The 55,269-nt window shown below is 57.7% G+C and carries 63 protein-coding genes (2 of these 63 only partly in view); 13 read left to right on the top strand and 50 right to left on the bottom strand.

What is annotated here, in order from left to right; genetic code table 11:
- On the top strand, positions 1-57 hold the end of the coding sequence (locus tag HPDFL43_RS03565) for a glycosyltransferase family 2 protein (protein ID WP_007195878.1). 933 nt of this gene lie to the left of the window's left edge; the window shows 57 of its 990 coding nt (coding positions 934-990); the start codon falls outside the window, past its left edge; the stop codon is at positions 55-57.
- A gap of 9 nt (positions 58-66) precedes the next feature.
- Here HPDFL43_RS03565 and HPDFL43_RS03560 read toward each other — a convergent pair whose 3' ends face one another.
- From HPDFL43_RS03560 to HPDFL43_RS03385, 36 genes are all read right to left on the bottom strand, one after another.
- On the bottom strand, positions 67-624 hold the full coding sequence (locus HPDFL43_RS03560) for a hypothetical protein (RefSeq protein WP_007195877.1): 558 nt from the start codon (positions 622-624) through the stop codon (positions 67-69).
- Positions 621-998, bottom strand: coding sequence for a hypothetical protein (locus tag HPDFL43_RS03555; RefSeq protein WP_156970175.1), 378 nt, complete (start codon positions 996-998; stop codon positions 621-623). The genes HPDFL43_RS03560 and HPDFL43_RS03555 overlap by 4 nt, the downstream gene beginning before the upstream one ends.
- Complete coding sequence (locus HPDFL43_RS03550) at positions 998-1,603, bottom strand: rod-binding protein (protein WP_007195875.1); 606 nt, start codon at positions 1,601-1,603, stop codon at positions 998-1,000. Before HPDFL43_RS03550 ends, HPDFL43_RS03555 begins: the two co-directional genes overlap by 1 nt.
- Positions 1,604-1,715: 112 nt before the next feature.
- Positions 1,716-2,102 (bottom strand): hypothetical protein, encoded by a 387-nt coding sequence (locus HPDFL43_RS03545; protein ID WP_007195874.1) that lies wholly within the window; start codon positions 2,100-2,102, stop codon positions 1,716-1,718.
- Positions 2,103-2,105: 3 nt separating this feature from the next.
- Positions 2,106-2,861, bottom strand: a complete 756-nt coding sequence (locus HPDFL43_RS03540; RefSeq protein WP_007195873.1) for a flagellar biosynthetic protein FliR — start codon at positions 2,859-2,861, stop codon at positions 2,106-2,108.
- Positions 2,858-4,945, bottom strand: a complete 2,088-nt coding sequence (flhA, locus tag HPDFL43_RS03535; RefSeq protein ID WP_007195872.1) for a flagellar biosynthesis protein FlhA — start codon at positions 4,943-4,945, stop codon at positions 2,858-2,860. The genes HPDFL43_RS03540 and flhA overlap by 4 nt, the downstream gene beginning before the upstream one ends.
- Positions 4,946-5,177: 232 nt before the next feature.
- Positions 5,178-5,444: a flagellar biosynthesis protein FliQ gene (gene fliQ / locus HPDFL43_RS03530; protein WP_007195871.1), complete on the bottom strand. Its 267-nt coding sequence runs from the start codon at positions 5,442-5,444 to the stop codon at positions 5,178-5,180.
- A gap of 169 nt (positions 5,445-5,613) precedes the next feature.
- A complete protein-coding gene (gene flgD, locus HPDFL43_RS03525; RefSeq protein ID WP_007195870.1) occupies positions 5,614-6,015 on the bottom strand; it encodes a flagellar hook assembly protein FlgD in 402 nt (133 codons plus the stop codon).
- Positions 6,006-6,455 (bottom strand): flagellar biosynthesis repressor FlbT, encoded by a 450-nt coding sequence (flbT, locus tag HPDFL43_RS03520; protein WP_007195869.1) that lies wholly within the window; start codon positions 6,453-6,455, stop codon positions 6,006-6,008. Before flbT ends, flgD begins: the two co-directional genes overlap by 10 nt.
- The gene (flaF, locus tag HPDFL43_RS03515) at positions 6,452-6,799 is read right to left on the bottom strand and encodes a flagellar biosynthesis regulator FlaF (protein ID WP_007195868.1); all 348 of its coding nucleotides are present in this window, start codon (positions 6,797-6,799) and stop codon (positions 6,452-6,454) included. The genes flbT and flaF overlap by 4 nt, the downstream gene beginning before the upstream one ends.
- A gap of 56 nt (positions 6,800-6,855) precedes the next feature.
- Positions 6,856-7,908, bottom strand: coding sequence for a flagellar hook-associated family protein (locus HPDFL43_RS03510; protein ID WP_007195867.1), 1,053 nt, complete (start codon positions 7,906-7,908; stop codon positions 6,856-6,858).
- A gap of 4 nt (positions 7,909-7,912) precedes the next feature.
- On the bottom strand, positions 7,913-9,376 hold the full coding sequence (flgK, locus tag HPDFL43_RS03505) for a flagellar hook-associated protein FlgK (RefSeq protein ID WP_007195866.1): 1,464 nt from the start codon (positions 9,374-9,376) through the stop codon (positions 7,913-7,915).
- Positions 9,377-9,407: 31 nt separating this feature from the next.
- Positions 9,408-10,667 (bottom strand): flagellar hook protein FlgE, encoded by a 1,260-nt coding sequence (locus HPDFL43_RS03500; RefSeq protein ID WP_007195864.1) that lies wholly within the window; start codon positions 10,665-10,667, stop codon positions 9,408-9,410.
- 118 nt (positions 10,668-10,785) lie between these two features.
- Entirely contained in the window at positions 10,786-11,457 is a 672-nt protein-coding gene (locus tag HPDFL43_RS03495) for a response regulator transcription factor (protein ID WP_040449007.1), read from the bottom strand.
- Positions 11,458-11,747: 290 nt separating this feature from the next.
- The gene (locus HPDFL43_RS03490; protein ID WP_425348852.1) at positions 11,748-12,302 is read right to left on the bottom strand and encodes a transglycosylase SLT domain-containing protein; all 555 of its coding nucleotides are present in this window, start codon (positions 12,300-12,302) and stop codon (positions 11,748-11,750) included.
- Entirely contained in the window at positions 12,268-13,644 is a 1,377-nt protein-coding gene (gene fliK / locus HPDFL43_RS21235) for a flagellar hook-length control protein FliK (RefSeq protein WP_156970174.1), read from the bottom strand. Before fliK ends, HPDFL43_RS03490 begins: the two co-directional genes overlap by 35 nt.
- Positions 13,641-15,341 carry a chemotaxis protein gene (locus HPDFL43_RS03480; protein ID WP_007195860.1) on the bottom strand — a complete coding sequence of 567 codons (1,701 nt, stop codon included), beginning with the start codon at positions 15,339-15,341 and terminating at the stop codon, positions 13,641-13,643. The genes fliK and HPDFL43_RS03480 overlap by 4 nt, the downstream gene beginning before the upstream one ends.
- A 3-nt stretch (positions 15,342-15,344) precedes the next feature.
- Entirely contained in the window at positions 15,345-16,580 is a 1,236-nt protein-coding gene (locus HPDFL43_RS03475; RefSeq protein ID WP_007195859.1) for a MotB family protein, read from the bottom strand.
- Entirely contained in the window at positions 16,577-17,203 is a 627-nt protein-coding gene (locus HPDFL43_RS03470; protein WP_007195858.1) for a hypothetical protein, read from the bottom strand. Before HPDFL43_RS03470 ends, HPDFL43_RS03475 begins: the two co-directional genes overlap by 4 nt.
- 339 nt (positions 17,204-17,542) lie before the next feature.
- A complete protein-coding gene (locus HPDFL43_RS03465) occupies positions 17,543-18,520 on the bottom strand; it encodes a flagellin N-terminal helical domain-containing protein (RefSeq protein ID WP_040449005.1) in 978 nt (325 codons plus the stop codon).
- A gap of 280 nt (positions 18,521-18,800) precedes the next feature.
- Positions 18,801-19,775 carry a flagellin N-terminal helical domain-containing protein gene (locus HPDFL43_RS03460; protein ID WP_007195856.1) on the bottom strand — a complete coding sequence of 325 codons (975 nt, stop codon included), beginning with the start codon at positions 19,773-19,775 and terminating at the stop codon, positions 18,801-18,803.
- A 261-nt stretch (positions 19,776-20,036) separates the two neighbouring features.
- Positions 20,037-21,011 (bottom strand): flagellin N-terminal helical domain-containing protein, encoded by a 975-nt coding sequence (locus HPDFL43_RS03455; protein WP_007195855.1) that lies wholly within the window; start codon positions 21,009-21,011, stop codon positions 20,037-20,039.
- Between the two features lie 226 nt (positions 21,012-21,237).
- Complete coding sequence (gene fliP / locus HPDFL43_RS03450) at positions 21,238-21,975, bottom strand: flagellar type III secretion system pore protein FliP (RefSeq protein WP_007195854.1); 738 nt, start codon at positions 21,973-21,975, stop codon at positions 21,238-21,240.
- Positions 21,972-22,487: a flagellar basal body-associated FliL family protein gene (locus HPDFL43_RS03445; RefSeq protein ID WP_007195853.1), complete on the bottom strand. Its 516-nt coding sequence runs from the start codon at positions 22,485-22,487 to the stop codon at positions 21,972-21,974. Before HPDFL43_RS03445 ends, fliP begins: the two co-directional genes overlap by 4 nt.
- A gap of 10 nt (positions 22,488-22,497) precedes the next feature.
- Positions 22,498-23,217: a flagellar basal body L-ring protein FlgH gene (gene flgH / locus HPDFL43_RS03440; protein ID WP_007195852.1), complete on the bottom strand. Its 720-nt coding sequence runs from the start codon at positions 23,215-23,217 to the stop codon at positions 22,498-22,500.
- Complete coding sequence (locus HPDFL43_RS03435; RefSeq protein ID WP_007195851.1) at positions 23,214-23,741, bottom strand: MotE family protein; 528 nt, start codon at positions 23,739-23,741, stop codon at positions 23,214-23,216. Before HPDFL43_RS03435 ends, flgH begins: the two co-directional genes overlap by 4 nt.
- Positions 23,738-24,829, bottom strand: coding sequence for a flagellar basal body P-ring protein FlgI (locus HPDFL43_RS03430; RefSeq protein ID WP_007195850.1), 1,092 nt, complete (start codon positions 24,827-24,829; stop codon positions 23,738-23,740). The genes HPDFL43_RS03435 and HPDFL43_RS03430 overlap by 4 nt, the downstream gene beginning before the upstream one ends.
- 44 nt (positions 24,830-24,873) lie before the next feature.
- The gene (gene flgA / locus HPDFL43_RS03425; RefSeq protein ID WP_007195849.1) at positions 24,874-25,356 is read right to left on the bottom strand and encodes a flagellar basal body P-ring formation chaperone FlgA; all 483 of its coding nucleotides are present in this window, start codon (positions 25,354-25,356) and stop codon (positions 24,874-24,876) included.
- Between the two features lie 18 nt (positions 25,357-25,374).
- A complete protein-coding gene (gene flgG / locus HPDFL43_RS03420; RefSeq protein ID WP_007195848.1) occupies positions 25,375-26,163 on the bottom strand; it encodes a flagellar basal-body rod protein FlgG in 789 nt (262 codons plus the stop codon).
- A 10-nt stretch (positions 26,164-26,173) separates the two neighbouring features.
- Entirely contained in the window at positions 26,174-26,518 is a 345-nt protein-coding gene (gene fliE, locus HPDFL43_RS03415; RefSeq protein WP_007195847.1) for a flagellar hook-basal body complex protein FliE, read from the bottom strand.
- Positions 26,515-26,943, bottom strand: a complete 429-nt coding sequence (flgC, locus tag HPDFL43_RS03410; RefSeq protein ID WP_007195846.1) for a flagellar basal body rod protein FlgC — start codon at positions 26,941-26,943, stop codon at positions 26,515-26,517. The genes fliE and flgC overlap by 4 nt, the downstream gene beginning before the upstream one ends.
- Positions 26,940-27,317, bottom strand: coding sequence for a flagellar basal body rod protein FlgB (gene flgB / locus HPDFL43_RS03405; protein ID WP_007195845.1), 378 nt, complete (start codon positions 27,315-27,317; stop codon positions 26,940-26,942). The genes flgC and flgB overlap by 4 nt, the downstream gene beginning before the upstream one ends.
- Positions 27,318-27,454: 137 nt before the next feature.
- A complete protein-coding gene (locus tag HPDFL43_RS03400) occupies positions 27,455-28,006 on the bottom strand; it encodes a hypothetical protein (protein ID WP_007195844.1) in 552 nt (183 codons plus the stop codon).
- Positions 28,007-28,047: 41 nt separating this feature from the next.
- On the bottom strand, positions 28,048-29,427 hold the full coding sequence (fliI, locus tag HPDFL43_RS03395; protein ID WP_007195843.1) for a flagellar protein export ATPase FliI: 1,380 nt from the start codon (positions 29,425-29,427) through the stop codon (positions 28,048-28,050).
- A gap of 70 nt (positions 29,428-29,497) precedes the next feature.
- Positions 29,498-30,223, bottom strand: coding sequence for a flagellar basal-body rod protein FlgF (flgF, locus tag HPDFL43_RS03390; protein WP_007195842.1), 726 nt, complete (start codon positions 30,221-30,223; stop codon positions 29,498-29,500).
- On the bottom strand, positions 30,223-31,005 hold the full coding sequence (locus tag HPDFL43_RS03385; RefSeq protein WP_007195841.1) for a DUF1217 domain-containing protein: 783 nt from the start codon (positions 31,003-31,005) through the stop codon (positions 30,223-30,225). The genes flgF and HPDFL43_RS03385 overlap by 1 nt, the downstream gene beginning before the upstream one ends.
- A gap of 200 nt (positions 31,006-31,205) precedes the next feature.
- Between HPDFL43_RS03385 and motA the strand changes: the two genes are divergently transcribed.
- Genes motA through HPDFL43_RS03355 form a run of 6 tightly spaced genes read left to right on the top strand, consistent with a single transcriptional unit; the run spans position 31,206 to position 36,422 of the window.
- Positions 31,206-32,078 carry a flagellar motor stator protein MotA gene (gene motA / locus HPDFL43_RS03380; protein WP_007195840.1) on the top strand — a complete coding sequence of 291 codons (873 nt, stop codon included), beginning with the start codon at positions 31,206-31,208 and terminating at the stop codon, positions 32,076-32,078.
- A gap of 4 nt (positions 32,079-32,082) precedes the next feature.
- Positions 32,083-33,030 (top strand): FliM/FliN family flagellar motor switch protein, encoded by a 948-nt coding sequence (locus HPDFL43_RS03375; protein WP_007195839.1) that lies wholly within the window; start codon positions 32,083-32,085, stop codon positions 33,028-33,030.
- 59 nt (positions 33,031-33,089) lie between these two features.
- Entirely contained in the window at positions 33,090-33,815 is a 726-nt protein-coding gene (gene fliN / locus HPDFL43_RS03370; protein WP_007195838.1) for a flagellar motor switch protein FliN, read from the top strand.
- 1 nt (position 33,816) lies between these two features.
- Positions 33,817-34,869: a flagellar motor switch protein FliG gene (locus HPDFL43_RS03365; RefSeq protein ID WP_007195837.1), complete on the top strand. Its 1,053-nt coding sequence runs from the start codon at positions 33,817-33,819 to the stop codon at positions 34,867-34,869.
- 12 nt (positions 34,870-34,881) lie between these two features.
- Entirely contained in the window at positions 34,882-35,973 is a 1,092-nt protein-coding gene (flhB, locus tag HPDFL43_RS03360) for a flagellar biosynthesis protein FlhB (protein ID WP_007195836.1), read from the top strand.
- Positions 35,970-36,422, top strand: a complete 453-nt coding sequence (locus HPDFL43_RS03355; RefSeq protein ID WP_040449003.1) for a hypothetical protein — start codon at positions 35,970-35,972, stop codon at positions 36,420-36,422. Before flhB ends, HPDFL43_RS03355 begins: the two co-directional genes overlap by 4 nt.
- Before the next feature lie 95 nt (positions 36,423-36,517).
- Here the strand turns inward: HPDFL43_RS03355 and HPDFL43_RS03350 are convergent, their stop codons facing one another.
- The 14 genes from HPDFL43_RS03350 to HPDFL43_RS03280 all read right to left on the bottom strand — a co-directional run bounded on the left by HPDFL43_RS03350 (position 36,518) and on the right by HPDFL43_RS03280 (position 50,191).
- Positions 36,518-37,180, bottom strand: a complete 663-nt coding sequence (locus HPDFL43_RS03350) for a helix-turn-helix transcriptional regulator (RefSeq protein ID WP_040449575.1) — start codon at positions 37,178-37,180, stop codon at positions 36,518-36,520.
- A 95-nt stretch (positions 37,181-37,275) separates the two neighbouring features.
- Positions 37,276-37,950 (bottom strand): transcriptional regulator VisN, encoded by a 675-nt coding sequence (visN, locus tag HPDFL43_RS03345; protein WP_007195833.1) that lies wholly within the window; start codon positions 37,948-37,950, stop codon positions 37,276-37,278.
- A gap of 679 nt (positions 37,951-38,629) precedes the next feature.
- Complete coding sequence (gene fliF, locus HPDFL43_RS03340; RefSeq protein ID WP_007195832.1) at positions 38,630-40,312, bottom strand: flagellar basal-body MS-ring/collar protein FliF; 1,683 nt, start codon at positions 40,310-40,312, stop codon at positions 38,630-38,632.
- A 151-nt stretch (positions 40,313-40,463) separates the two neighbouring features.
- Positions 40,464-40,856, bottom strand: coding sequence for a hypothetical protein (locus tag HPDFL43_RS03335; protein ID WP_007195831.1), 393 nt, complete (start codon positions 40,854-40,856; stop codon positions 40,464-40,466).
- 13 nt (positions 40,857-40,869) lie between these two features.
- Entirely contained in the window at positions 40,870-41,427 is a 558-nt protein-coding gene (gene cheD, locus HPDFL43_RS03330) for a chemoreceptor glutamine deamidase CheD (RefSeq protein WP_007195830.1), read from the bottom strand.
- Entirely contained in the window at positions 41,424-41,813 is a 390-nt protein-coding gene (locus HPDFL43_RS03325; protein ID WP_007195829.1) for a response regulator, read from the bottom strand. Before HPDFL43_RS03325 ends, cheD begins: the two co-directional genes overlap by 4 nt.
- Positions 41,813-42,871, bottom strand: a complete 1,059-nt coding sequence (locus HPDFL43_RS03320; protein WP_040449001.1) for a protein-glutamate methylesterase/protein-glutamine glutaminase — start codon at positions 42,869-42,871, stop codon at positions 41,813-41,815. The genes HPDFL43_RS03325 and HPDFL43_RS03320 overlap by 1 nt, the downstream gene beginning before the upstream one ends.
- Positions 42,868-43,758 (bottom strand): protein-glutamate O-methyltransferase, encoded by an 891-nt coding sequence (locus HPDFL43_RS03315; RefSeq protein WP_007195827.1) that lies wholly within the window; start codon positions 43,756-43,758, stop codon positions 42,868-42,870. Before HPDFL43_RS03315 ends, HPDFL43_RS03320 begins: the two co-directional genes overlap by 4 nt.
- Complete coding sequence (locus HPDFL43_RS03310; RefSeq protein WP_245271124.1) at positions 43,755-44,168, bottom strand: chemotaxis protein CheW; 414 nt, start codon at positions 44,166-44,168, stop codon at positions 43,755-43,757. The genes HPDFL43_RS03315 and HPDFL43_RS03310 overlap by 4 nt, the downstream gene beginning before the upstream one ends.
- Before the next feature lie 60 nt (positions 44,169-44,228).
- A complete protein-coding gene (locus tag HPDFL43_RS03305) occupies positions 44,229-46,583 on the bottom strand; it encodes a chemotaxis protein CheA (protein ID WP_007195825.1) in 2,355 nt (784 codons plus the stop codon).
- 13 nt (positions 46,584-46,596) lie between these two features.
- Entirely contained in the window at positions 46,597-46,962 is a 366-nt protein-coding gene (locus HPDFL43_RS03300; RefSeq protein WP_007195824.1) for a response regulator, read from the bottom strand.
- Positions 46,959-47,258 (bottom strand): STAS domain-containing protein, encoded by a 300-nt coding sequence (locus HPDFL43_RS03295; RefSeq protein WP_007195823.1) that lies wholly within the window; start codon positions 47,256-47,258, stop codon positions 46,959-46,961. The genes HPDFL43_RS03300 and HPDFL43_RS03295 overlap by 4 nt, the downstream gene beginning before the upstream one ends.
- A gap of 66 nt (positions 47,259-47,324) precedes the next feature.
- Positions 47,325-48,851 (bottom strand): globin-coupled sensor protein, encoded by a 1,527-nt coding sequence (locus HPDFL43_RS03290; protein WP_169743219.1) that lies wholly within the window; start codon positions 48,849-48,851, stop codon positions 47,325-47,327.
- Between the two features lie 683 nt (positions 48,852-49,534).
- Positions 49,535-50,191, bottom strand: coding sequence for a glutathione S-transferase (locus HPDFL43_RS03280; RefSeq protein ID WP_210165614.1), 657 nt, complete (start codon positions 50,189-50,191; stop codon positions 49,535-49,537).
- A gap of 332 nt (positions 50,192-50,523) precedes the next feature.
- Here HPDFL43_RS03280 and HPDFL43_RS03275 point away from each other — a divergent pair, with 332 nt between their 5' ends.
- The 6 genes from HPDFL43_RS03275 to HPDFL43_RS03250 all read left to right on the top strand — a co-directional run.
- On the top strand, positions 50,524-51,822 hold the full coding sequence (locus HPDFL43_RS03275; RefSeq protein WP_007195819.1) for an ABC1 kinase family protein: 1,299 nt from the start codon (positions 50,524-50,526) through the stop codon (positions 51,820-51,822).
- 44 nt (positions 51,823-51,866) lie between these two features.
- The gene (locus HPDFL43_RS03270) at positions 51,867-52,682 is read left to right on the top strand and encodes a hypothetical protein (RefSeq protein WP_007195818.1); all 816 of its coding nucleotides are present in this window, start codon (positions 51,867-51,869) and stop codon (positions 52,680-52,682) included.
- A 296-nt stretch (positions 52,683-52,978) separates the two neighbouring features.
- A complete protein-coding gene (locus HPDFL43_RS03265; RefSeq protein ID WP_007195817.1) occupies positions 52,979-53,371 on the top strand; it encodes a hypothetical protein in 393 nt (130 codons plus the stop codon).
- Positions 53,371-54,678 carry a relaxase/mobilization nuclease domain-containing protein gene (locus tag HPDFL43_RS03260; RefSeq protein ID WP_007195816.1) on the top strand — a complete coding sequence of 436 codons (1,308 nt, stop codon included), beginning with the start codon at positions 53,371-53,373 and terminating at the stop codon, positions 54,676-54,678. The genes HPDFL43_RS03265 and HPDFL43_RS03260 overlap by 1 nt, the downstream gene beginning before the upstream one ends.
- A gap of 57 nt (positions 54,679-54,735) precedes the next feature.
- Positions 54,736-55,065 carry a type II toxin-antitoxin system RelE/ParE family toxin gene (locus HPDFL43_RS03255; RefSeq protein WP_007195815.1) on the top strand — a complete coding sequence of 110 codons (330 nt, stop codon included), beginning with the start codon at positions 54,736-54,738 and terminating at the stop codon, positions 55,063-55,065.
- Positions 55,055-55,269 carry the 5' portion of a helix-turn-helix transcriptional regulator gene (locus HPDFL43_RS03250; protein WP_007195814.1) on the top strand. It continues 97 nt past the right edge of the window, so only the first 215 of its 312 coding nucleotides appear in the window; the start codon lies at positions 55,055-55,057; the stop codon falls past the right edge of the window. Before HPDFL43_RS03255 ends, HPDFL43_RS03250 begins: the two co-directional genes overlap by 11 nt.

Genomic DNA, 55,269 nt, shown 5'->3' with positions numbered 1-55,269 from the left:
TTGATGGCCGAGGTCGGCCTCGTCAACGAGCAGTACCGGAATCCCGAAAGCAACTGAAGCGGCCCGCTACTGCGATGGAGCTGCACCGGCCTCAGCAGGTTTTGAGGCGGGTTTTCCCTCGCTTCCAACCGGATCGCCTTCCTTGATGTTCAGGTTACCGCCACCACCCATGTTGGACCGGATATCCTCCTTGGAGAGGTAGTCGATCTGCTCGACCAGCACGTCATGGAACACCTTGTCTCCAAGGCGTTCATTTATGGAGTCGCGAATATGCGCCTTAAAGCCTTCGAGATCGAACCGCTTCATGTTCGGAAAATCGATCAGGTTGTCGCCCACCAATGACGTATAGAGAGCGTCGGTGACCAGATCCTTGACGGGAATGGTCATCAATGCGGCCTTTGATGGATCAATGGTGTAGGACAGGCGGGTGAGGAAATAGCCCGTCACTCTGCCTCCGCTGATCACTGGGATCGAGGTGACATCGCCACGAATGGTTTCAAGCCCGCCAAACAGGGCCGGAACCGGCTCTTCATCCTCCGGCGTATTGGCCATCTGCACCGAGAAATAAACTGACGCGAGCGCCACCACCGAGATCCACACGCCGGTGATCAGCAGTTTGATCATGACAGACTATAGCCCTGGAACTGTTCCGCCGAGTAGGTTCCGTCGGCTTCGGATTCCGCCACGCTCTCCTTGATCATATCGGCGATGTCGCGTACCGCGTCCATATGCGCCTTGACCTTGGCCTGGTTGACATCGAGCTTGGCGCGAACACTGTCGAGCCGGCGTTTGTGGCCCGGAGCAAGCTGGCCTGGACGAATATTCTTGAACAACATCGTCATGTCGTAGAGGCAACGGCTCTTCAGAGCATTGGAACGCTTGAGGTCATAGTCACGTTCAACGCCCAGCGCCTTGTTCTCGGCGTCGATGACGGTTTCAAGGCGGGAGAGGACGAGTTGAATACGTTGATCCTGTGTGTGGGCTTCGGTCATGGCCATCATGCTCTCCAAGCGGTGGATCGGTTGGTGTCATTGGCAGCGTCCGACGCGTCGGATCCGTTGACATCGGCCAGGATCTGCATCTGGAACTGATTGATCATATTGGCGGCCCGGTTGGTGACGTTGGAATCAATCGCATCAGCGGATTCGGGGGCAACGCCGATCCGGTCCTCCAGCATACGGTCCGCAATGCCGATGCCGCCGCCCTTGGCCAGCACCATGCCCAATTGCTCAGCCATCATGCCTTTCCAGATTTCGCCGGCGGTGCCCTTGCCATAAAGCTCCTCGCTGTCCTGAGGCAGCATGGAGCCGATGAATTTCTGCAGGATCATCGCCTCAAAGCGCTGATAGGTTTCAGCCGTCTTGTCGACAACCCTGGCCTCGGGTGCATTGTCTGCAATGGACGCCGGGACCTCGTTTGAGGCTGGCAGAGCCGACATGCCGGTGGACGCAAGCAATTGCCGCTCAAAGGCAGGAGTCCGGGACGCGTTTTCGGCTTTGCGCACCGAAGCCGCTTCGAGCATTGCTTCAGCCTTCTGCGCCGTTGCCGGGTCTGCTGCACGTACAACATCGAGAATGAGATCGGTCGCCGTTTGAATGGACAAAGAGCTTCCCCCGCCGCCATGAATACAAGTCAACAGTCTGCCTTATGAAGCTTACGCTGGCCTTGTGCCGCAAAGGCCGGCGGAAGGTGACCGGCCATATCTCCGGGGGACTTCAACGGCGCGTCAGAGAGGATTCGAGAAGGTCCAGCAGGGACTCGTCGGACGCCGCCCGCTCTTCGTTGCCAGCTGCAGAAGCCGCCTGATCGGTGAGACGGTCTGCCTTGGTTTTTTCGGTCAGCACCCGGCGCTCCTGGACCGATTTGATGCCTTCAAGCTGCTGCGACTGGGCCGAGATCCGCTGGAACCGCTGGGCATAGTTATGAGACATGGCTGCATGAACGGGATCAAACGAGCCGACCGCTTTGACAAGCGCGTCCTGGCTTGCATCGAGTGCAGCCTGATCCCTGAGCGTGTTCGACAACTGGGTCTCCGCCATTCGCTCGATCTGGCGCTGGACCCGGACAAGGCGTGCCAGTTTTTCCGCGCGCGAGCCGGCCATCTGCTAGCGCAGCCCCATGAACAACGGGACAAAACCATCGAGAAACTGCTTGAAGAATTCCTGGGACCCGAAGAACAGAAGCAGCAAGCCACCCGCAAGAATGAACGGAATGGTGATGAAGTAGACCGGGATTGCAGGCGCCAGCTTGTTGATCAAGCCGATCGAGAGGTTGAATGCCATGCTGTAGACGAGGAACGGGCTGGCCAGCCTGAGCACGAGCATGAAAGCGCCCGCGAGCGTATCGGTGAGCGTCATCAAGGCCATCTGAGGATCAAAGCCCGAGCCCAGTGGCATGAAATCATAGGAGCGCAAGAGCGCTTCGATCACCATGTGATGAAAGTCGCTCAGGAACAGAAGCAACACCGCAGTGAAGGTGATCAACGAGGTGATATTGCCTTCCTGCTCCGTCTCCAACAGGCCACCGCCGGGTGCGGCGTTGAAGCCTATGGCCATCGACAGCCCGGTGCCGGCAAATTGCAGCGCCAAAACTATATAGCGGGCGATCAAGCCGAAGGTGACGCCGATCAGCAATTCGGTCCCGATAAGGCCGATGTAGATCCCTCCCCCGGTCTGCACGTTGGGATAGAGCGTCTCCCAGAGCATTGGCAACAGGGCCATCGAAATCGCCACGGCGATGAACAACCTGATTTGCACGGGCACACGGAAACTGGAAAACCCCGGCAACACCATGATGCAGCCACCGATCCGGCAAAACGCCGCGAACAGCGCCAGAATGGTGCCTTCGGGGTCGCTCATCATGAGATGGAACCGAGCAACTTGATCTCGACGCCCTTGGCGATCTCGACATGAGAAAGCACCGGGAGAGTTGCGAAAATCCGCTCGACAATCATGCGCACATAGGGGCGTGAGTCCGGTGACGTGACCAGAACAAACGGCACGCCCTTGTCCATATGCCCGCGGATCACCTTGGTGGCCTCTTCCGAGAACTCTTCGAGCATGCGCGGGTCAATGTCGAACTCGACGATCTCACCTTTCGGATCGCGCTTGAGCGCCTGATGGAAAGCAAGATCCCAGCGATTTCCCAGACGAAGGACATTGAGCTGACCGTTGCGGGCGATATCGCCGCAGAGCTGCTGGGCCATACGGATTCTGACATGTTCGACGATCTGTTCGGTCTTGCGGACATGGGGCGCAAGTTCCGCAACAGCCTCGAGAATGAGATGCAGGTTGCGGATAGAGACACGCTCGGCCAGCAGCAGCTTGAGCACGGCCTGGAAGCCCGAATAGGACATGTGCGACGTGCAGATTTCGTCGGCGAGCTTGCGGTATTCAGGGTCGAGACGGTCGATCAGAACCTTCATGTCTTTGTAGGACAGCAATTGCGGCAGGTTGTTGCGGATCACTTCGGACAGGTGTGTCAGCACCACCGACACATTGTCGATTGGCTGGAAGCCCTCTCGCTTGAGGTCCGCAGCAAACGTGTCAGACACCGACAACGCCGGCAGACCGAAGGCCGGTTCGCGGATCTCGTCGCCGGGAATGCTCGGGCGGCGCGGCCCGGCAAGCACCACCATCAATTCGCCGACCCGCAAGTCATTGGCGGCCACGGTGGTGCCGTGAATCCGGATCTGGTAGCTCTTTTCCTTGATGGCGATGTCGTCGGTCACCTTGATTTCCGGCACCACGAAACCGTATTGCGTGGCGAATTTCTTGCGCATCTTGGAAACCCGGAAGGCGAGTTCCTCGTGGCTGCCAAGCAGCTTGGTTGCCACCTGCTTGCCCAGCACCAGCTCGATTTCGGCCGTTTTCAGGATGGACTTGACGGAGTCCTTTTCCTTGTCTTTCTCCTCCTGCTCGCTGCGGTGAATCTCCTGCGCCTCAGCGCGCGCCAGCATGTCTCTCTGGCGGGGGATAATCCAGCTCGCGAACGCCATTCCAGAGCCCAGGATCAAAAACGGAAAGAACGGCAGGCCCGGCATAACAGCAAGCAGAAACAGCAACCCGGAGGCCGCGAACAGTGCGCGTGGGTAGCCGCCAAGCTGGTCGATAACCGCCTCGTCGGTAGACCCAAGCTGACCTCCGCGCGACACCAGCAGGCCGGCGGCCAGTGAAACGATTAGAGCTGGGATCTGGCTGACAAGACCATCGCCGACCGACAGCCGGACGAAGACATCGGCGGCTTCACCGATTTCCATATCGTGACGGGCATAGCCAATGACAATGCCCCCGAACATGTTGATCCCGGTGATCAAAAGGCCTGCAATGGCGTCACCGCGAACGAATTTGGAGGCACCGTCCATCGAACCGAAGAAGGAGCTCTCCTGCTCCAGTTCACGGCGCCGGTCGCGCGCCTCGGTCTCGTTGATCATTCCGGCGGACAGGTCGGCGTCGATCGCCATCTGCTTGCCGGGAATTGCGTCGAGGGTAAAGCGGGCACCCACTTCGGCGATACGGGTGGCGCCCTTGGTGATAACGATGAAATTGACCGTCACCAGGATAAGGAACACGATGAGCCCGATGACGAAGTCACCGGACATCACCATCTGCGAAAAGCCGCCGATCACATTGCCTGCAGCATCGGGGCCAAGATGTCCCTCCGACAGGATCACCCGAGTGGTCGCGATGTTGAGCGACAGGCGCATCATGGTGGCGATCAGCAGAATGGTCGGAAACGAGGAGAAATCCAGCGGGCGCCTGATCCACAATGCCACCATCAGGATAAGCACCGAGAAGGCGATCGAGAAAGCCAGGCCCATATCAATCAGAAAGGCCGGGATCGGGAGAAACAGGATGGACAGGATGACGACAATGCCAAAGGCAAAGCCCATGTCCTTTCCCTGAAAAGCCGTCTTCTGGATCGCCAGCGTTTGCGGGTCGGCCATAATCTGTGACGCTCCGGATCAACAGCGCCAGCCTCATGCCGGCGCAAATGGTCAGCCGGACCCTACGGTTTGAAGCTTGCGCGAAAATGTCAGGCATAGCTGGTGACAGCGTCTGCGGGTTGGCTCACCGAGCCAAAGCGCCGCCCAATCCAACGGATGGGCAAAAGGTGTGATGCTTTGAGCCATTCATGTTGCCCGCAAGGCAAGGCACAAGCGTGCCGGCGGACATGCCTTAGAAGCCGGATTCGATCCGCTGGAACACGATGTTGGTGAAGGTGGAAATCTGTGCTCCCACGAAGGGCGCGGAGACTGCGACCGTTATGAGAACGGCGACAATCTTCGGCACGAATGTCAGCGTCATTTCCTGAACCTGGGTCAGCGCCTGAACAAAGGCGATCCCGACACCGATGAACATGGCCACGCCGACTGCCGGGCCGGAGGCAACAAGCACCGTCCAGATCGCGGTCTGCACAATATCGAGGGCATCAGCTTCATTCATTTCGCGTGCCTCCTTTGGACCGGACCGTGCCGGCCTGATGTTTCGCATGCCATCGCTCATGATGGTCTGCTTTCAGCGCTGCCCATCAATGTGGGGTGTCGCGCCATAATGGCTTTGGCCAGTCTCTATTCGCGTGACCCCGAAAGGGACCCTAGGAAAGCGCCGTGGGTCAGCGGATCGATACTCCCGGACCGACAACAACCTTAGTCCCATCCTCCAGCACTGCAACAAGCCCATCCGAATAGACCTGAACCTCTTCAATGGTTCCTGAAACGGTCTCATCATTGCTGGTAATGGTGCGTCCGATCAGCGATCCAGCCTGACTGAGGCTTGAGGACTGGAGAAGCTCCTCGAGATGCTTGTTGGTCTGAATGGTCTGTTCAACCTGGCTGAATGTCGCAAGCTGTGCGATCTGCTCTGTTGAATCCATCGGATCGGTCGGATCCTGGTTTTTCATCTGCTCCACAAGAAGAGTCAGGAAGGTGTCATAATCGAGAGTCGCCTTGTTCGCTGCAGTATCTGCAGCTGACCCCTGAGATCTCGAGGCCGCGGCAAGTGGGCTTATGTCCATGGTGCCAACTCCTTACGAATCTGTTCGATTGTGCCGGTCGGCATGCCAGGCGTGTTGAGAATTTGCTCCTCGATCGGATACAGTGCGCGGATTGCCTTCAGCGCCTCGAAAGCACGGCCCTGGGTGACCATACCGTCAATGTGCTTGAGCTCCGACAGGACCTCTTCGTTCTTGAAGCAGGTCAGCAACATGACCACCGATTTGCGGAACATGGCCATGGCCTGGTCCGCACCTTCGGGATTGATCAACATCATCTGAACGATGAAATACAGCTGGCGAAGCGGCGTTGTGGCCTGCTCGGGCTGGAGCACGTGATTTTCAAGAAGGAAAGTGACGTCGTTGAGAAACTCGAGTGCCACCTTGCGGTCAACACGGAGCACGGCTCCGTTGATGAAGATGCGTTCACCCGCTTTCAGCGATATGCGCAGTGAGCTTTTCATTTCAGCCCGTCCCTGATGATGATCGAAATGTCGATGATGCCCTGGAAATTGTTCGATTCACGCTTCCGGATGCGCTCGCTTTCCTTGATGATCCATATCCCTATGGAAATCAGGTTGGCGCGGAGCTCTTCCTCCAGCTGGTTTTCCGGCGAGGCCAGATCCTCAACGAAGCGAACCCAGAGACGGCTGACGAAGTAAACAGCTTCGATGGCCTCACGCGATTCCACACCTTTGGCCTTGGCCGCGGTTAGCAAGGAGATGGAATGATTGATCGCCTCACGCTCGCGCTCGCGAGCTTCGGCAACGCCATCTTCCTGAACATCCGCATAGGAAAACTGGTACATTCAGACGCCCTTCATGTTTGTCCATTTGCTCCCCCGGATACCCCGGGGTTATGCACTTACAAATAATTCATCAGGTTCAACTGCTGGATACGGGCGGTGAGCGTGTAGGACGTCTCCACCTGAGTCAGCAATGATTGCATTCTTGTAGACGCCTCATAGCCGTCCACACCTTCGATATCGTTGAGATGCAGCTTCATGATGCGAACCTGCGCTTCAATGGCTTCGTTCGCCTTGGCGACCCGGTTTTCGGAAACACCAAGATTGCTGCGTTCGTTGTCGATGCCCGTGACAGCCTGACCAGCGTATTCGATCGCTTTTTCGTTGACCGAGGCCCGGACCTCACTGGATATGGGAGAATCCATCAGTTCAATGCCAATGATTGCGGCGAGCGCAAAGCTGCGCATGCCGGTCCCATTGGCATTGGCACTTGAATCAACCACCTCGTTGGTGCGGATACGGCTCGAGATATTGGTGTCGGATGCGCTCGACCAGTTGGTATTCCAATTCGGTCCCATGAACTCGGGTTCGAGCACATTGTCGATGAAATTGTCCATCTGGGCAGTCGTAATGCCGGCGGCAGCGGGGTCATCCTGGGTAAACCCGAAATGCCCCAGAAACAGTGTATCAAAGGCCGCTTTCGCCCCCGACCCCGGTTCAAGATAGTCATCAACCGGCTTGACGTCGGTATTGATCCCGGAAAACAGGTACTCGCCGTTGACCGAGGTGTTGATTGACGAGGTGAACAACTCGAGCGATGCTTCGACATCGCGCCGCATAACATTCAACTTGGGTTCATCGTCGGTGCCATTGGCAACAATGAAGGCTTCCAGCATCTGCTGGGCCGCATCTGACATGGCTGCCAGTGACAATTGAGAGGTGGAAAGCCTCTGAGTGACCAAAGCATTGGAATCCTGAATGGTTTCCAACCGCTGCACGTCGCGGTGATGCGATACGCTGGTGGAGGTTTTCGCGCCGAGTGAGAGGCCGATGTCCGCGAATCGACCCGTGACAACTTCCTCCTGAAGTTTCTGAATTTCCACCTGGCCACGGCTGATCGTCATCCGCATGGAATTCTGAATGGCGAGGTTGGATATGAAGCTGGTTTTCATGAACTTACCTCACCACCGACATGAGAGCTTGCAGCATCTCATCAACCGCGGATATCAACCGCGCTGATGCCTTGTAGGACTGCTCGAGCTCAAGCAGCATCGACATTTCCTCATCAATAGAAACGCCTGTGTCGTTCGAGTAAGCTTCCTCGGCGCGAAACATGAAGGCTTCGCGGGTCTGTGCGGCAGAATCGGCTTCACTTCGATTGAGTTCGAGCCAGCCGATTGAATCAGCGGCAAAATCAAGGAGGCTGGTCGATGTTGACAAGCCCGCCGTTGCGTCGAAACCGGTGGGGTTGTCAATGGCCACGACGAAGGAGTCGAGCTGGGCGGAGAAGCTGGCGGCGCCCGCCGGGTTGGCGTTGTAGGCCGCACCGTTGATCCCACCATCGCGGAGCAACTTCGGATCGCCGCCCAGCGACGGGACAAGTGCCGGATTGACCGTGATCGTTGCGGAAATCCCTGGAACAAGGGTGGATCCGGCAGGAACCGTGCCTCCACTCCAGGTAAACAGCCCCGGCTCATCAGGCAATGTGGGCGTTGCCGACTGATCTGTTTCAGCAAAGCTGACAACCAGCGCACGCGCGATTTCATCAAGCTGGGTCTGCAATTTTGGCGCGATATCGTCACGAATCTGGAGCAGCCCCTGAATCGTTCCCTTCGCCGTGGAGCTGGATCCCTGTCCCGCAGGCAACGGAACACCGTCCACATAGACGCCATTGCCCTGTATAGTCGCCGAGAAGCCCGCGGAGCTGTCAAAGGTTACCGGACGTGCGACCGTTTCGAACAGTGTGGTGCCGTCAGAGGTGTACAGTGCCATGTCGTTGCCGCTGCGGGTGATCGGCGTTACTCCGATGATCTGGCTGATCTGCTTGAGCAATGAATCCCGGTCATCGAGATGGGCGGAGACGTCCCGCCTCGCTTGCGTGCCCTGATAAACATTGTTGTTGGCCGTTTCAAAACGGCTAAGCAACTCATTAAGATTGTCCACTTCACGCTGGATTTCCTGGTCAGCATCCAACCGGACACGCTGGACTGCCGCAGAACCATCCCGGAGACCGGCAGCAAGGATCTGAGCGTCCGCGATAGTTGACTGCGCAAGAGTGTTTTCACCCGGCTGGGCCGCGAAGGTTGACAAGGTGTCGCGCAGTGTCCCGAGAAGCGCGGCGGGGGATTGTTCGTAATCGTTGCCGCCGAAAATTCCCTTCAGAGTCGTCAGCCCCGTGAGCAGGCTCTGCTGCCCGGAGGAAGATGACGCACTCTTGATGCTCTGCTGGAAGAGCGCTTGATCCTGCGCCCGCTGGATTGAAACAACCTGCGCACCGTAGACGTTGGTCGAAAGCGCAGCATTGCGGCGATTGTAGTCCGGATTGGACGCATTGGCGATGTTGCGCGAGACAATGTTCGTCTGTGTCGAGGTGTTCGACAAGGACGTTTGCGCTGTGTTGATCGCCGTAGTCAGTGACATTGCCGGGGTATCCTACCTCTCGGTTGACGGGTTAGCGCTTGAGATTGACGAGGACTTCCATCAGGTCTGAACCTGTCTGGAAGACTTTCGAATTCGCTGTGTAGCTTCGCTGGGCTGCGATCATGTCGGTGAGCTCCTCGGCGATATCAACGTTCGAGCTTTCAAGCGCGCCCGACACGACCTTGCCGAATGATCCCGAACCGGCGAAGCCAGTGGTAATAACACCGGAATCGAGACCCTGCGAATAGACATTGCCAGCAAGCGGCCGCAGCTTGTCCGGGCTGGTGACATCTGCCAGCGCCACACGGTAAAGCGGCTCGAGGGTTCCGTTCTCGTATGATGCAAAGATTGTTCCGTCTTCCGAAATTTCGATATCGGTCACGGTGCTTGGCTTGCTGCCGTTCACATTCGCATCGTCGACGGTGAAGGCGTAGTTGAGCTGGCTCATGTTGCTCAGGTCAATGGTCAGGCCTGCACCGCCGGGAACCGTAAAGGAGATGTCGGTGGCACTCGCACCTGCCAACTGACCATTGAGCGGATCGAATTGCAGTGTTGTTGTTGCCAGCGGAGCACTTGCATAGGGGAATGATGTCCCTGCCGAAGCGCCGGCGCGGTCATAAACCGTCACTTCCCAGGTATTGGTCGCTGTCTTGGTGTAGTAAAAGTCCAGCAGGACTTCACCGCCCAGATTGTCGATCGCGATAAGCGAGCTCTTGGATGTATAATCCGCTGTTGCCGAGTTGGTGGATGGAAGATCAGCGGCTGGAACGATCGTTGCGCCTTCGTCCAGGTTTGCCTGAAAATATCCCGTGGTCGACGGCGCTGCTGTCAGACTGCCGGCCGATACGTTGACCGGGACCAGTCCGTCAAAGCCATTGACGACCGGCGTCGGGGTACCGCTTTCATAGTTATATCCCATCAACCGGAAACCGGCAGCGTTTACCAGAAACCCTTCCCCATCGGGGACAAAAGATCCCGCACGAGTGAGGAACGGCAGACCATTGTCATCTGTGACGATGAAGAAGCCGCTGCCGTCAAGCGCCATGTCCGTTTTTGAAGATGTGAACTCAAGCGCACCGGCCTGGCTGATCGAATAGCGAACATCCGTTGTCACCGCGCCCGAATTGTATGACCCAGCGCTGCCTGGAAGAATAAGAGATGAAAATTCCGCGGATGCTCTTTTGTAGCCTGTCGTATTGGCATTGGCCATGTTGTCGGCAACCGTGCCCAACCGGTTGGCCTGGGCGTTCATTCCGGAAGCGCCGGTGCGCATCATTCCATACAGGCTCATCGCTTTATCCCTCGTTTCATACGGTATTCCAGACTATCTGGCGGGCCTTGCGTGAACCTGTTTCCCTGCATCGTTGGCGCGACGCCCGACCTTTGGTTTTTGGCCGGGTTTCGCATGCTCATTTCCAGTCGATCAGATAGCCGAGAAACCGCTTGGAATCGATCGGATCGAAACCAAGCCGCTTGCGCAGCTTCTTGCGCAGCTTGGATATGTGGCTTTCAACCACGTTCTCTTCGACATCTTCATCAAAGATTCCGTAGATCGCATTGAAAATCTGCTGCTTTGTCACCCGCCGACCGCGGTTTGCAACGAGATATTCGAGAATACGGCGCTCGCGCCTTGGCAGAGCAAATATTCTGCCCTCCAACTCCGGGTCACGTCCATCAGAGAACACCCGGATCGGGCCAACATCGGTATGATTGGAAAGCGCCTTGAGGCGTCGGCGAATGGCCGCCGCCCTTGCCATGATCTCGCGCGGATGGACCGGCTTGCGCACCACGTCATCGACGCCACTGTCGAAGAAGGCAAGGGTCGATTCAAGAGAGGGTGTATCGCTGACAGCGATCACCGGAGCCTGTGACCGGTCGCGGATTGCACGCGGCAAATCCAGTGTCAGTTCACCCTGCCCAATAAGGAATGCTTCTACCGCGTCCAAATCTGAATCGGCCGCCGTGTTTACCCATTCGCCAAACTCAAAGGAATCAAAACCTGCCGAGGGCACGCCCTCTCGCCCAAACAGGGCCGTATAGCCGTCTTTTACCAATTGTCTATCATCAACCACTACGATCATTCGTCCGCCTCCGAATCAGTGTGGTACATCGCCACCCAAGAAGTACGAAGCGGCTGAATCTCGGTAAACTATGAAAATCACATGGTGGAATTTAATAATTGATTAACCATGTTTTCCACTGATTTGGCCACATTTAGTGGTCCTTCTGTGGATAGACACAATATTTCTCGGGAAAAGTTAACAAGACGTTAATTTAGTGCTTGCAGTATTAACGTTTGCCTTGTTGCGGTCAAAACCGTTAATTTTTGCTATCCGATCCATATTTTCTATCAATGGTTGTTTTTTGAGTGTCATTCGCAGAATGCGCGGGCGGGTGCGGTCCATGCTCCGTGACCCGTTGCAACGAGGTTTGAAATGACTCTGCAGATGTAGCGCTTCTGCGCGGGGTTGTTGTTTGGCCCGGCATGGTAACGCGCGACCGCCATAGTCCAAGTTTCATGCCGTGCGTGAAGACGGGCCAGAAAGCGTGCCGCATAATCAACATTTGCATGCGGATCGAGCATCGCATCCACAGAGGAGAATTCAGCACCGTGATAGCGGTGATTGATCTGCATGCAGCCCAGATCGATCAACCGCTTGCCCTCGGATCTGGCTTGCTTGAATTCCTGCAATGCCTGCTCACGGTTTTTTGCGAACACTGTTCTGCCTTCAATGTTGAGAGCGTAAGGATGCAGGGAGCCTTTGCGACCAGTCTCGGCCAGGCCGACGGAATGCAATATTCCGGGCGGAACGCCATGGACACGTGCGGCGGTAAGAATTTCAGCCTCGCATGCCCCAGCTGACGCATAGGCAGGCGCAATCGCAGCATCTTTAGAGATAGACCCCGTCAGAACGGCCAGCATCAGGAGTTGAATAAGGTTTTTGATCATGTCCCTGTCCATCACCCTTACTGCCAAACTGACTGCGGCCACCCTGGCCACCGGATTCCTTGCCGGATGCCTGGGCATCACCAGAACCGGGATCCTGGAAGCCACCCTGGGCTCCGGCTTGCTGCTGTGTCTGGTTCGAGCCGCGGTCTGGACCGGCCACGTGCTGAATGTTGATCTGTTCAACACCGAACCCCTGACCGCGAAGGGCTTTGAGGATCGCCTGGTTGTCGTCGCTGAGTTGGCGATAGGCTTCCGCGGTCTGAACCTTGATATCAACTGTCAGCTCTTCACCGGACAGTTTGAGAACTGCGGTTACGCTACCAAGCGAAATCGGGTGGAGCTGAAGCTTGAGCGTATGCACCATTTGCCCCGACTGCGGTTGTCCCGGAATTGCAGCCGATTGCGCCGATGCCGCGCTTTGAGCCCGCTGCGCACTCTGTCCGGCGTCGGCCAGAGAACGGGCCAGCATCTGAGCGTTGCCGCCCATGGCTTGCGTGGCCATAAAGCGGCGTGATTCCACGACTTCGACATTTTGTACCTTGCCGTCGAGACGATCTTCCTGCTGACGGCCTTCCGAAGCAGCGCCATTGCGGGTTTCCAGAATGAGGGGCTTTTCGGATTCCCGGCGTGCCGGTCCGGTCTCTGTGCCGATACCCTCTGCACGCGCGGATTGCTTGGTGTCCGAAGACTTCTTCTCGCCGCGATCCTGCGCTGCCTCGTTGCCCGCGGGTCTGTTTGAAGCGGCCGTGCCATTGGCAGCGGCCGCCGCCGCCGGGGCGCTTGTTGTTGTTGCCGCGGCCACAGGCGTATTCGTTTGTACTGCAGCATCTGCACCTGCACCTGCACCTGCACCTGCACCGGCACCTGCACCTGCCTGTTCACTGCCACCAGCCTTGGCAGACGTTTCGGTATCACCCTCGCTTTCAGCAAGCTCGGGATCAAGCTGTTCGTCCTGCTCTCCGCCCGCATCCGCATCGGTTTCGGCGTCAGTTTTGCTCTCTTCGGCCGACGAATTTTCGGCATTGGCCGCAGCCGCCACTACCCCGTCCAGCAAGGCCAGCATGTCGTCCGAACCGTCCTTTTCAGAAACCTCCCCGGTCTCCTCACCGGTTGCTTCCGCTTCCTTCGCGGGTTCCTTGCCTGAGGGTGCGTCGGTGCGAGTGGACTTTTCATCGGTCCGGCGGTTCTGACCGGACAGAAGCTTTGAAAATGGATCGGCATCGGACGGGCTACGGTCGTCAGATGCACCAGCATCGTTCTGCCTGACCGGCGGCCGGGCAGGAACCTGACGCTGCGTAATCATATCCAAGGCGCTCACGATCCTTGATCCTCTGCAATACCCTCAAGCATCTGGTCGATGCGTTCGAGTGTCTTTTTCCTGTCCGAGACATATCCTTCGAAGACTTTGACCGCGGCTTGGGTCTCTTCATCCATCTCCGCGATCTGCTCCAGTTCGGGCACCTCAACCTGCCCCTCGTCTTCGGCTATACCGGTAAGATCCGCATCTTGCTCCGGAGCATTCGGCTCGTTCAACATGGGCGAGAATGCTTGCGTGAGGCTGTTGGGGTCAGGTTTGCGTATCACTTCCGCGGCAACAATCTGCGCAGCGGTCCGCAGAGCGCGGTCGCGAGGCGACAATTGCCGTTCCGAAACGGCGTTCAGCTCCTCAAGCACCGCATCGACACCATCGGTCGGCACCTTGGCCATGCCGGCATAAAGGTCGGCCAGGGCCAGAGGTATCCTGTCCTCCGGGCTCGCCAGTTCCTCGGCCTTTCCGGACGCGAAGACAGCGAGATCGCGCAAGCCGGAGATGACAGCCTTTCGTGCAATACGAAGATAGACTTCACGTTTGCGCGGCCGGTCCATGAAGGTGAGGATCGCGTTCAACTGGTCATCGCCGACCTTTTCGTAGTTCAGCACCACGAGATCCACCAGCAGATCCGCATACTGGCCAGCATACGGCGAGTTGATGAAACGACGCGCATAGAGCTGCGCATATTCGAGGGCCTCATCAACCATGTTCTGAGCCGCTGCGATGAACAGCGAGCGACGCAACGCTGCCTCCTCAACCAGTGTTCCCGGCGCGGTCAATCGTGCCCAGTCAAACAGTTCGAGCGCCGCCGGGTCATTCAGTGCAGCAGTCACATTTGCGGCGATCAAGGTGAGGTAGGGACCGATCCTGCTATCGCGGTATATCGCGACCACTTCGGCCAAAGTGGTCTGGGTTTTCGCGGCACGCCCGTTTAGATAGGCGCGGAGCACGGTTGTTATCTCGTTGTCGAAATTGCCGAACTTGTCCTGCAGCGCAAGAATTTCGAGCGTTTCAGGATTGCCGCCGCTCATAGCGTAGATCAATGCCGCGTCAACATTCCGCGGGTCGTCAAACACACTCTGGTCGGCAGCACGCAAGCGGCTGTCGATCACGCCAAGGAGAAACCTTTGCATCTCCATGGCGGAATGGTCACCGAGCACAACCGCATCCTGCACGTATTGCAGGGACCGAATAAGCTTGTAGGGCTCAAGCCCATCAAGGTCGCTGGGCATGGGGAAGTCACTTGCCTTGATTCCATCAACGGCTTCGTTGGCAATCATTGCGCCGGATGCGGCATCTGGTCCGGACGGCGCGGCAGCTTCCACGCCCACGCTCTGCGCATCCCCAGCGGAAGGCGCACTGCTTTCGCCGCCTTGAAGATCAGCAGCCTGGCTTCCATTCTCAACCCCGTCTGCGCCAAGGCCATCCGCACCATCGGGTTGTGCGGCACCGCCATCGGCGGCCTGCCCGGCTGTCGTTGCCGGGTCGACAAACGGTGGATACCCGACCGTGGGATCAAAGATCAGAGCTCTGGAGTCGCTGCTGCCGGGTGCTGGGTCTTGCTGCCCGTCGGCAGTATGCCTCTTGTCTTGGCCGGTGGGCGGGGGCTGTGGTGCCGCAGGCTCCTCTGCCGACGCCGCGAAAGCAAACATCGCCGCAAAGGCGGCGAAGCTCACAACAATCGGGCGGGCAAGGCGCGGCATGGTTTAACTGCCTCCCGCCTCGACAAGAATTTCGATCCGTCGGTTGACCTCGGAAAGCGGATTGTCGGGATCCTTGAGGCGCCGATCGGCAAACCCGGACACCTGGCTTATCCGCTCCTCGGACAAACCTCCCCGCACAAGCATGTAATAGGCTGAATGGGCGCGGGCCAGCGAAAGCCGCCAGTTGTCATCCGTGTCAGATGCGAACGGCCTGGCATCGGTGTGTCCGCGAATGGCAATTGCACCATCCCGCTCAGCCAGGACTTCGCCAATCTTTTCCATCGCGATGACCAGGTCACGGCCCGGCACGGCAGAGCCGACATTGAACATGCCGAAATCCAGCTGATCCGTGATGGAAACCAGCAACCCGCCCTCGGCCGGCTCTACGACCAGTCCTTCAGCCAGTTTGCCAAGCGCGCCGCCAAGTGCCTTCATGATGTCTTCCTTGAGAACATCGGCCTCGGCCAACTGCTCGAGCAATTGCTCGGGGGTCAAGGCTCCAGTCCCCCCGTCTCCCGCCATCTGTGCGGACAAATCGCCAGCCGGGCCATCAGCATCGGTTGGGTCTTGCAGAGGCTCCTTATCGACAGGGCTCTCCGGCAAGCGGTTGTTTGCGAAGGTCTCCACCTCGAACATCGACTGGCTTTCCTCAAGCGTATCGCTGTCCTTCTCCACGCTTTTTGACCAAAAGTCGGGGTCAAAGGGATCGCGATACGCCTCACCGCCCGAAGCCCCGGTGGCAGGGCCGGATTGGGCCGCACCACCATCGCCCTTGTCCGATACATTCGTCTGGGTGCCGGTTTCCTGGGCGATCTCTGCCAGCACGGAATAGGGATTTTCAAAGTAATCGGCTTCGGAGTAATCCTGCTTCTCGCCAGCTGTCGAATTCTTCTGGGAGCCCGCTTCACCGGCCTGACCGGTGGTGGATTCGTCCCCCTCGGTTTTGGACTTCGGTGCGGTGGCTTCACCTTCCGCACTCTTGCCGACCTGCTTGATTCCCTTGTCGGCCGGCTTGTCATCCATCAACTTGATCGGATTGAAGTAACTCGCAATCGCCGCCTTGGTTTCTTCGTTGGACGCATTGACCAACCACATCACGAGGAAGAAGGCCATCATTGCGGTCATGAAGTCCGCATAGGCAATCTTCCAAACGCCGCCATGATGTCCATCATCACCACCGCCGCCGCGGCGCTTTACGATGATGATCTCGTTCTTACCCTGGTGGGTGGAGTCCGTCATGCCAAGCTCTCCTTGAGCGCATTGCTCCAATCGGAGAGCCTCGTGGCCAATGTGGTGCGGTCGACTTCCACCTCAATATCAAACTGTTCAACGTGGTTTACAGAAATCCGTTCTGCGTCTCCGCCGAGGATTTCGCACAACGTTGTCACCAGACCTTCAGGACCCGAGACAGTGATCTTGCCCGAATTGTCCAGTGCCAGCACGCTGTGGATTTCATTTGCAAGCCGCTCAAGCAGCAGGGAACGAACGGTCTCATCCAGCAGTGGCACCAGAATTTCCGCCACATCGGCAGCGATCGCCTCGGCGATGCCGGCGCTACGGGTTGCGATTGCCTGGGGGATGGATTGCGCGGCCAAGGTCTCCATCTCGGCACGCAAGGCAGCGATTTCGGCAGCGTGCCTTTGTGCTTCGGCTTCGCGTTCGGCTGCGTGGTGCGCTTCAAGCTCTGCGCGTGCAGCAGCCTCGCCTTCTGCAAAGGCTTCGGCTCGAACCGCATCCACATCGACCGCGGGCTCAGCCGGTGACGGTGGCGAACCTGCCAGCGAGTCATCCGGCATCCCCGAGAGCGAACGAATGGCAGGCAATTCGAAGTCCGGCAGGAACCTGGCGAGGCTGGCCGTCATGATCGTCTCCGATGCGAGGCGTTGGCTGGCATAAGCCCGGTCAAAATCCTTCCTTTCAGAAAACGAAGATGCGCCCGCGCCAAACTGGCTTGTGCGGTCGTGCGCGGTGGAAACCTAGCCAGCAAAACTTGCGTGAGCATGAACGCATTTGTGGCGGGCTTGTCCGGTCGCAGCGCAACTGAACGCATGATGATTGGGCGTAACAAGACCTGACCAAAAAGCCGCTGAACCGTACCAAGGGCAATTTTGGCACGGTCCAGCTGATCCACCACGACCGATGACCGGCGGCATGGCAGAGTATGTTCACGCTGCATGCTCCCGAAAGGGAGCTGCACCAGCTTACTGCTGGAAGAGCGCGAGGATGTTCTGAGAGTTGTTGTTTGCGATCGACAAGGACTGAATGCCGAGCTGCTGCTGCGTCTGCAGCGCTTTGAGCCGGGTCGATTCCTCGTTCATATCGGCATCCACCAATCGCCCGATACCACTGTCGATCGAGTCCATCAGGTTTGCGACGAAATCCTCTTGCATATCGATGCGTTTGGAAATCGCACCAAGATTAGAGGCGGCGTCTGTCATATCGCTGAACATCGAGTCGACAACACGGATCATGTCTTCGACTTCGGCATCTGTTGTGGTTGCGGTTAGCGCAATTGCTGCACCCGAGGCAGCGGTACCAGTAGTGGCACCGGTGTCGATCAGATAATAGTTTCGAGCGGTGGTCGTTGTTGCATCGGGATCAAGCGCATTGGCGTCCACGTCTCTGGTCAGGATACCGAGATTTTCACTGGCGGCGCCGATCATGGTGAGGCTGGTGACGTTGATATCCAGAGTGGTGATGCTCACCAATCCGTTGACATCGCGGTTGAAGCCGCCAACCACCGATTTGGTGCCGGCAGCGGCAGTGGACGTGTTGTTAAGCCAGTTCTCACCGGAGAACGATGCCGATTCAGAAATCGACTGCAACTGGTTCTTGAGTTCGGTGATTTCCTTGTCGATCTTTGTCTTGTCAACGCCGGGTTCTCTGGCCGCGACAAGTTTGGACTTGATTTCGGAGATAACATCGATCGAGCTGTCCATTGCCGTGTAGGCAATATCGACCTTGGCTGCACCAAGGCCAAGTGCATCCTTGACGGTCGACATTGCCTTGTTGTCCGATCGCATGGTTGTGGCGATGGACCAGTAGGCAGCGTTGTCACCGGCGTTTTCCACACGGTATCCCGAAGACACGCGTGCTTGAGTCATTTCCATTTCGGAGTTTATCGTCCGAAGGGTCTGCAGAGCCGCCATGGCGGCTGTATTGGTCATTATGCTGGTCATGAAACCTGCCCCTACTATTGCCCAGGGACATACCGGCCACTTTTCCGGTTACGGTGATCTTGCATCATGCAGACCGGAGCTGACATTGCCCATGCGTTCCGGTTCACCGTTGGTAACTAAGGTCTAAAGGTTTATGGTTAACGGCGAGTTAACTCAAGCCCTTAATCGGCAAACGACCTAAAAATCTGGAAACAAAAGAGGCCGCATCGGTGTTGATGCGGCCTCTTCCTGTAAGATTTTATGGGAAACGCCCCCAGGGCGGTTCCAGTCGGTAACGCTCTTAACGGAAGAGCGACAGAATGTTCTGCGAGTTCGAGTTGGCGATCGAGAGCGACTGGATACCCAGCTGCTGCTGAGTCTGCAGTGCTTTTAGTCGTGTCGATTCCTCGTTCATGTCCGCATCGACCAATCTGCCGATACCGCTGTCAATCGAATCCATGAGGTTGGACACGAAGTCTTGCTGCATCGAAATCCGTTTGTTGACGGCGCCGAGATTGGATGCGGCGTCGGTCATCTGCGTGAACATCGAGTCCACAGCACGGATCATATCATCGACCTGTGCATCGGTGGTGGCCGCAGTCAATGCGATAGCAGTACCGGATGCTGCGGTACCAGTGGTGGCACCGGTGTCGATCAGGAAGTAGTTCCGTGCAGTCGTGGTGGTTGCGTCAGGATCAAGTGCGTTGGCGTCGATGTCTTTGGTCAGGATGCCGAGATTTTCACTGGCGGCGCCAATAAGAGTGGTCGTTGAAGTGTTTACGTCCAGAGTGGTGATGCTCACCAATCCGTTGACATCACGGTTGAAGCCGCCAACCACGGATTTTGTTCCGGCCGCAGCAGTGGTGGTGTTGTTGAGCCAGTTCTCACCGGAGAAAGACGCCGATTCCGAGATCGAAACGAGCTGGTTCTTGAGTTCGGTGAGTTCCTTGTCGATCTTGGTCTTGTCAACACCTGGCTCACGTGCAGCGACCAGCTTGGCCTTGATTTCCGAGACCACTTCGATGGACGATTCCATACCTGTGTAGGCCACATCGACCTTTGCGGCGCCGAGACCCAGTGCGTCCTTGACGGTCGACATCGCCTGGTTGTCCGAACGCATGGTTGTTGCGATCGACCAATAAGCAGAGTTGTCGGCCGCGGTGTCGACACGATAGCCGGAGGAGATCCGGTTCTGAGTCATCTCCATGTCGGAGTTGATTGAACGTAGTGTCTGCAGTGCGGCCATTGCCGCTGAGTTTGTCATAATGCTTGTCATGGAGGTGTCCCTTTTGACAGAAAACTATGGGACATACCGGACTCAAACACCGGCAACGACGGCAAGACATCATGCCCGTCACTGTCATTCCTTCCGGACAGCGACCCGCCATTTCTTGATAAGCAGAATGACGGATCATGGTTACTGAAGGTTTAATCGCCGCAAGTTTGGGGCAAGCTTTGTCTCAAAACAGAAAAACGCCGGGGATTGCTCCCCGGCGTCTTGGTCATTTCTACCCGGTTTTCCGGGCTGTTGCGGTTCTTAACGGAACAGCGACAGCACGTTCTGCGAGTTGGAGTTGGCGATCGAAAGCGCCTGGATACCAAGCTGCTGCTGTGTCTGCAGAGCTTTCAGTCGCGTCGATTCCTCGTTCATATCCGCGTCGACCAATCGGCCAACGCCCTTGTCGATTGCATTCTGGAGATTGGCAACGAAGTCTTCCTGCATCGAGATCCGCTTGTTGACGGCACCAAGGTTCGATGCGGCATCCGTCATCTGCGTGAACATAGAGTCCACGGCGCGGATCATATCCTCGACCTGGGCGTCTGTGGTTGCCGAGGTCAGCGAGATGGCCGTACCAGAAGCCTGTGTACCGGTGGTGGAACCGGTGTCGATCAGGTAGTAGTCCCGTGCGGTGGTGGTGGTCGCATCCGGATCCAGCGCGTTGGCATCGATGTCCTTGGTCAGAATACCGAGGCTTTCATTGCCGGCGCCGATCAGCGTGGTCGAAGTTGTATTTACGTCCAGCGTGGTGATCGTTACCTGGCCAGAGGAGTCGCGGTTGAAACCACCAACCACGTTCTTCGTACCCGAAGCGGCTGTGGTGGTGTTGTTGAGCCAGTTTTCACCGGAGAACGAAGCCGATTCCGCAACGGAAACGAGCTGGTTCTTGAGTTCGGTGATTTCCTTATCGATCTTGGTCTTGTCGACGCCAGGCTCACGAGCCGCGACCAGCTTGGCCTTGATTTCCGAAACCACTTCGATCGCCGATTCCATACCGGTATAGGCGACATCGACCTTTGCAGCGCCGAGGCCGAGGGCGTCCTGAACGGTGGACAGGGCCTGGTTGTCCGAACGCATGGTGGTTGCGATCGACCAGTAAGCCGAGTTGTCAGAAGCGCTGCCGACCTTGTAGCCCGACGAAATGCGGCTCTGTGTGCTTTCCATGTCATTGTTGATCGAGCGAAGTGTCTGCAGCGCAGCCATCGCCGATGAGTTGGTCATGATGCTTGTCATTGGGATTGTCCCTTGTTTTTACGAAATACTAATAGGAGGGACATACCGGGCTTATTGATTTACCGGTCACGTCGGTTCGGCCTCATGCCTGTCGGAACCCATAGCTTCAATAAGGGTTCCTTCCCGTCATGTTGGCCATACTTTCCCATTCCGAGCTTTCGAATTAATTAATCGAGAGCGCGATTTATCGTTATTTTATATAGGGTTAATCAACTCTTAATGGCCGTCAGACGAACGAACGAACGAGGCTTCCAACAAGCAGATTCCAACCGTCGATCAGGACGAAAAAGAGGATCTTGAACGGCAGAGAAATGGCCGTTGGCGGGAGCATCATCATGCCCATCGCCATGGTGATTGTGGCAACCACCAGGTCGATCACCAGGAATGGCAGGACCACCAGAAAGCCGATTTCAAAGCCACGTCTGATCTCGGAAATCATGAAGGCGGGAACCAGAACCCGCATGTCGATCTTGCCATCAGTTTCGGTGCTTTGCCCGCGCTCGGTGGCGAGATCCACAAACAGGGCAAGATCCTTGGGACGGGTGTTGACCAGCATGAAGTCGCGGAAAGGATCAGCTATCAGCTGTATCGCCTCTTCTTCGGTGATCTGATCCTCAAGCAGTGGCGTCACGCCGTTTTCCCAGGCGCGGTCGAAGGTGGGCGCCATGACATAGAAGGTCATGAACAGAGCCAGGCTGACCAGGATCATGTTGGCAGGTGTGGTTGCCAGGCCCATGCCGGCGCGCAGAATGGCGAAGGCAATGATGAAACGCGGAAAACTGGTGACCATGATGAGGATGCCCGGTGCGACCGAAAGCACCGTAAGCAATCCGAAGGTCCGGATAATCCAACTGGCAACAGACCCATCCAGCGGTGCCTGCAGCAGGCCCGGGTCCAGTGCTTGTGCGTTTGCTGCCGTTGCAATCACCATCATGGCGACAACGGCCGATAAGAGTCGGATCATTCGATCACAAAGGTCCTGAACAGGATGTCATTAACGCGGCCCTCCGACCGCAATCTCACGCGTTCACGCAAATCATCGCGCAAATACTGAAATCCCCGTGGCCCATCAATCTGTTGAAGGGACACGGTGCGCAGATAGGACAACACGTCCTGATGGATCTGGTCGGCGAGCGCCTGGTCCGGGGCACCCCCAAACAGCAGCGACACTTCGATTCGAATCCAACTTTCGGAAGGGTACGACAGGTTTGTGGTAATCGGGTCAAGCGGAAGAACGTTTTCCCGGGATTTGTTTCCCGCTTCCTCGTCTTTTTCGGCTTCGGCGCCCTCTTCACCACTCTCCTCAGCCTCAACGGCTGCTTCCTCTTCCACGGCAACTTGCGGTGCGATCATCCCACCGACGACCCAACCACCACCACCAGCCAAACCGCTCAGCACCAGCACAACTGCGATGGTGACGATCAAGCCGGACTTTTTCTTGCCCTGTTCCTCTTCCTGGTCTTCGTTGTCAGCCATGTTTCACCCGTCAGATCGGTGACAAGATGTCGACGAGCTGCTGGCCGACCGGCGGTTGCTGCACTTCCATCAACCGGCCGCGGCCACCATAGGATACCCGGGCTTCGGCAATCTTGTCATAGGCTACGGTGTTGTTGTGATCCACGTCCAGCGGCCGCACGATGCCTGCAACATTGAGGATCCGCAGTTCCTGATTGACGCGAACCTCCTGGCTGCCGCTGATCACCAGGTTCCCATTGGGCAGAATACCGGTGACAACTGCGGCGATGCGAAGCTCAAGCTGCTCGGAGCGCTCCGTTGTGCCCTGCCCCGAGGTCGAGGTGTTGGAGCCGAATTCAAGGTCTCCCTCGTTCACAGCGCCAATTCCCAAGCCCTCAAGCAGCGGAAGATTGAAGCCCGCGTTGATGCCACTGGAGTTCTGACGGCTGCGATCGGTGGCGTTGTCAAAGGTTGCCTTGTCATTGATCGCCAGATCGACAGTGAGGATGTCACCGACGCTCATCGCACGGGCATCCTGAAACAGTTTGGACTTGTTGTCATCCCAGAGCGAAAAGCCCTGCGACCTTGGCATCGGCTGTTTTGGGTAAGCAGCCATTTGCGGGGTCTCGCCATAGGCAAGCCCCGCCCCGACCGGGCTCATCGAAGGCGCCCGGCCAACTTCCTTGAGTGTTTGTGCGCTGCATCCGCCCAGAGACAGTGCGAGAATGGTGATGGCGACGGCTCTGTTCATGACGGGTCCTCGGGCAGGTCTGGTGCTGCCGCACTTGCAATCATTCCTGTCAGCCCGGCGGCCTTCTCGGAGTCCATCTCATTGAGAATCGCACTGGCGAGCCTGGGGCTCAATTTCATGATAATCGCCGCAGCGACCTGCGGAGGAAGGATTTCCATCTGAGCGGAGGCGGCATCAGGACGCATGTTCTTGTAGATGTCGACAAGTTGCGTTTCAGCGACGCGCATGAACTCTTCGCGCTTCTGGAGCCAGTCACGATATTGCCGCGAGCGTTCATCAAGCCGCTCGATCCGCTCGTCGACGCCTGCCTGGAGCTCTTCAAGCTCTTTTTTCTGCATAAGGTAGCGCTGATCGCGGGCAGCATCGGCGATGTTGCCGCAAAAGCTTCGGATTTCATCTTCCATCGTCGGAGCCGGCGCCTGTTGAGCCAAAGCGCCCGGCGCAAGCAAGGCCAAGGCCAGCACACCCACAGGGCCAATCCGGAGCAGCGGTCTTGTCCGCATTTGCTTGTTGCGCTCAATCATTGCAGCACCAGTTCGGCATGCAGCGCGCCCGCTGATTTGATGCCCTGCAGGATAGCGATAATACCGTCAGGCGTTACACCGATCGAATTGAGACCTGCGACCAGGCTCCGCAGATCAGGTCCGTCAATGATGGCAACCTGGCCGCCATCAACGCCCGCGGTGATGTCGGTCAGCGGTTCGATGGCAGTCACGCCATCCGAAAAGGGTGAGGGCTGAACCACGGTCGGGGTTTCGTTGATCTGGACAGTCAATGTGCCGTGACTGACGGCAACCCTTGAGACACGGACATCATTGCCAATGACGATCGTACCGGTCCGTTCGTTGACCACGACGCGCGCCGGCGTGTCTGTTTCCACGACAAGATTCTCAAGCTCGGCGGTCAACCGGGCGAGGTCCGCGCGCTCGGGCTTGCGCACCGCCACAGTGGTGGAATCCCGTGCTTCGGCGATGGGGCCATCATAACGGGCCTCGGCATAGGCATTGATGACATCGGCCATGCCAACGGCAGTGGAGAAGTCAGGATTGCGCAACTGATAGACAAGACCGCCCACACTCTTGAAACTGGTTGGAATTTCCCGTTCGATAATGGCGCCCCCGGGCAGTCTGCCGGATGTTGCAATGCCCTGCTGGAGCGTTGCAGCATCGCCTTGTGCCTGAATGCCCGAAACGATGACCGAGCCCTGGGCCACAGCGTAGATCTGGCCATCGGCACCCGACAGAGACGTCATCACCAGGGTGCCGCCGCGCAGAGATGTTGCATCACCCAGCGAGGACACCGTGACATCAACACGGGAGCCGATGGACGCGAAAGGCGGCAGGTTTGCCGTCACAATCACGGCAGCGACATTGTTTGCACGGGTTGCTCCACCCTCGGTCGAAATACCCAGATTCTGCAGCATGGCGCGCAATGACTGTTCGGTGAATGGTGAATTGCGCAAGCCATCGCCGGTGCCCTGAAGGCCCACGACCAGACCATAGCCGATCAGCTGGTTGTCGCGCGCCGCCTGGAGTGAGGCGATATCCTTGATCCGCGATGCGGCGGCGGATTGCTGCACGAAACCAAAACCACCCCCCGGACCGAAGACCATCAGGAGGGCAAAGCAAGCTGCGGCAAACCTTGAAGGAGCGTGAGTCATTTTGGCGCGACCTGGATTGTGCCGTCAGCCATGACCGTGCCCGAAACGGTGACACCGGATTCGATGTTGCGAACCCGAATGAAATCGCCGACTGCTCCATTTTGCAGCGGTGTCCCTGCCGCTGTGATGGTCAGACCCTTGCCTGAAAACACCAGCTCCACCGTGGTTCCGCGTTCAACCGCCCAGGCATCGCGCAACACGCCCGCCGGGATTGTGCGTCCGGGAAGCAGGGTTCGGGTCGTTACCTTGCCGAGCACTCCGGTGGTGGTGGTGACGTAGCCGCCGCGCAGGTTCGGGTTGGTCACCGTCACCTCGCGGACAAGTTCGGCGCTGAGCTCTTCGCCGGGATAAATCGTGCGCTCCGGCACGACGGCCGTGCCCAGATCGGCCCGTGCAGCCGCGGTCAGCAGCAGCAGGCCGGCCAGCAGCAGCATGAGCTGGCGCAACATCACAATCAGAGATGAAGGGCGAAACGTCATGTTTGGCCTTGTCCTCCGCTATCTCAGATTTTTGGAAACGGTCGAAGCCATCTCATCAGCAGCCTGGATGATCTTGGAGTTCATCTCATAGGCACGCTGAGCCGAGATCAGATCGGTGATTTCCTTGATTGGGTCGACATTGGAACCCTCAAGATAGCCCTGCTGGATATGAGCAAAGCCTGGATCATCCGGCACTCCGACATTGGCGGGCCCCGACGCGGTGGTTTCGCGGAACAGATTGTCACCCAGCGGCTCAAGGCCCGCTTCATTGACGAAGTTGGCAAGCGTCAGCTGACCAAGTTCCTGCATCTCAGCCTCATTGCCGATGCGGGCGAAAACCTGTCCGGTGCGAGAAATCACCACTTCGCTTGCTTCGTCCGGAAACACAATGCCGGGAACAACAGTGTAGCCATCGATGGTGACCAGCTCGCCGTCAGCGTTGGTGTTGAAGGCACCGGCCCTTGTGTAGTTGGTTTCACCGTCCGGGGTCTCAATCTGGAACCAGCCACGGCCAACCAGCGCCAGGTCAAACTTGTTCGAGGTGCCAACAAGGCTGCCCTGGATGTGCAAGTTGCGCACAGCGGAAGTCTGCACGCCGAGCCCGATATGTGCTCCCTCCGGCACAATAGCCTGATTGGACGCATTGGGGACGCCCTGATTGCGTTCCACCTGGTAGAGCAAGTCGGCAAATTCGGCTCGGGCACGTTTGAAGCCGGTGGTGTTGATGTTCGCCACATTGTTGGCGATCACCTCAAGATTGAGCTGCTGTGCATTCATGCCAGTTGCTGCGATGGCCAAAGCCTTCATGGCGGGCTCCCTAGATTTGCATGCGGGCGATTTCGAGATAAGCGGTCACCAGCTTGTCACGGATGGCGGTGGCGGTTTGCAGTGAGCGTTCTCCGGCCATGACCGCATCCACAACATCGCGGGTGACGGCCTCACCGCGCACGGCTGCCAGTGACTGTGCTTCCGCCGCCTTGAGATTGTTCATGGCTCCGACACCAAGCGACTGCATGACCTCGCTGAAGGAACCTGATGATTGGGGGCCCATAGCCGACGGCATCTGAGGCATTTGCGGCATAGCCGCAGAACTGGCAACGTCGGTTTCGCGGGATCCCGCGAGGCGCGATGTGGCGCCCGCGCCTGTTATCACATCAATCATCCGCCAGCCCTCAACAGATCAAGCGTCATCGAAACCAGTTCACGGGTCTGCTTGACGGTTTGAAGATTGGCTTCGTAGGAGCGGTTGGCTTCGCGCATATCGGCGAGCTCTACAAGCACGTTCACATTGGGCAACTTGACCATACCTTCTTCGTTGGCAGCCGGGTTGCCCGGATCATACTGGACGTTGAATTCACCAGGATCGAAATCGATTTTGGCGACCTTGGCTCGTGAAGCACCGATCGAACGGTCGAGCTCCCAGGAAAAACTGATGGTCTTGCGCCGATAGGCATCGGCTCCGGGGGTATCGCCGGTCGATTGGGAGTTGGCCAGGTTCTCCGAGAGAATGCGCATCCGCGTCTCCTGGACATCAAGGCCCGAAGAGGCAATGCGCGAAGCGAGCGACAGCGGATCAACGACTGTCATTTCCGCACCGTCAACAGCATCATCCGGTGAAAGGCTTTCACCATTCCGGCATTGAGTTCGTACATGCGTTTGATCTCCCCGGTTTTGGACAGTTCATCGGGCAAATTGACGGAATTGCCGGACGGCATCACCTCGACGCCATTCTGGCGTTCGCTGCGAACCGCACCGCGCATCGGATCCTCCTGGATATGCCCGGGATGGGTTGCAGCCATTCGCGTTCCGGTTTCTTGCATGACAGCCTCGAACGCAGCCACTTCCCGTGCGGTGTAGCCGGGCGTGTTTACATTGGCGATGTTTCCCGCGACCACACTCTGGCGTACCGTAAGCCAGTGGGCCTGCTTTGAGGTCAGTTCGAAAAGCTGGATCGGTTGCATGAGATACTCCGTCCTGTGCAAGTCTGGAGGCTATGCGGCCAATCTTGTGCGTGCCTTACGAATTCTGCCGGCACGGCAATTGATATCGGCACCGGGGGCATCTGAGATCAACGCCGGGACCCGGATCGATGCTCAAATCAACGGGTGATGACCTCTCCGTTCGACGTCACGATCACCCAATTACCATCACGCTCTTCAAGCGTGGCGAGGCGGGAATTGTCCGGCAAAACCGATCCGATGCGAACCACATACATGCCGGACTTGTCCTCAATGAGGGCGCGGCCATTGGCAACATGCAACAATCGGTAACGAGGCTGGCCGGGAAAGCTTTGATCCGGGTCTGACTCTACAGAGACGTTTGTGCCAATGTCCTCGCCTTGCGGGCTGGGAACCGTGGCAGTTGTGATCGGATCGAATGCTGAAGTCTGTGCCAGACCATTGTTGTCATTGGGGATTGCGAGCGGCGAAGCATTTACGACCGGACGGCCCTGAATTTCGGAAAGGTCGCGGGTATCGGAATAGCCAGCCATCGGTGCAATGCCGAAGCTCTCCTGATTGAAAAACACATACCAGGGGAACAAGGCGGCAAATGTCGCCAGAACAAAGCCTGCGATGGTCAACACCATGTCACCAGAACGCTTCTGGGGGAGGATGTCTTCCGACTTCAGTTCATCCTCACCGTCAATCATGTCTGGCACGGAATCCAATGTGGTTTCAGCGTCGGTCTGGGTCACCGTTTGTTCCTTTCTGTCGCGGGCTCCGTCGCCGGGATCCCCGCAGCCGCTTTCATGGCCTCAGCCAGTTCTGCAAAAGCATCAGCGCTTGGTGGTTGGTCGGGATTCTGGCGTAATGAATCGTAAATCACCGGTGCCTGCTTGATCGCCATGTCCAGCTCGGCATCCGTGCCGGGCCGGTAGCCGCCAATCAGCCGCAGATCGCGGGTTTCCTCGTAGCGGTGGATCAAAGCCTTGAGCCGCATAACAAGCTTCTCCTCGTCACCGCGCCAGGCCTTGCGGGCCAGTCGCGAGATCGACGTGAGTGGATTGACTGGCGGGTAACGGCCTTCATCTGCCAGCGCGCGGTCAAGCACCAGATGGCCATCAAGAATACCGCGCGCGGAATCGGCGACCGGATCATTGTGGTTGTCGCCATCAACCAGGATCGAGACAATCGCGGTGATCGCACCGGCGCCCTTTGGCCCCGGCCCGGCGCGCTCGAGCAATCCGGGAAGGGCTGTGAAAACCGAGGCCGGATACCCCCGGGCCACCGGAGGCTCACCTGCAGCCATGCCTATTTCACGCAAGGCGTGGGCGAAGCGGGTCAGGCTGTCGACGATCAGCAGAACATTCTCACCCTGATCGCGAAAATGCTCGGCGACCGTGACCGCGGTCAGTGGCGCGAGTTTGCGCAGCATCGGGCTTTCATCGCTGGTGGCGACGACAGCGACGGTCTTTTTCATGTTTTCGCCAAGCGTGTCTTCGATGAACTCGCGCACTTCGCGGCCGCGTTCGCCGACAAGTGCAATCACGGCACGATCGAAATCCGCTGCCTTGGCGAACATTGACAGCAGCGTCGACTTGCCGACGCCGGACCCGGCGAAGATACCCAGCCGCTGGCCCCGGCAGATCGGCGTGAAGACATCGACCACACGGATGCCGGTGCGCAATGGCGCGTTGACTCTCTGGCGAAGCATGGATGCCGGCGGCGCTCCGGTGACCGGACGCGATACGGTTCCATGCTCCAGGCCCCCGAGTCCATCGACCGGTTCGCCCAAAGCATTGATCGTGCGTCCACACCAGGTGTGATGGGGTGACAGACGAAACGCCCCCTGACGCCAGACCCGCTCGCCGATAGCAGCCTGCGCCGCGCCATCAACGGGGCACGCAATCAATTGGTCCGGGCCGAGGCTCACCACTTCAGCAAGCTTGACCCCATCATCGTGCCGAAAGCTGATGAAGTCACCGATCCGGACATGGCGCGAGAGGCCGGCCACAACACAGTGACCGGGAGATACTTCGGTCACGATGCCGGATACATCATATCCGCCATGGGGGCGTGAAATGCGCCGCACTTCGCGCGCGAGCACAGCCAGGCCCTGGCGCCCGCTCATGACCGGGTCGCCCCGACGGTCAAATTGCCCAAAGGTGTGTCTCCGCCCATAAGGATCATGCCCATTGGGATCACTGGCCGCTGCCAAGCGTGCGGATCGCTTCCTTGAAAACGTCCTCAGTGGCGCGGGTCATGGCCGAGGTGTTTTCGAAGGCACGGGACACCATGATCAGATTGGTCATTTCCAAGATTGGATTGACGTTGGAATCCTCGATATAGCCCTGCAAAAGACCAGTGCCTGCAGTATCAACAACCGCTTCGGGCGGCACGTTTGGAACAACACCAAGCGACCCCTGACGGTAATATCCCTGCGACAGATCTGCCTGGTAGAGGCCAATCGCACCAATGCGTACGCCATCCTGGGTCAGGCCACCATCACGGCCGGCCTTCGGGGGATCACCTGCGGGATTGAGCTGGATTGGCGCGCCACCGGGATCGAGCACCGGATAGCCATCGATGTTGACCAGTTCACCAGCCTGGGTGATGGTGAAGCGTCCGTCCTTGGTCAGCATGTTTCCGGTCGGGGTCTCGACCATGAACCAGGCTTCGCCGCGAATGGCAAAATCAAGCTGGCTGCCGGTTGTGCGAAGCCCACCATTTTCGGTGGACAGATAATCCTCGCCCTGGTTGACGAAGGAGACATTGGCCACGCCTGTGTCGGCCAGCACCTCATTGAACTTGATCTCAGTGGCCCGAAACCCGGTTGTGTTGGCGTTGGCGACATTGTCGGCCAAGGTATTCATGCGCCGCTCCAGTGCGATCTGCGACGACAACGCGACATAGAGCGAACCTTGCATCAGCGGCCTCCAAGCTTGAGATTGTTGATTGAAAGCATCAATTCAGGGGTGATGCCGAAGCCTGACGAGGAACCGAGCAGAAGACTCGAATCCGCAAACCCCTCCGAGGGATTCTGCAGCTCCCAAAGCGCGGTGAAGCGATTGAGGAACTTGTCGAGCTTTTCCGGATCCTTGAAGTCTTCAAGGTCGATACGCGAATTGATCAGGTCGGCCTGCTTGTCGATGTCCGTGGCCGCCAGTTCCGAGGGGAGCCCTAGCGCTGTGCGCACCACGTCGGCGAGCGCATTGTCAGCAAGAATTTCGTAGGCCGAGGTCAACTCAGGAGCATTGCGTTCGAAATAGAGCGCCAGCCGGACGCCCGTGTTGTCGGCACCGGCCTCTTCCTCAAGGGTCAGGCGGTGGTACTTGTCGACAGTGCCCTGCTGGGCACTGGTGAAAATGGTTGCCGTTTCACCGTGGCGGGCAAAATTGAAGGCCTCGGCGAAATCGCGATACCTGGTGTCCGCCAATTGGTTGGCAAAGGCGTTGTCGTCGTCCGTGCCCTCGGTGAGCACCTTGCGCATGAACGCCTTGGCATAAGACATGTCCTCCAAGCCGTGGGCCTTCATGGCATAGTTGAACACGCGCGTGTCAGCCATGAATTCGTCGATCGACTTGATCTCGGAAATCCGCGACAGGTAGTTTTCGCTTTCGCGGGCGACCTGCGGCTGACTGGCAATCCGCTCGATGGACTTCGGGATGTCCTGAGCGATGAGGCGGTAGCTGGTGTAGGTCGAAATCACCGGATTGGCCCTTTTGTGTCCATCGGGTCGATTCGCGGCCGAAATGGCACACTTTTCCCCATGCCTGTTCCGATTTAGGCCAACATGCTTGTGCGAAGCTGAAGGTGTTTACCGCGCACTTACAACAGGGCCAGATTCAGCTTCACACAAGGCTCACACCATAGGACTTGGCATCTTAGGAACCATCGCGGGCGGCTGTCATGAATATGATCATCGGTTTTGTTATCACCCTCGGGTGCGTCCTCGGTGGATACATGGCCATGGGCGGCAAGCTCGGCGTGCTCAACCAACCGTTCGAACTTGTGATCATCGGTGGCGCCGGCATTGGCGGGTTCATCATGTCCAACCCGACAAAGGTCATCAAGGACACGATGAAGGCGCTGGGTGAGGCATTCAAAAACAAGGTACCCAAGGAGCGCGAATATCTCGATACGCTGAGCATCCTCTATGCGCTGATGCGCGACCTGCGGACAAAGAGCCGCAACGAGATTGAAGCCCACATCGACAATCCCGACGAATCCGAACTGTTCCTGCTGGCCCCAACCGTTCTTGAGAACAAGGAACTGACGTCCTTCATCTGCGACTATGTGCGCCTCATCATCATCGGAAACGCCCGTCCGCATGAGATCGAGGCCCTGATGGATGAAGAAATCCAGACCATCTCCACCGACCGCCTCAAGGCCTACAACGCCATGAGCACATTGAGCGACGCCTTCCCGGCCATCGGAATCATCGCCGCCGTTCTCGGCGTGATCAAGGCAATGGGAGCAATCACTGAATCGCCGGAGGTGCTTGGCGGCCTGATCGGTGCAGCGCTTGTGGGGACAATGCTCGGGATCTTTCTCTGCTACTGCGTTGTCAGCCCGGTTGCCACAAATATCAAGATCGTGCGCACCAAGCAGAACCGTCTCTACACCATCGTCAAGCAGACCCTGTTGGCCTACATGAACGGCTCGGTGCCTCAGGTGGCTCTCGAACACGGCCGCAAGACCATCTCCTCTTACGAACGCCCGTCGATCGATGCCGTCGAGCAGGAAATGATGAACCCGGGCGGCGGCGGCCAGGCAGCGTAACGCCATGACAAACAGCGCAAAAGACTCCAAAACCGATACCTACGAGTTCGATCCGGAACTTCTGGACAGGATGATCGGTGCCAAAGGCGATGCCGCTGTCATCGAAGCCAAATGCCACTCGCTTCAAAGCGCAATGTGCGGACCGCTTGAGCGGGCCTTCGAAATGGCCACCAATGTGCATCTCTCAGCCCGTCCCGGAGAAATCCAGCAAGGGTCGCGGCGTCAGTTGCTTTCGGTCTTCGGACAGGATGCGGTGTTTTGCGATACCTGGATCGAGGGCTGGTCGAGGGACATCTCTGCGCTGTGCGGCACCAAGCTGGTCATCGCGATGGTGGAATGCCTGCTGGGCGGCTCGGATCCCGAAGAACTCGATATCGCAGCGCGGCCGCTTTCGGGCATTGAGCTCGACATGTCGCTGGTGGTTTTCGAGCAGCTCAATGATACGCTTCGCGAGGTCGCTTCCAAAGACCCGACGGCAAAAGCCGGCGCGGGCAAGCCAATGCTCGATATCCCCGAGGCGGAAGACGATCCAAAACCCGATTTCCATGCTGCGGCGATCACACTGGAGTTGCAGTTCGGATCGGTTGTTACGCCGCTCACCCTTATCCTGCCGCAATCCATTTTGCTGAAGACAAAACCCATCACCAGCAAGAAAAACGCGCCGAATGCGGTCGACGACGACTGGGCCGAACGGCTGAACGCGCGGGTGTCGCGCTCTCAGATCAATCTGCAGGCGGCGGTGGCGCTGGCGCCATTGCCGGTCGGTGAGATCAGCCGGCTGCAGGTGGGTGATCTGATCGGCTTCGCCCAAACCGGCGATATCGAAGTGACGCTCAGCGCCAATGGCAAGGCACTCTACACCTGCGCTCTGGGGAAATCCGGGGCGCGCTATATGGTCAAGGTCGAAGGCGACGCCGGGCCAGACGAAAACTGGAGATCGGACTTTTCATGAACCTGCATGAAGGAGTCGCTTGGAAGGCTCCGGGCAAGCTTGGGACGGGATAAGAACGGATGGCTGGGGAAAACGCAACAGACGACGATTTCAATCCAGCGCCGCTCGATGACGGCGCCATCGACGACGCTGTCGGCGATCTGCGCGACGTATTGAAGAAAGACGCCGGTGAAGCGCCGGTTCTCAACGATGAAAGCATGGATGGTATGGGGGGCGCTGCTTCTTTGGACTCAGATTTCGGTGCGGATTTCGGAAACGATTCGGCTGCAGCAGCAGATGATCCGTTCAACATTGGCGACGCACCGGAAACAGGCGCTGCCGAATTCGGTGGCGATGATCTGAGCATGGGTGCTCCCGATCTTGGGGCGACAGATTTTGGCGGGACTGCTGATTTCGGCGGCACCGATTTCGGCGGCGACACCGATTTCGGCGGCGGTGCTGATTTCGGCGGTGCTGCAGGGCAGGACTTCGGCGCAGCGGCAGCAGCCGCTCCGGGGCCGACGCTGGGCGCGACCGGGGCAAACACCCGTGTTGACCTGGTCATGGGCATTCCTGTTGATGTGCAGATCATCCTCGGCTCGAGCCGGATGGCAGTGTCCTCATTGATGGAACTCTCGGAAGGGGCAACAATCGCACTCGACCGCAAGATCGGCGAGCCGGTCGAAATCATGGTCAATGGCAAGATGATCGGCCGTGGGGAAATCACGGTTCTGGATTCGGATGACACAAAGTTCGCCGTCCGAATCATCGAAGTCATCGGTGCTCCACAGAAGAAGACAGACTGATATGGTTGGCTACAACGAGTTCGATACCCCAGGAACCAACGTTGGCACGGCATTGACGCCGACCGAGAAGGCTGCCGCCGTGCTTCTCGCCATGGGCAAACCAGTTGCAGGAAAACTCCTGAAGTTCTTCGAACAGGAAGAATTGCAGGAGATTATTCATTGCGCGCAGAATCTGCGAAGCATCAAGCCGCAGGAGCTGATCGAGCTGGTCAACGAGTTTGAAGAGTTGTTCAGCGAAGGCACAGGCCTGATGGACAATGCCAAAGCCATGGAAGGCATCCTCGAAGAAGGCCTGACGCCTGAAGAGGTTGACGGCCTGCTGGGTCGCCGTACTCAGTTTCAAGCCTTCGAGACGACCGTCTGGGAGCGTTTGCAGGATCTCGATTCGACCCGGGTGGCCAAATTCCTGCAGGAGGAACATCCGCAAACGGCCGCCTATGTCGTCTCGATGCTTCCCACCGCTTTTGCCGGCAAGACCCTGATGAAGCTGCCCGAACAATCCCGCGTCGAAATTGTCCGCCGTGCTGTTGAACTCAAGGCTGTCAATCCCCGCGCCGCCGAGATCATCGAGGCACGGGTGCGCGAGCTGGTCGATGAAATGGAGGCCGAGAAGGCGAACACAGGTTCGGTCAAGGTCGCGGACATCATGAACGAGCTTTCCAAGCCGGATGTTGAATCTCTGTTGGGTGCGCTTGAAACCGTTTCGCAGTCGGCAGTCGAAAAGGTCCGGCCGCGTATCTTCCTGTTCGATGACATCGAGTTCATGCCGCAGCGCAGCCGTGTTACGCTGTTCAACGACATTTCAGGCGACGTCATCACCACCGCGCTGCGCGGTTCCGAAAACGGCGTGCGCGAGGCCGTGCTCTCCGCTATCGGCGCACGGCAACGGCGCATGATCGAATCCGATCTGGCATCAGGAGAAGCCGGGGTCAGCACCAGGGAAATCGCCATAGCACGCCGCACCATCGCCCAGGAGGCGATCCGGCTTGCCGGTCTTGATCAACTGACATTGCGCGAAGACGCTCCGGCGGCAGCCGAAGCCGAAGCGGCCTGAGTCTGAGCCGACATGGCTGAAGGCGAAGACAAAGACAGTAAAACAGAAGAACCCACCGAGAAAAAACTCCGCGATGCCATCGACAAGGGCAATATCCCTTTCAGCCGCGAAGTCCCGATTTTTGCCTCGATCCTGGGCACCTTGTTGTTTCTGGTCTTCTTTCTGCCGTCCGCCGCAAGCCGATTTACAAACTCCCTGCGCGACCTTTTCGAGCAGTCCGACGATTGGCGCCTGGAGACAGGTGGCGATGCGGTGGCGCTGTTTCAGTCCCTGTTCATAGAGGCCGGGGTGGTGATGGTTCCCGCCTTTGCCTTGCTGATGGGGTTCGGTATTGCCGCCTCGGTTCTGCAAAACATGCCAAGTCCCGTGCTTGACCGGATTCAGCCCAAGCTTGAGAGAATATCGATCGTCAAAGGCTTCGGCCGGATCTACGGCATCAAAGGCATGGTGGAATTCGCCAAATCCATGTTCAAGATCATCGCGGTCTCGCTTTTTGTCAGCATCGCCATGAAGGACGAATTCTTCCGGTCGCTTGATTTCATGTTCATGGATCCGACGCTGGTCGTTCCGGACATGGCGCGGATTGCGGCCAAGGTGGTCGCGGTGGTACTGATTTCCACCGCGCTGCTCGCTGTCCTGGATGTGTTGTGGACCCGCTATAGCTGGCACAACGACCAGAAAATGAGCAAGCAGGACATCAAGGATGAACTGAAGCAGTCGGATGGCGATCCGATCGTAAAGGCGCGCCAACGCTCGCTGGCTCGCGACCGCGCCCGGCGCCGGATGATTGCCGAGGTTCCACGCGCGACCATGGTGATCGCCAATCCAACACACTTTGCGGTGGCTCTGCGCTATGTTCGCGAAGAGGGTGGCGCCCCGGTGGTGATTGCGAAGGGCCAGGACCTGATCGCGCTCAAAATCCGCGAAGTTGCCGAGGCTCACGGGATCCCGGTTTTTGAAGATCCGCCGCTCGCCCGCTCCATGTTTGCACAAGTCTCGGTCGATAATTTCATCCCAGCAGTGTTCTACAAGGCTGTGGCAGAGCTCGTACATCGGATCTACACAGACAAATCGAAGCCCCAAACCGCAGGCGCCCAATCATGAAACAGTGTGCATACTCATCCGAACGGGAACGTATAATTGCGGATGCCATCTGCCCCGTTGCCAGTGAGTTGCGGATGATTGACGTGGCGGATCTGGTTTCCATGCTGCGTTTCGAGCGCAACGGCGACCTTGCAGATCTTGTGGCTTCAGCAGCCGAATTGTTTTTTCTGCCGGGAACAATCACACTTGGGATTGGCGGCGACTACTATCTCGACTGGAGCGGGGAGCCACGGGTTGTCCTCGATCTGGAGATCCGGCCCAAGGGTGTGACGGTTTATGCCCGTCTGACGCTCGAGCATGATTGCGGCGGGGTCGAAATCAACCACATTTCCTTCGAGGACCCGAGCGACAATCCACAGCACAACACCGCGTTTCTTGAGGAACGCCTGCTTGCTGCGGCCTACCGTCCGTTCATACCGGCAATCCAGGTTTCACGGCCGGCTGCCTGACTGGCAGGCTTTGGCTGCGTGTATCTTGGTTTTGAACTTGTCTGGCGACTCGCCTGATTCCTGCGTGACACGAACGGGCGATCACCTGCCGATGATCAAGCGATGATGCCGAGCCGGATCGACTTGGCGATCGCCTGAATGCGATTGACCGCGTCGAGTTTGGTTGTGGCCGAGCCCAGATATGCATTGACCGTGTGAACCGACAAATTCAACCTTTCGCCGATGGCTTCGCTCTTCATGCCATTGCCGACAAGCTGCAGGCACTCGATTTCACGTTCATTGAGCTTGTCCGCCACCGGCGCCGCTCCGAATGCCAGCCGCAGGGTTTCACGCATCATGGCCAGGGATTTGCGGTGCAGGTCGATCAACAGTTCACTGTCGATGGCGCCATCAACCCCGAAGAAACCGATGTAACCGTTGCCCATCGCCCCAAGACTGACGGGAAACAGAAGGTCGGTACGGCCTTCTTCTGTCTGCATGAGAGGCAGCGCCGGCGGTGGGCTGGGCACCGCATCACTGTTTGCAGCATAAAGAATTGGCCGCGGAGAGCTGTCGAGATGCCTCAGCAGGAACCCCATCTGCGATTTCAGCAAGGGACCGGCCATTGCATCGCATCCAGGGCTTTTCATGGTGATGTCAAGATTGCCGGCCGCCAGCAAGGTTTGCTCGCGAGCCGACATCACAGCAAAACCAGCCGCCGCGCATTGCCGTTGCATCGCCACCAATTTGGGGAACAGATCAGCGGTCGAACCTGCCATAGCGTCCCCTCCATTGAATATCTTATGAAAGGACCGGTCTTCCAAGCCATTCCGGTTTTGCACGGTTGCAATGTCCATGGATTCGTCCCCCTCCATCATATGATGCGCTGGCGAACTGCAAAAGCAACCGCCTCCGACCGGGTTTTTGCTCCAGTCTTGTTCATGATGCTGGTAATGTAGTTGTTGACCGTATTGCGCGAGATGCCAATGATCAGCGCGATCTCGTCGCTGGTCTTGCCTTCGCCAATCCAGGAAAGACATTCAACTTCGCGGTCGGTAAGATCGGACAGACTGTCACTCGTCGTGGTTATCTCGGTGAAATGCACGGCATGATAGGAAGCGGCCAAAGCCGCATCTCTGATACGGTCGTGGGATACGAACGCATCCTTTTCAAACAACAAGGCCATCAGGAGGCGAACCTTGCCGACATTGTAGGGCACCAGACAGACCCGTGGAGACAGGTTTTCGGGCAGATTGACCGCAACGCCGTCCACATCCTGAAACAACGGCTCGAAAGCGTGCAGACAGCGGCTGACTTCACTGGTGCGCGCCTGTGCATCAACAAGTCCCGCACCCAGATTGCGGACAAGATCAAAAGGCCAGTTTGATGTCAGGACAAAATCATGATGGCGATCGGAATAGTGATCGTATCTCGCAACCAGATAGCATTTTGCCCCTGTGTAGTCTGATATCAGATCAAACCCGTTTGCAATGCTCCCGCATATCGTCCTGTCTTCAATCTGCTGGATAAACGCCGCCCGCGCGATCATCACTGCCCCTTTGTCAAATCAAGCATTCCCGATCCGAACACCATTGAAACCATCGAACAGACTCTTCAAAGCCCGCTTCCGCGGCCTGGTGAATAGGGTCTGCTTGCCCCCCCTGTTTCTGCTTCTGCTACTCGGGAAACTAGAAAACACCGAATCGTCCGTCGAATATAGATATATATTGCATCAGCCCTTCCCAATTTAATATTGCCCTGTTCTAGGACTTTACAGGAAGATTCATCTGTGGGTCTGCCAGACTAGCTGATTCGCCTCAAAAAGCTGCCTGCAAAATGATAAGCGGGCTCATTATCGCGATCTCTCTCACAATCCTGAGAATTAGGGTGCTTCTTTTCACTAATGCATGTCGCACTCAATTGGATTCAATTGAGTGAAAACGTACATGCATCAAATCAAAGTGTTAGAGCGACCTTTGTGCGTCCAATTGGACGCACGGCGCTCTAGGTCTTGCAGGGGCATTTGGCCAAAGATCTCCTTACCCACTGCGGGCGCGGGACAGGGCTCGAGACCAAAGCTGGGCCGGGGCTGGGGCTGGGGCTGTTTCGAGATTGCGGGTTGCTTGTCATTGCAAACAACCTTCTAAGGCCAGCAGAGACCTGTCAGTGGGGCTGAGGAGCATGGTCGGCGCGGCTGCCCGAGGCGGCCAATCGCCCGGGAAATTCCATCAGGCCGCTTCGCCTGAAGACCACTGCCTGAGAATCTTGGCGGCGCGCTCTTCGTTGATCTCGACCATGCGGGCGAGACGACGCTCCGGCCCTTCCTTGACGCGACGGTTGAAGGATCCGGACTCCTCCATCTCCAATTCGGAATCGCCATCCTCACCAAATCCAAAGTCGGCACCGAAGCCTTCCATCGGCATAGCCCCAGGTCCACCCATAGCCGCAGGGGAGAAGTCGGGCAGTTCAAGGCCGATATCGTCGACAGCGTCTTCAGCTTGCTCGGCAGTCTTGCCTGCCCCGAGCAGAGGACGGAAGCCGAACATGATCAGCAACACGGCAACTGTGATGAAGGCGATGGCATTGATGATGGTCCCGATATGGGTTTTCAGAGTGTCACCGAACCCGCCCTGCGCTGCATCTGCGGTGAGCAATTCACTGGCCATGAAGTCCATGACGGTGATGTTGGCACGATCCCCACGCTCATCGTCGACGCCTGCCGCCAAATTGACCAGTGTCTGGACTTCAGCGAGGAAGGCGGCGGTTTGCTCTTCCGTCGGTGCGCCACCATACATATCGGCGATCCGCGCCCGATTGACCACAACAGCGACCGACAGACCCTCGACTGTGTAACTGTTGCGCACGGTCGAAATCACCTTGGAATTGATTTCGTAGTTGGTCTGCTCTTCCTTGCGCTCGGCCAGTTCGCTTGACTGCGGCCCGGCTGCGCCCCCGGCGGCAGGCCCCTGATCGGGAATGTTCTGCTCGACCGTTGCAGGGGTATCCGTCGCCGACTGGTTGGACGTCTGGTTTTCGCGCGTCACCCGGGTCGACCGCTCCACGCGGGATTCGGGATCAAAGATGGTTTCCTGGACTTGCTGGCTGTCCGTATTGACCGTTGCCGTAACACTTGCACGGAAATTTTCTATGCCGAGAAATGGCGCCAGTGCCTTTTCGATGTTCGTTTCGACCTCGTTTTGAACCAGTTGCACGATCGACAGCGAGCGGTTGAGATTTGAGTTCGAAAAATCATCACCGGTGGCGAGCAGTTGGCCAGTCGCATCAAGCACAGTGACTTCATCAACATTCAGGCCGGGCACAGAGGAAGCAACCAAGTGCCGGATCGAATTTGCAGTGCGTGGCGCCAGGTTTGTTCCGGTGCGGACCATGACGGATGCCGATGGCTGCTGTTCGCCACGACGGAAATTGCCCCGGTCAGCCATAACGAGGTGAACCCGCGCGGCAGATATTCCATTGATCGACTGAATTGTGCGGGCGATCTCGCCCTCCAGCGCGCGGACCCGCGTAACCTCCTGCATGAAGCTCGTCAGGCCCAACGACCCGACCTTGTCAAACAGCTCGTAACCGGCAGTGTTGGAGGATGGCAGGCCACGCTCTGCCAGCAACATCCGTGCCCGGCTGGTCATGCCGGCTGGCACGGTGATCGAGTTTCCGTCGAGGCCTGAAGCAAAATCGATGTTGGATTCAGCAAGCACCAGGCTGATCTGGGTCATGTCCTCGCCAGAAAGGCCGATGTAGAGCGTTTCACGCGCCGGCTTGTTCAGGAACAGCGCTGCTGCAATGATAAGCGCCACAGACGCTGCGCCAACCCCACCGAGAGTAAGCATCCTGGCCTGGCCAAGGGATGCAAGGTTTTTTCCGATCTGGGATAGCTGGTTCAACAGACTCATTCTGCATCCGCGCTCAACAAGGTAAACCGGTCAGGATAACCGGTCCACTCAGGTTAGGCGGTGAAACTTGTGCGAAGGTGGTCTGGCACAATTGACGATCCGGGAACCACACGGACCCCTGGACACGTCATCAAATGGGCGATTGTCAGGATCAGAAAAAATCCAGATCGCCAGAGGCTTTCTGATAGATCTCGGCAGACGGCGCTTCATGGATCGATGAACGCAAGCGCCGCTTCATGTCCTCGAGCGTGATCAGGTTCAGCGCAGTCGAGATATCGACAAGCTGATCCGGTTCAAGCCGTTCCCCGATCCCTTCGATGAACTCGGCAAGACCACGGGACTTTTGCACTGCAAGATCAATGCCCTGCATGACCCGCATGTGATCGGGCGATGCTAAAAACTCGGTCGAGCGGCCATTCGACAGAAGCGGCTCAAGCCGCTCGATCAGTTCCGCGACATCAACGAGTTCTTCGCTGATGCGCTCAAGAACATCATTAAGAGGCTCACTCGGGCTCCCGCCGGGATCGTGAAGTGAATCGGACATTTGGCGGTACTCCCTAGAAAAACTCGATCGATTCTTCGGCTGCTGGCTTCGGTGCAATAACTCTTGGCGGCGCTTTCTCCAGCGCCACGGTCTTCTGTGTTTCAGCACCGGTGAGAGGATATTGCCTGGCTCGACCACTTACCGGAAAATATTCCAGTTTGCGTCCGACGTCTCCGCCGACATTGCTGCCGACGACGCGAATGCCTTCATCGCCGAGGAACTGATGCGCAAACTCCGCATTCTTCTCGCCAACGTTGGAAAAGCCGGCGATGGTTTTCGCGCCGCCGATGATCTTGGCTTCGATGCGTTCGCGGCGAGCACCCTTCTTGAGCAGGCCGTTGATCAGCAGCTCCATCAGATGCACGCCATAGCGTGTGGCTTCACCACCAGATCCGTTGCCATCGCCAGGCAGAAGAAAATGGTTCATGCCACCAACGCCAGCCACCGGGTCACGCATGCATGCTGCAACACATGACCCAAGAATGGTGGAAAGGACAACGTTGGGGTCATCCGAGACCTTGAACTCGCCCTGAATGACGTGAACTCTTTTTACTGGTGCTTCCAGCGTCACTTTAGAGCTCCAAACACGGCCTCGATGGCCGCTTTCATTTTTTCAATCGTGAACGGCTTTGCAAGCACGTTGTTTGCACCCAGCGCTGCAGCTTTCTGAACAAGCGCCCGGTCGCCCTGAGCGGTCAGCATGATAAATGCCGCCCGTTTGGTCGCCGGATTGCTCCGAACCGCCTGCAGCAAACCGAGACCATCCATCTTGGGCATGTTGAAATCGGAGATAACAAGATGGTGTGGCTGCTGAGTCATGATTTTTGCACCTTGCTCACCATCTCCGGCCACCGTAATCTGGGTGAATCCGAGTTGCTGAAGTGCGTCGCCGAGAAGCAACCGGCTGGTTACTTGGTCATCAACGATAAGTACCTTGATTTTTTGTGCAATAGACATCACGCGACCCTATCTTTGCGAGAGGTTGTTGTAGTTAAACTGAGAATTTCCTCACCAATCGAATTGAGAGGGACCTCGTGGCAGACACCGCCAAGTTCCTTCGCCACCCGGGGCATGCCATAAACCACGCAGGTCTTCTCGTTTTGACCGATGGTTTCGGCGCCAGCCTGGCGCATTCTAAGGAGCCCTGCCGCGCCGTCGCGGCCCATGCCTGTGAGGATTACACCGACAGCTTTCTTACCGGCCACCTTGACGACGGAATCAAACAGGACATCGACTGACGGACGGTGACCGTTGACGGGCCCACCCTCAGACAGCAGGCAGCGTGGCGCCATGGTGTTGGCAACCTCCATATGGCGCTCGCCACCGGGGGCGAGATAGATCTGCCCGATCTGGAGCCGGTCACCATCCTCGGCTTCCTTGACCTTGGGCGCACATAGGCGATCAAGACGTTCAGCAAAACTCTTGGTGAAGGTCGATGGCATGTGCTGGGTGATGACGGTCGGCGGGCAGTTCGCCGGAAATTTGGTAAGTACCGCGATCAGGGCTTCAACGCCTCCGGTGGAGGCCCCGATTGCAATGATCTTGCGCGAAGGCTGGTAATCGCTGGGCGCCGAATGGGTATGCGCCGCTTGCCCCGAAGCCGCAGTATCGGGGAGATGGCGCTGTGAGCGCGCTGCCGCTTTGACGATTTCGGCGAGTTGACCGAAAGGTGTCGGATCGCCCGGCACCGGCTTGCCGACGCAATCGAACGCCCCGATCTCGAGAGCAGCCAATGTTGCTTCCGCGCCGCGGTGGGTCAGGGTCGAAACCATGATCACCGGCATCGGACGGAGCTTCATGATCTTTTCCAAGAACTCCAGGCCGTTCATGTCCGGCATTTCGATGTCGAGCGTGATGACATCGGGATTAAGCTGCTTGATGGCGGCGCGCGCCTCCATGGCATCACCAGCTTCCCCCACAACATCGATACCGGGATCGCTTCGAAGCACGGCCTTGATCAGGCCACGCATCGTTGGGGAATCATCAACAACAAGTACACGTGCTTTTGGGGTCATGAGCGTCCGGTGCCCCCCTTGTGGCGATAGGTGGTGATGTTTGTGTTCTCAAAACGGTCCTTGCCATCGCCCGACAGACGTTCGGAATGGCCGATGTAGAGGTGGCCGCCTGGAGGCAGAAGGTCGGCGTAGCGGATCCAGATCCGTGCCTGTGTCGGTTCATCGAAGTAGATTACGACGTTGCGGCAGAAGATGACATCAAAGGGGCCGCGGAACGGCCATTGCGCCATCAGATTGAGTTCGCGGAAGGTGATCAGCTGCTTGACCTGGTCATTGACCTGATACCGTCTCTCGTCGACCTTTGTGAACCATTGCTTGCGCATGGCGGGAGTGACCGTCTCAATCGACTGCTCGTCATAGATACCGGCCTTGGCCTGGGCAATGATCTTCGGATCGATATCCGTCGCAAGGATCCGGATGTCGTAGGTTGTAGCATTGGGAACCATGCCCAGCACTGTCAGGGCGATCGAGTATGGCTCCTGGCCATCCGAACAACCTGCAGACCAGATCCGCACCCGACCGCCAGACTTCGCACGGGCCACAAGGCCAGGCAGCACTTCATCGCGCAGATGCTCGAAATGGTGGTTTTCGCGGAAAAAACGGGTGAAATTGGTGGTGAGAAAGCTGAGCATTTCCCGCCGCTCGTCAGCCCCCTGAGCGGAGCCGACCAGTTCGCAATACTCCCTGAAGCTGCGAAGACCGATCTGCCGCAGACGCTTTGACAGCCGCGAATACACCAAGGAGGCCTTGGTTTCGTTCAGCGCAATGCCTGCATCGGAATAGATCATTGCGGCAATATCCGACAGATCCTTGCGGGTCAGCGGATATTCGCCATTGACGAGACAATCGCCTGGCTTGCCAGACTGTAAAATTGCGGCGGCGCTCATGCGGCCTCACTTCCATATGCGCCAAACATGGCGTCGGGTTTTACTACACAGACCATTCGGTCTTCGATGTTTGCAATGCCGCTGATGGCGCGGCTCTTGCCGTTGTCTGAGGCTCCGGCAACCTGCTGAATCCGGTCTGCGCGAACCGAAACCCGGCCGGAGACTGAATCAACCAGAAGCGCAGCACGTCTGCTTCCGTTCACAACCACAATGACAGCGTGGCGTTTGACAGGGTCTGTCTGGCCCAAGCCAAGACTGTCCGACATATCCATTAGCGGCACAGTCATGCCACCCACCGTGATTACGTTGTGGAGGTGGCGGGGTGAATGCGGCAGCGGCGGTGCCGGAGCCCAGTCACGGATCTCGTGTACAACTTGGCCACTGATGCAGAACTCACGTTCTCCAATCATAAAGACGACCAGATCGCACATCATGCCGCTACCGCCAGTCCTCATTCCACTCCGAGCTCCCTAGCCTGTCGCCGCCAACGTCATTTCCGGGCTGAGTTGTTGCCCGCGCGATGCCGTCACCACCGCATCGACATCGAGGATCAAGGCGACGCGGCCGTCTCCGAGAATAGTCGCGGCTGCGATGCCGGGAACGTTGGTGTAGTTGGCTTCCAGGCTCTTGATGACCACCTGACGCTGGCCCTGAATGCCGTCGACCATGAGCGCACGCTGGCCGCCACCTTCCGATTCCACCAGAAGCGCAACCCCATTGATCGGATCGGCAAGATCTGCGCGGAAATTGAGGATGTGACCCACATCGACCAGCGGACAGAAGGTGTCGCGGATGGCGATGAGGCGCTGGTTTGCACCAAACGAGTGGATGTCGGCTTTTTCCGGCTGCAGTGTTTCGACAATCGCCGTCAACGGGACGACCAGCGTCTGGTCCGCGACCGAGACCACCATACCGTCGAGCACAGCCAGAGTGAGCGGCAAGCTCATGGTGAACACGGAGCCCTGTCCCGGCTTGGATGTGATCGAGATCCGGCCACCAAGTTGCTGGATGGACCGTTTGACCACGTCCATTCCGACGCCACGACCGGAAATGTCCGACAGTTTCTCCGCTGTCGAGAATCCGGGATGGAAAATCAGGTTGTCGATTTCCTCATCGCTCATGTTGGTGTCTGCAGTAATCAAGCCGTTTTCGATGGCCTTGTTGCGAACCCGCTCGCGGTTGATACCGGCGCCGTCGTCGGCGATCTCGATCACGATGCGGCCCGAACGGTGCTTTGCTGTCAGACGCAGGATACCCTCGGCATTCTTGCCGATGGAGGTGCGTTTTTCCGGCGTTTCGAGCCCGTGGTCCACCGCGTTGCGGATCATGTGGGTCAATGGTTCGGCGAGTTTGTCGATCACCGTCTTGTCGACTTCGGTGTTTTCACCTTCCGTAACCAGGCGAACGCTCTTGCCGGTCATGTCAGCAATCTCGCGGACAATACGGCCCATGCGCTGGAACACAGGCTTGACCGGCTGGGCGCGGATGGCCATGACGCTGTCCTGGATTTCCCGGGTCAGCTGCTGCAGCTCCTCGAGGCCGAGATTGATTGAGGAGGTGCCGCCGGATTCGTTTTCGACGACGCTTTGTGCCAGCATCGCCTGGTTGATGACGAGCTCGCCAACCAGGTTGATGAGGCGGTCGACGCGGTCGAGATCGACGCGAATGGTCTGAGGAGCGGCCGGCACGGCGGCCACTGCCGCTTCCTTCTTTTCAGCCTCTGCCGCTATCGCCTTTGCAGCGCGTGGCATGCTTGGCGGCGCAACCGGGGCTTCCGCAGCAGGTGCAGCCGCGGCCGGTGCGGCTGCGGCAGCCGGTGCGGCGGCAACTTCCGCCTCAGGCTGTGCTTTCGCAGGATCGAGGCTCGGCGCCTCACTGAGCAGCGAAAGATCGAATGGCACAGGCGCCATCGGCTGATCTTCACCTGATGCAGACGTGGCGGCGAACGCCTCTTCATCCGCTCCAGCGGTGATTTCAAGGGCGCAATCCCACTCGGCAAACTCAAACACATGGCGAACCGCGTCTTCACCCTTGTCGGTTTCAACCCGGATCAGCCAAGAAAAGTAAGCGCCTTCTGGATCAAGCTGGTCAATGCTTGGCAGATCCTCGTGCTCACAACGAACAAGAATCGTGCCAACCTCGGCCAGATCCCTAAGCAGCAGAACAGCTTCATTGCCCTTGGCATAAAGATCGGAACGGGGACGGAAACGGACGGTGAAGACTTCGCCAGAAGGGCTGTCGTCATCGGATGCCGCGTCTTCCTCGTCGCCGAACTCTGAGAAATTGAAAGGAACTGGTTCAAATCCGCTTTCATCAGTGGGAGCCGGAGCATCAGCGGTAGCCGGCGCGGCTTCTGCTGCAGGAGCAGCTTCAGGCTCGACTGCAGGGGCAGGCTCAGGTTCCGCAGCAGCTGCAGGCGCAGCACTGGCCGAAGGCAGCGGTTGCCCCTTTGCGAAGGCTTCCAACTCAGCGACAAGGCCCTTGGTGCGTGACGGATCGAGGCTGCCGCCATCCCGAGCGGCCGCAGTCAGGTCCGCCAGCACATCGGCAGACTTGAGCATGACCTTAAGCAGTTCGGGAGACGTTTCAATCTTGTCGGATCGAACGCAATCAAGTGTCGTCTCAAACACGTGAGCAAACGCGACCAGGTCATCAAGACCGAAAGCGCCAGCGCCGCCCTTGATTGAGTGGACCGCACGAAAGACAGCGTTGACTGTTTCCAGATCGTTGTCGCCGTCGTTGATGGCGAGTAGACCAGATTCCAGTTCGGCGAGTTGTTCCTCGCATTCCTGGAAAAAGATCTCCTTGATTTCATTCATATCCATTGGGCAGATCCTGTCAGGCGGTTACACGCTCGATCGCTGCGATGAGCTTGGATGGGTCGAAGGGCTTGACGATCCAGCCGGTCGCTCCCGCTTCACGCGCACGGTTCTTTTTTTCCTGGTCGCTTTCGGTGGTCAAAACCAGAATTGGAATGGCCCGGTAGCGCTCGTTCTGGCGGACGCCTTCGATGAAGCCGAAGCCATCCAGCCGTGGCATGTTGATGTCAGTCACAATGACATCGGGTTCGCTTTCCTCGAGGACTTCCAGACCTTCCACGCCGTCTTCGGCCTGAACGGTTTCGAAGCCGGCGTTGTTGAGCGTCATAAGCAACATATTGCGGATGGTCCGCGAATCGTCGACCGTGAGAACCTTTTTCTTCATCTCAGTATCTCCTTGGGCAGCAGGGATTCATCCGAAATTCCCAGCAGTTGCAGTGTTTTGATGTAAGCGTCGGAGGCTTGCGCGACCTTGAAACTCTGATCGTCGGCCTGCCAGCTCTGAACCGCAGAGAGCAGGACCTGAACACATTGAGCGCCGAGGCGGCTCACATCCGAGGCATCAACGTCAATACTCTCACCCTTATGGGCGAGAACCTGTTCGTGCAGCCGGCTTGCAGCATTGAGGTCGAGGACCTCCGGCAGCTTCAGGATTTTCAGTGCGGCGTCAGCTGACGACATTTAGATGTTCCTCACTTGTTTTTGAGATGCGGGGGCATGCAACAGCCTTGTTCTTGATCTGATGCATTATCCGGACCTCAACATGGAAGACGGTGCTGAAACATCCGGCGCCCATGACTGAGCGCCGGAGATTTCGACGGTTTCAAATCCGGCACCGCGATGATGCCGATGCAATCTGATCTGCTCGCCAAGTTCGGTGATGACGAGGTGCAGGTCTGCGCCGGTTTCCGCGAGGCCGAAGAACTGCGATCCACCGGAGGCGACCTGCTGCGCGGCTTGGCCCAGAGCCGAGACCGAAGCGGCAATCCGGATCGCTTCGGCGTCAGACCGCGTGCTTACGCCCGCAACAGATTTCGAAATCTCGCCCACCTGCTCGACCAGGCCGGAAATTGCCGAGCGGGTTTTGCCGACAAGTTCCACGCCACGGCCAACCTGGGTCTTTGCGTCTGAAACGAGGTCCTTGATCTCGCTTGCCGCACCGGCAGAACGCTGCGCCAGGGCGCGGACTTCGGTGGCGACAACGGCAAAGCCGCGGCCGGCTTCGCCTGCACGTGCGGCTTCGATGCCGGCATTGAGTGCAAGGAGATTGGTCTGGAATGCAATCTCGTCGATCACGGATATGATCTTGCCGATCTGCTCGGCGGACTGTTCCACCCCGGCCATGGCGCCAATGGCGCTTTCGACAATCCGGTCCCCGTCTTCCGCGCTTTGCCGCGCCTGGGAAATCAGGGCTTCGGCCTCACGCGCGGTTTCCGCGCTGGCGCGGATGCGGTTTGCAACGTCGTCAAGATCGCTGTGCTGCTCGCCCAGTGCTGCGCCTTGCCGCTCGATGTCGGAGCGCACCGTTTCGAGATCGTCCGCCATGCGCCGGGCAAGTTTTTCAGCCCGCGAGAGGCGTTCCGTGGAGGTCTTGACCAGATCCTCGAAACCGCTGACTGCGCGGTTGAAGTGTTCTGCAGTCTGGCGGTGTGCGTCGATGCTGTCGGGATCGACACGAACGCTGAGATCGCCTTCGGCAAGCTGCGCAAGCGCCGCGCCAAGAGTGCTCTCAACCAGTTCGCGTGCCTGGGCGGCCTCGTCCTCATGGCGCTGTTCGAATGTTCGCGACTGTTCACGCAGGCGATGGGAGACCTGCATATCAATGTCGATCAGTGCTGCCTTGACGACATCGACCAACCGGTCAGCCAGCAAGTTGCGGTCGGCGCGCTTGGAGAAATGCTTGAAGATGCCAGTGCGGCTTTCCTCTACCAGGCGGCGGATCACCCGCTCAAGAACCAGAGCGTGCCCGCCGATGGACCATCCCGCATCGAGCCCGATGCGCTGCCGCACTTCGCCGAGAATGACCGAGCGATCAACATAGAGGGTATCGAAACGGCCATCAGAGAGGATCGACCAATGGGCGACCTCGAGATCTTCGAGCCGGTCGACCTGTCGTGCAGAGCTGAACAGGCTGGCGATCTCCGGGGTGTTCTGCAAACGCTCGAAGAACCCCTTGAGCGCCATGCGGGCTTCAGCCTCGATCATCGGGCGAATTTCGCGCAGGCGCTCGCAGCCCTCGGTATCGAGAGCTGTCAGGTCCAGACGAGCGCGCAAGCCGTCAGCCGCTGCCTCATCCCTCACCCTTGCCTGGACATTCCCCACGCGCCTACCCCATTTTGCCGGTGATTGCCCCCCGGCGGTTTGAAACTTTTCCGAGAGCGGCCTTGTGGCTTGACCGAATCCCCATGCCGCTCCGCTCACCGCGAGACTGCACATGCCGGTTCTCAAGCCCGGGCGCCGCCCGGATGAATTCATTTGGAAAGATCCGGCCCTATGTCCGGGTCGTCAAAACGGCGTCATGCCTTTGTGAGCCTTAAATACGCTAGAACGGCTACAATTCGACGAGGGTCAATTTTTACGGTTTAATCCTTGCCCGAAGGTTAACAAAGTGCAACCACTGTTAATCAAATATTGGCCATAAATTTGAGGCACAATTGGTAAGGTTCGCGCAAGCCGACTGTGTGAATTATTTGTCTATCGATGACAATGAAGTCACCAGGAATAGAGACATGACCGTTCTCGGATTTGGCGCAATCGCCATTGCCACTGCAACACTTGCAATCTTCTCAGTGCTTTTGCACAAGACCGACGCTCGTGAGCGTCAGACTCCAGTGTTCTGAAAACCCTGCTTTTCCGGCCTTTAGTCCTTAAACAGTGCGCTGTTGTTTCCGCTTTCTGCTTGAGAGAATTATCGCGCCTTGGAATGATGCATCTGTGTTGTTCAAACGCGGCGTGCATCAGGGGAAGTAAACAGGCTCGTCGCCCAGGCGCCACTGCGGGTACTTTCGCATCACCCTCTCAAAACGGTCAGAGCTGAGAAACCTCGATAGCCAGGTGTGCAGCTTCGGCCAGGGCTGGGCGTCAAACCATTGCTTATCGACAAAGGCGAATTGGCGCACGAAGGGAAGAATGGCGAAATCGGCCAGACTGGGCCGTTCGAAGATCCAGTTGCCGAGTGCCTGATCCAGTTCCTGAAGGAATGCGGCGGCAATGCCGCGCTGCTCCACCGGCTCAGATTCAGGATAGCGCTGCGGATATTTTGTGCGGTCCAGCGCCTGCTTGAAGGGTCCGTCCACACGGGCAATCCAGTCAAATCCCCGATCAGGCATCTCGAGCCAACCTTCCGGGTCATTCTGTTTCATCGCCCAGATCATTACATCCAGGCTTTCATCGATCACCGTCGGGCCGCCCGGCGCGCCCTCACCGGCCATTCCGGCCGTTGCCGGAACCAGGCACGGCACGGTTGCGCTTGGCGAAGCGGATAGGAAAGCTGCCGGCTTGTCGCGCAGAACCACCTCGCGCAACTCAACCTTGACGCCTGATGCGGCAATGGCGATTCGCGCCCGGATGGCATAGGGGCAACGCCGGAATGAATAAAGTATCGGATATGTCACGGCTGGGTCCTGCCAAATCATCGCCAACAGGTTAGCGGGAATTCGCATCGCAGCAAAGCCGGAGACCGAGAGTCCATTCAGCCAGAAAAGCTGGCTGAGCACGGACGCATCTGCGCATGAAACTGTTTCCCTGCCCCTCTTTATCGGCAATCTCGGAGACCTGGAGCATGGAAAAGGACTTCTCTCATTGCCGGATGGCAATGCGCGCCTAAATCAACCGGTTAGGAAAAGCATCGCAAAAGCAAAACCTGTCACCCGGCGCGCAGCTTAGAGAGTCCCCCTTGTCCAATCCCAAAACTGTTTCGCCAAGCCGGTCCGTTCCCAGCAGCCGCATGTCAAGACTGGCGCTGTTTGGCGGCATGGCGTCAGGAGTTCTGGGCGGCATGCTTGTTGATGGCGCCCTGCAGGTGGCACGCGGCAGACGACCTTCGGTAAGCGAGCTGCTGCTGACGCCGGGCAATGCGCTCCGCGTTACGCAGCAGCTCGCGCATCTGCGTGGTGCTGCGATGAAGGTCGGCCAGCTGATCTCGATGGACGCCGGCGAATTGCTGCCCATGGAACTCACCGAAATATTGAGCCGCCTGCGCGAAGACGCGCAACACATGCCGGCAGCGCAGTTGAATGCCACCTTGAAGCAGCAATGGGGCGAAGGCTGGCGCAGCCGGTTCGCACAGTTTTCCGCAACCCCTCTGGCTGCGGCTTCAATCGGTCAGGTTCACCGTGCGAAAACGCCAGACGGACGAGAGCTTGCGATCAAGATCCAGTACCCGGGCGTGCGCGACAGCATCGACAGCGACGTGGACAATGTCGGAGCGCTGCTGCGCCTGTCGGGTCTGCTGCCAAAAGGCCTCGACATTGCCCCCCTGCTCGTGGCCGCAAAACAGCAGCTTCACGAAGAGGCTGACTACGTGCGCGAGGGCGAATGTCTCTTGAATTTCAGACAGTTGCTCAAAGACTCACCGGAGTTTCTGGTACCCGACCTTGCGGCCGACTTTTCCACCGAGCACGTGCTTGCGATGACTTTTGTCAAAGGCGTCCCGATCGAAGCGCTTGCATCACACTCGCAAGAGCTCAGGGACCGGGTCGCTGCCACTCTGATCGAACTTGTCCTGCGCGAGATGTTCGAGTTCCAGCTCATGCAGTCAGATCCGAACTTCGCCAATTACCGCTATGACGTTGCTTCGGGCCGAGTTGTTCTGCTCGACTTTGGCGCAACACGCCAACTCTCAACGAATGTTGCGAGCCAATACAGAAACCTCCTCAAAGCAGGGCTTGCAGGCAACAGGGATGAGGTTCGAACCGCTGCGCTGGCGCTGGGCCTTTTTGGCGAGCACATGCCGCGCCATCATGAGCGAAAGCTTCTGGAGATGGCGGAGCTGATGTTCAGTGCCCTTCGAACAAACCCGGTTTTTGACTTCTCCGACGACACCCTGCTCCCGGCGCTTCGCGAGCACGGAATGATGATGGCCGCGGAACGGGAATTCGGCCACGTTCCGCCGATAGATGTCTTGTTCCTGCAACGCAAAATCGGCGGGATGTACCTGTTGGCAAGCCGTTTGAAAGCGCGCGTCGACATCGCGGGACTTCTGGAACCACACCTTACATCGCCCGCACCGGTTCGTTGCGATTGACGCGAGCACGTCACCACACTTGAGAGACAAGTCGGATTGAGATTTTGAGACCACCTTCAATTGTTCTTATCCTTGGCAGCGGCCCGAGCGCACCCCACGCCCGGCACTGGCCAAAGCCCGACAACCTCACGATTGTCACCATCAACAATGCCTGGCGGGTGCGTCCGGACTGGGATTACCTGATCCATGCCGGGGATTTCCCACAGGATCGCAGGCCGCGCACCCTGTTGCCCGGACAGGAAGTTCACAGCCATGAAAGCTATGTGCCGGCGCAAAACCGGTTCGGCGGCTTCGTCTACGCCGGCGGTACCATGGCGTTTACCGCCGGCTATTGGGCTCTCGATGCGCTGAAGCCCGACATCCTGGCCTATTTCGGCTGCGACATGACCTATTCCGGAACCGTGACCCATTTCTACGGAAAGGGGACTGCCGATCCGCTGCGCCCGGACGTGACACTGCAATCGCTGGAGGCAAAATCAGCCCGGCTGATGGCGCTGGCGCATCGGCAGGGCTGCGCCTGCGTCAACCTGTCGACCGAGCCCAAGAGCCGGCTGGTGTTTCCCCGCGCACGGCTGAACGATCTCAGTTCCAGGCCGTTCACAACAGGGATCGATTCCGCCGCAGCCGAAACCGCGCTGCAGGAAGAAGCCCGGCTCGGCTACATGATCGAGGACGGCGAATACTGGCATCATATCGATGATTTCGACGCAGCTGCGCTGTCTCGGCTTGATGATTTGTGGCTTTCAGCATGCCCCGCAGCGCCAAAAGGCTTGATTGAGGATCGCTCTTCCGAAGCGGACTCAACCGGCACCGCACAAGAGCAAGACACTGCCTGCGGCAGCCGCAAGCGGACCGGATAGGCAAAGAGCGGAAAAAGGCTGCTTGGCGACCTTGAGGCGCGGAGGAGGAGTGTCGTGCCAGCAAACACCGCCAACGGCGCCGGGGCAGAGCCATCCTGAAGACAGCTGAAGACTATCGCTTTTGCTTGAAAAAAAGTGGTGCCCCTCGATAGAGAGACTTCGAACGCTCTGATCGAGGTTTTGGAGGATTGGGGGCACAGGCTCAAGCACTCAGATTTTGAGCAAGTCGTTGCTGTGTGTGACGAGGAGAACCTGGACACAAAAGCAGCGGAAGGCCCTTCTCCGGGAGGGCTGTCATGACTGCTCATGTCAAACCAAAGCGCCCCGCTCCACTGTCGCTGCGTCTGAATAAAGCCGAACGCAAACGACTGGAAAAACTCGCTGGCGACCAGCCGCTAGGCAGCTTCATCAAAGACCGCGTGTTTGCCGACGCACTAATGCCAGGCGCTTCAGAGGTTTTGGATCGCTATCAGATGTTGGTGCGTGTGCTGGCAGCGCTCGGCGAAAATGATGTGTTTGCCAATCTGGATGCTATCGCCAAGGCAATCGAGGCCGGTGATCTCGTCCTGAGTGATGAGCAGGAAGCCCAGATCGCAGCGTCGTGTTTGCTGGTTTTGGAAATGCGTGATGATCTGATCCGTGCTCTGGGGCTGAAACCACCTGCTCAACCGTATGATGGTGATTACTAATGATCCTGCACGGCAATCAGCGCGGCGGTGCCAAAGACCTCGCCCTTCATCTCATGAAGGACGAGAATGAAACCGTTCAGGTCGTCGATGTGCGCGGTTTCATCTCGCGCGATGTTATGGGCGCGCTCACGGAATCCTACGCGATGAGCCGCGCCACCAAGTGCCGTCAGCATTTATTCTCACTGAGCCTGAACCCGCCCAAGGGCGAAAGCGTGAGTGATCAGGATTTTCTGGATGCGGCCGAACTAGCGGAAGAGCGGCTCGGCCTTTCCAAACAGCCGCGCATCATCGTCTTTCACGAAAAGTATGGAAGCGATGGAAAGCTTCGCAAACACGCTCATGCCGTGTGGAGCCGGATTGAAGTTCAGCGCATGAAGGCGGTGCAGCTCTCATATACCAAGCGCAAGCTGGTTGATGTCGGGCGTGAGTTATACATCCGTCATGGCTGGCGCATGCCCCATGGCTTTATCGATCCGACACGGCGCGATCCGAAAAACTTCACGCTTGCGGAATGGCAGCAAGCCAAGCGCCAAGGGCGCGATGCCAAAACCCTCAAGGCGATGTTTCAGGAGCGATGGGCAATCTCGGATAGCATCGGCGGGTTTGCGCATGCGCTCGAAGAACAAGGCTTTATTCTGGCCAAAGGGGATCGGCGCGGCTTTGTCGCTGTCGATTATAAGGGCGAGGTCTACTCAATTTCGCGGTGGGTTGGCGTGAAAACCAAGACTGTTCGCGAGAAGCTCGGAGAACCTGATGCTCTACCCACCGTCCAGCAAGCCCATGCCAAGGCGGCGGCTCAGGTCGCAAAGCGCTTGCGGGAATTGCGCGATCAGCAACATGCGAAAGCCAAACGCTTCAGTGCCGTGTTTGCACAGCGCGCCGCCAATCAAGACAAAACGCTGCATCGAAGCCAAGCCCAACTTGATGCACGGCTAAACAACCGTGCGCAGCAAGAGGAAGCGCAGCGCCAAGCGCGCATCCGCAAGGGCATCTTAGGCTTTATCGACAGGCTGACAGGACACAGGCGCAAAGCGGAACGGCGCAATGCGCTGGAGCGTGAGGCCGCGCAAGTACGTGATCTCGTGGAGACGCAGCGCCTCGCCGCCAGGTTTGAGCGACGGTCACAGCAGCGGGCAAAAGAGCATGAGAAACGCCAACTCGACCTCTCGGCAACCACGCAAGAACTTGGTCAAGACATTGCGTGGCTTGAGCGGCCTTTAGAGTTCGATCAGGCTCAAAGCCATGCCCACATGCGGCCAAGTGCCGACATCGCGCACGCCCGTGATGGTCCAGAGCCAGAGCTTTAGCCTCATGCTATATATAAATATTTTGACAGAGAGTTATCATTAATGATAACATATTCTATGAATTGGAAAGTCACATTCTACAGTGCGAAGGTCGAGAAAGAGGCGCTCAATTTGCCAAAAAGCATCTTGGCCAATTTCTTGCGGATTGTTGATCTGATTGAAGAGTTTGGGCCGGACTTGGGACGTCCGCATACCGCACCGCTGAGTAGCGGCCTCTTCGAAATCAGAGCCAAGGGCAAGGAAGGAATTTCTCGTTCGGTGTTTTGCACGGTGAAAGGTCAAGAGATCGTCATTTTGTTGACGGCGATCAAGAAGAGCAACGCGCTGCCGAAACGGCACATGGAGACGGCGCGCAAACGCATGAAGGAGATACGAGATGAGCAATGAACGCCCAGACATGGCAGGGTTTCGCGAGAAAGCCCTCAAAGACCCTGAAGTCCGCGCTGAATATGATGCGCTGGGCTCTGTGTTTCAGATGAAGCGCCAGATGATCGCACTGCGTAAGCAAGCGGGGCTGACCCAAGAACAGATGGCTGAAAAGCTCGGCACAAAGAAAAGCAACATTTCAAGGCTGGAAAGCCTGAACTCGGA

It is taken from the genome of Hoeflea phototrophica DFL-43 (assembly GCF_000154705.2).
Taxonomy (GTDB): domain Bacteria; phylum Pseudomonadota; class Alphaproteobacteria; order Rhizobiales; family Rhizobiaceae; genus Hoeflea; species Hoeflea phototrophica.
This window is presented reverse-complemented; position numbering and strand designations above follow the sequence as displayed.

Bases quoted from the DNA above. Each gene is read 5' to 3' on its own strand.
- HPDFL43_RS03560 (WP_007195877.1), bottom strand. From the start codon at position 624: ATGATCAAACTGCTGATCACCGGCGTGTGGATCTCGGTGGTGGCGCTC.
- HPDFL43_RS03555 (WP_156970175.1), bottom strand. From the start codon at position 998: ATGGCCATGACCGAAGCCCACACACAGGATCAACGTATTCAACTCGTC.
- HPDFL43_RS03545 (WP_007195874.1), bottom strand. From the start codon at position 2,102: ATGGCCGGCTCGCGCGCGGAAAAACTGGCACGCCTTGTCCGGGTCCAG.
- HPDFL43_RS03540 (WP_007195873.1), bottom strand. From the start codon at position 2,861: ATGATGAGCGACCCCGAAGGCACCATTCTGGCGCTGTTCGCGGCGTTT.
- flhA (WP_007195872.1), bottom strand. From the start codon at position 4,945: ATGGCCGACCCGCAAACGCTGGCGATCCAGAAGACGGCTTTTCAGGGA.
- fliQ (WP_007195871.1), bottom strand. From the start codon at position 5,444: ATGAATGAAGCTGATGCCCTCGATATTGTGCAGACCGCGATCTGGACG.
- flgD (WP_007195870.1), bottom strand. From the start codon at position 6,015: ATGGACATAAGCCCACTTGCCGCGGCCTCGAGATCTCAGGGGTCAGCT.
- flbT (WP_007195869.1), bottom strand. From the start codon at position 6,455: ATGAAAAGCTCACTGCGCATATCGCTGAAAGCGGGTGAACGCATCTTC.
- flaF (WP_007195868.1), bottom strand. From the start codon at position 6,799: ATGTACCAGTTTTCCTATGCGGATGTTCAGGAAGATGGCGTTGCCGAA.
- HPDFL43_RS03510 (WP_007195867.1), bottom strand. From the start codon at position 7,908: ATGAAAACCAGCTTCATATCCAACCTCGCCATTCAGAATTCCATGCGG.
- flgK (WP_007195866.1), bottom strand. From the start codon at position 9,376: ATGTCACTGACTACGGCGATCAACACAGCGCAAACGTCCTTGTCGAAC.
- HPDFL43_RS03500 (WP_007195864.1), bottom strand. From the start codon at position 10,667: ATGAGCCTGTATGGAATGATGCGCACCGGCGCTTCCGGAATGAACGCC.
- HPDFL43_RS03495 (WP_040449007.1), bottom strand. From the start codon at position 11,457: ATGATCGTAGTGGTTGATGATAGACAATTGGTAAAAGACGGCTATACG.
- HPDFL43_RS03480 (WP_007195860.1), bottom strand. From the start codon at position 15,341: ATGCCGCGCCTTGCCCGCCCGATTGTTGTGAGCTTCGCCGCCTTTGCG.
- HPDFL43_RS03475 (WP_007195859.1), bottom strand. From the start codon at position 16,580: ATGACGGACTCCACCCACCAGGGTAAGAACGAGATCATCATCGTAAAG.
- HPDFL43_RS03470 (WP_007195858.1), bottom strand. From the start codon at position 17,203: ATGACGGCCAGCCTCGCCAGGTTCCTGCCGGACTTCGAATTGCCTGCC.
- HPDFL43_RS03465 (WP_040449005.1), bottom strand. From the start codon at position 18,520: ATGACCAGCATAATGACCAATACAGCCGCCATGGCGGCTCTGCAGACC.
- HPDFL43_RS03460 (WP_007195856.1), bottom strand. From the start codon at position 19,775: ATGACAAGCATTATGACAAACTCAGCGGCAATGGCCGCACTGCAGACA.
- HPDFL43_RS03455 (WP_007195855.1), bottom strand. From the start codon at position 21,011: ATGACAAGCATCATGACCAACTCATCGGCGATGGCTGCGCTGCAGACA.
- fliP (WP_007195854.1), bottom strand. From the start codon at position 21,975: ATGATCCGACTCTTATCGGCCGTTGTCGCCATGATGGTGATTGCAACG.
- HPDFL43_RS03445 (WP_007195853.1), bottom strand. From the start codon at position 22,487: ATGGCTGACAACGAAGACCAGGAAGAGGAACAGGGCAAGAAAAAGTCC.
- flgH (WP_007195852.1), bottom strand. From the start codon at position 23,217: ATGAACAGAGCCGTCGCCATCACCATTCTCGCACTGTCTCTGGGCGGA.
- HPDFL43_RS03435 (WP_007195851.1), bottom strand. From the start codon at position 23,741: ATGATTGAGCGCAACAAGCAAATGCGGACAAGACCGCTGCTCCGGATT.
- HPDFL43_RS03430 (WP_007195850.1), bottom strand. From the start codon at position 24,829: ATGGTCTTCGGTCCGGGGGGTGGTTTTGGTTTCGTGCAGCAATCCGCC.
- flgA (WP_007195849.1), bottom strand. From the start codon at position 25,356: ATGACGTTTCGCCCTTCATCTCTGATTGTGATGTTGCGCCAGCTCATG.
- flgG (WP_007195848.1), bottom strand. From the start codon at position 26,163: ATGAAGGCTTTGGCCATCGCAGCAACTGGCATGAATGCACAGCAGCTC.
- fliE (WP_007195847.1), bottom strand. From the start codon at position 26,518: ATGATTGATGTGATAACAGGCGCGGGCGCCACATCGCGCCTCGCGGGA.
- flgC (WP_007195846.1), bottom strand. From the start codon at position 26,943: ATGACAGTCGTTGATCCGCTGTCGCTCGCTTCGCGCATTGCCTCTTCG.
- flgB (WP_007195845.1), bottom strand. From the start codon at position 27,317: ATGCAACCGATCCAGCTTTTCGAACTGACCTCAAAGCAGGCCCACTGG.
- HPDFL43_RS03400 (WP_007195844.1), bottom strand. From the start codon at position 28,006: ATGATTGACGGTGAGGATGAACTGAAGTCGGAAGACATCCTCCCCCAG.
- fliI (WP_007195843.1), bottom strand. From the start codon at position 29,427: ATGAGCGGGCGCCAGGGCCTGGCTGTGCTCGCGCGCGAAGTGCGGCGC.
- flgF (WP_007195842.1), bottom strand. From the start codon at position 30,223: ATGCAAGGTTCGCTCTATGTCGCGTTGTCGTCGCAGATCGCACTGGAG.
- motA (WP_007195840.1), top strand. From the start codon at position 31,206: ATGAATATGATCATCGGTTTTGTTATCACCCTCGGGTGCGTCCTCGGT.
- HPDFL43_RS03375 (WP_007195839.1), top strand. From the start codon at position 32,083: ATGACAAACAGCGCAAAAGACTCCAAAACCGATACCTACGAGTTCGAT.
- fliN (WP_007195838.1), top strand. From the start codon at position 33,090: ATGGCTGGGGAAAACGCAACAGACGACGATTTCAATCCAGCGCCGCTC.
- HPDFL43_RS03365 (WP_007195837.1), top strand. From the start codon at position 33,817: ATGGTTGGCTACAACGAGTTCGATACCCCAGGAACCAACGTTGGCACG.
- flhB (WP_007195836.1), top strand. From the start codon at position 34,882: ATGGCTGAAGGCGAAGACAAAGACAGTAAAACAGAAGAACCCACCGAG.
- HPDFL43_RS03355 (WP_040449003.1), top strand. From the start codon at position 35,970: ATGAAACAGTGTGCATACTCATCCGAACGGGAACGTATAATTGCGGAT.
- HPDFL43_RS03350 (WP_040449575.1), bottom strand. From the start codon at position 37,180: ATGGCAGGTTCGACCGCTGATCTGTTCCCCAAATTGGTGGCGATGCAA.
- visN (WP_007195833.1), bottom strand. From the start codon at position 37,950: ATGATCGCGCGGGCGGCGTTTATCCAGCAGATTGAAGACAGGACGATA.
- fliF (WP_007195832.1), bottom strand. From the start codon at position 40,312: ATGAGTCTGTTGAACCAGCTATCCCAGATCGGAAAAAACCTTGCATCC.
- HPDFL43_RS03335 (WP_007195831.1), bottom strand. From the start codon at position 40,856: ATGTCCGATTCACTTCACGATCCCGGCGGGAGCCCGAGTGAGCCTCTT.
- HPDFL43_RS03325 (WP_007195829.1), bottom strand. From the start codon at position 41,813: ATGTCTATTGCACAAAAAATCAAGGTACTTATCGTTGATGACCAAGTA.
- HPDFL43_RS03320 (WP_040449001.1), bottom strand. From the start codon at position 42,871: ATGACCCCAAAAGCACGTGTACTTGTTGTTGATGATTCCCCAACGATG.
- HPDFL43_RS03315 (WP_007195827.1), bottom strand. From the start codon at position 43,758: ATGAGCGCCGCCGCAATTTTACAGTCTGGCAAGCCAGGCGATTGTCTC.
- HPDFL43_RS03310 (WP_245271124.1), bottom strand. From the start codon at position 44,168: ATGATTGGAGAACGTGAGTTCTGCATCAGTGGCCAAGTTGTACACGAG.
- HPDFL43_RS03305 (WP_007195825.1), bottom strand. From the start codon at position 46,583: ATGGATATGAATGAAATCAAGGAGATCTTTTTCCAGGAATGCGAGGAA.
- HPDFL43_RS03300 (WP_007195824.1), bottom strand. From the start codon at position 46,962: ATGAAGAAAAAGGTTCTCACGGTCGACGATTCGCGGACCATCCGCAAT.
- HPDFL43_RS03295 (WP_007195823.1), bottom strand. From the start codon at position 47,258: ATGTCGTCAGCTGACGCCGCACTGAAAATCCTGAAGCTGCCGGAGGTC.
- HPDFL43_RS03275 (WP_007195819.1), top strand. From the start codon at position 50,524: ATGTCAAGACTGGCGCTGTTTGGCGGCATGGCGTCAGGAGTTCTGGGC.
- HPDFL43_RS03265 (WP_007195817.1), top strand. From the start codon at position 52,979: ATGACTGCTCATGTCAAACCAAAGCGCCCCGCTCCACTGTCGCTGCGT.
- HPDFL43_RS03260 (WP_007195816.1), top strand. From the start codon at position 53,371: ATGATCCTGCACGGCAATCAGCGCGGCGGTGCCAAAGACCTCGCCCTT.
- HPDFL43_RS03255 (WP_007195815.1), top strand. From the start codon at position 54,736: ATGAATTGGAAAGTCACATTCTACAGTGCGAAGGTCGAGAAAGAGGCG.